The sequence below is a fragment of the Emticicia sp. CRIBPO genome (assembly GCF_009905725.1).
In the GTDB taxonomy this organism is placed as follows: Bacteria; Bacteroidota; Bacteroidia; order Cytophagales; family Spirosomataceae; genus Leadbetterella.
The window spans coordinates 115,343-173,013 of sequence record NZ_JAAAKV010000002.1; the positions used below are offsets into that span (position 1 = coordinate 115,343).

Below are 57,671 nucleotides of genomic sequence, written 5' to 3' on the forward strand. Positions count from 1 at the left end.
TATGTCGCTAACGTAGACGAGGCCTCTATGCACACCGGCAACAAATACTCTGAAACCCTGAAGGCTGCGGCTGATCAGGAAGGAGCGAAACTAATCGTATTGAACAATTCTATCGAGGCACAGATCGCTGAAATGGAAGATCCGAATGATAAGGCCTTGTTTTTTGAAGAATACAGCATGACCCAGCCGGGTCTGAATACGCTGATCAAAGCGGCTTATGAATTGCTTAACCTGGCGACGTATTTTACGGCGGGTGTGCAGGAAGTAAGGGCCTGGACAATCGAAAAAGGATGGAAAGCCCCTCAGGCAGCGAGCGTGATCCACACGGACTTCGAAAAAGGCTTTATCAAAGCTGAGGTGATTGCTTATAGTGACTATGTAAAATACGGTTCGGAAGCGGCGTGTAAAGAAGCCGGAAGATTGAGAATTGAAGGAAAAGAATATGTAGTGGCCGACGGCGACGTGATGCACTTCAGGTTTAATGTTTAACTGGAGAAAGAAGAAAGGATTTTCTAATCTTTACTGGCTCCGGAGGTTTCGTGAGATAGATATCATTTAAAAAAGCCTGCCTTGATGGGGATACCACGGGGCGGGCTTTTTGTTTGCGGTTCTGCCACTTTTTCTGACAGGATTTCAGGATTTACAGGATTTTTCCGGGGGTCGGGACAGGCAGCTACCATTAATGTATTTATTTAAACTTCTGTTTATCAATAAGATACCAGAAGGCTTGTCATCTACCTCGCAAATGAATTATTAAAGGGTTTTACTTTTTTTTGGCTGAAAAAAAAGTAACAAAAAAAGCAGCAAAAATTCTAACTCACAAATCCTAAAATTAAGTACCTAAATTTTGAACATTGGGAATTCTCAGCTTTACTCAAACAGAGAATTTTTAGTTTGGATGTTTCATTTATTTGTCAGTTCGCTCTCTATCTTTTGTCAGTTCGAGCGTAGTCGAGAACCGTTATCAAACGATCTCGATTTTGTAATGAACTTTTAACTGTAAACCCGCCTCTCGACTCTCCCGAGTTGTCGGGACAGGCAGATCAAGGTGACAATACTGCAAAAAAAACCTATCCTGACACAGTTCTCTTTACACTCCCGTTTACTCCCCGGTTTGATTTATAGTCTCTACTTGCAATGAGACAAATCATACTTGCAACGAGACAAATCATACTTGCAACGAGGCAAATCATACTTGCAACGAGACAAATCATACTTGCAACGAGGCAAATCATACTTGCAACGAGACAAATCATACTTGCAACGAGACAAATCATACTTGCAACGAGACAAATCATACTTGCAGCCAGACAAATCATACTTGCAACGAGGCAAATCATACTTGCAACGAGACAAATCATACTTGCAGCGAGGCAAATCATACTTGCAGTGAGACAAATCTGTCCTTCAGAAAGAGCTTGAAAAAAAGAAAGAGGAGATAGCAGAAAGCGGGAATGAGAAAATGTGCAGAAAGAAACGGATAAGATATGAAAGGGATTCAGGGCATGCCTCTGAATGCCCTGAATCGCCGGAAGGTTAACTCAATCGCTTAAACTGAAGTTTTTTAACGCGTAAGAACTCGTTGCTGCTGGCTCCGTAAACCGACTTCAGATAATCTTTAACACCCAGGGCAAGGTCTACGAGTCCGGTGTCGGGGGCATACAGGAGCTTATCTCTGAGCGTGCGGCTGGTGTTCCAGACGGAATACGGCACCCTGGGGGCGTCGTTGGCTACTTTAAGGCCTTCCAGGTAAGTCAGCAGCTCTTCGGGCTTAAGACCCGGCTCGTTGGGCTTGTATTCGGGCTGAGACCTGACGAGTTCTATAAGCCCGAAAAACTCGGCCATACGCTCGTCAAAACCTTGCTTTGAACTCGACACCGTGCGGCTTTCGGAGGCTTCCTCAGCCGGTGTCCGGGCGGGTGTGGCCCGCTTGCCCTGCAGTTTGTTGTTGATGGTCCGGGCGGCATCCACGATTTTGGCCGACACCCCGGAAGCCTTGAGAGCACTGACGACCTTGGTAGCCAGCGGCTTCATGTCTTTGAAGGCGATAATGCGGGCATCAATGGCGTTGTCGTAGAGGATCTCTTTTGTTTTACAGTCGCCGACTGCTGCTTCTGCGGCCTGAAGGACGGTCCTGAGGTGGTCCAGCTTAAATGCTTCTCTGGTGGGTTGGTAGTCTGCTCCGTTATCAGCACAAAAAGTAAGGAGGTCGCTGAAAGCTGTGATGTTTTTCACGTGACCCGAGTTGAGTTGGTTTGCCATTTGTTTATATTGAGTTGAGTTAAAAAATTAAGAATTCTAATCAAGTGTGCCGGCCAACCCCTACGCTGTTAAGTGCGGGATATGGGCCTTGTGGGTATAAACGGGGGGAGGGGGAGGGAAATTGTGGGGATTGTTTTTTTTAACAAAGTCTCCTTGAAATAGAGGATTAACTAGACATTAAATTAGGAACTATAAATTTGGCATTCTAAACATTTAACTAATTTACTATCAAGCTCATCAGTCAGATATAGCTTCTGACCGGCAAAATCGATCATGAGCTTGTCCGCAGCCTTATACTCAAACACATAGCTGACATTCCCACTCCTGGTATAGCGGCCAAAATGCTCATGAAACTGCGAGAGCTGCATCCCATGAGGGTATTGCTCTTTATATTCCTCTCAGAGCATTTGTTTGGCCACCCCTCGCTCCTTCAGCCTGCCCACCATAGCGGGGAATAGCCCGTAAAGTTCCATATGGCTTGGCTTTTGCTCACTGGCAGGGGCGATAATGGATAAAAGCTATTTGTGGCTTTGCGTCTGTTGCGAAAATTGGAACTGAGTTCGCTCGGCTAAAGTAAAAAGATTTTTTGGGAAAAATCGCCCGGCGACTTAAACAGCATCAATAGTGCAAAACCGCTGTTATGTGCCGTTTTACTAATTTACCCTAGATTTGTACTTTTCTAATTCCTCAAAAGTCAATTCGTCATGACTAACCAATCGGTAATGTTTTTCGGCAGATATAGCAATTTCATTGTCACCCATTTCAAATTCAAAAAGTGCTATGTCACCATTTGTCATGAATTGTGCAGCAATAGGTTTGCAAATCAAATTGGGAAATTTGTTAGTGCCAATAGCGAAATCCTGTTCAATCTGAACAACACCAAGTTTGTCCGATTTACCTTTCGCTTGGACTGGAATGACATAATGCACACCTCGTTTGTCTATACCGACATAAATTTCGTCAGTTTCTACTTGTCCCATTTCTGGCACTGTCGTTCTTAGATGATTTTGAAGGGAATAGCACGTTAAGCCAGTGAAGATGTCCAGCAGGCGATTATAACGGACTTTTGCCAGAAGTGCTTGTTCGTCAGTCATCGCATATTTTGCTATTATTCCCGGTGTTGCATCGGGAATTTTTGTAATTGCAAAATGTTCTGTAGGCTTGAAAAATGTTTGTTTTGTAAGTACGAGCTTGTATAGTGCTCTTCCAGCCGGACGAATAATCCACTCGAACTCCTTCCCAGCAGTTTCAAGAATCGAGACGGGAAGTTCTGTTCGATAACGAAAAGAATAAAGAATGTCACCAATGTTTTTTGGTAATTTTATCTGTAACTCGGTAGCAGTTATTTCAATTTCTTCGCGGCTAAAGACGATTTCTGTTACTCCTTTTCTATAAGACTTTAAAAAGATTGCTTCGATGATTTGTGAATATCTATTGATCTTTGCCATATTTAGTTTTTACCATTCCATTTCAAAATTACAACTTCTTCGTTTAAATCTGATTTAGTCGCAGTTGAAAATCTCGTTCTGAATAAATCAATTCGTACCAACTCATAACCCAATGATACCGCAATTTCACCTAATAGTTTTCCAGTTGGAATCATTACTCTTAAAAATGACGCTTGATCGCCAACAACGTAAGCCAGATGGGCTCCAGGCTTAAGGACACTTTTTAATTCTTCTAAATGTTTTGCCATGCCGCCGAAATAAAGCTTTGTAACTTTCGAGTATAGTTTTTCAAAACCTGAAGTCTTATTCAATTCGATTCTTCGATCTTCAATTTCTTTCGCTATCCGTTGAATTTCTGGGAAGTTAATAACAAATTCATCGTCATTATCACCTTTATAAACACCTTTAGTATTCGACCTTAATAGCGTTTTTTTTAGTTTTCTCAAATCTTCACGGCTATTAATAAAGCCAAGAAGAACCGATTCAAGCCTCGTTGTACGCGTATAATCCTTCTCGTTTGGATAAGGTGGAGAAGTTATAACCGCAGATACTTTTTTTTCTTTGAGTATACTTTTGACATTTCTGGAGTCTGAAAAAATCACCTCAGAATAAGGATACTTCTTGTCTTTTACCAATTCGAGATCGTCACATATTTTAGTGATTTCTTCATACCATGCTCCAATCGCATCTACATCAACTTTGATTTTTCCAACGCCAACTTCAGGGCCAAAACGCAAATTGCTTATTTTATAAACGACTGCATTCCCAAATGCAAGTGCTAAATATTTGTAATAATTGGTATTTTTATATTGATCTATTAATCCCAACAAAACTAATGACTTGTGTAAAGGTATTGGACTTATTGAGTCCTTTAGTATAAGTTTTGTATGTTCAGTGGAAAGTGTTTTTAATTCTGGTGAATTATCTACCAACGCCAATTTTTTAATGTTAAGTGAAATCCTTCGCAATTCAATTGCATTTACTTTCCAATTGACCTTTACAGAACTTGCAAAATGTGCAAAACTATTCGCTTCTATACCAATCGAAGGAATACCATTTAACTTAGATTGGAGAACGGTAGTACCAGCCCCGCAAAATGGATCCAAAAGAATATCATTCGAAGTCAACTGAAACTCTTCAATATACTTATTAACTAAATGAGGCGGATAGGAAAGCACAAATCTATACCAATCGTGAAATTCACGATCTGATTTGTTTAGTTTGTTAATGACGGAATTTTTGTAATCCGGCTCTGAAACGACTAATTTCATTATTATTAATTTTTAACAAAAGTACGGTTTGTGAATGTTAATTTCTAGGAATGTTATGAACAAAATGGCACGTAACGGTTTCGGGCTTGGCGAAGGTGGCGATTTTCAGCACAAATGTTAATGCGGAGAACCAATGTTTGATTAACCACAAAACTGTCTGCGGAACACTGAACCGCCACTTTTATAGTTACCCCTCATTTTAATACCACTAGTTAAGTTGAAAAAACTAACTTTGGTAATATGAAAAAGACGAAACGTAAATTTAGTGTGGATTTTAAATTGAAGGTGATTTTAGATGCCTTGACAGAAAAAGAAACGTTGTCAGCATTGAGTCAAAAGTACGATCTTCATTCCAATCAAATTTCTCATTGGAAGCAGGATTTTGAATAAGGCCAGGCAAACCTTAGAGAGCAAGAAGTAAAAACCGTCAAAGGATGAACAAGATACCGGTGCCCTTTTTGCTAAAATCGGGCAGCTACAGGTAGAGTTAGATTTTCTAAAAAAAATGCTGTCATGATTCCTCCAAAAGAGCGGTTTGTTATGATTGATAAAACCTTAAATCTAAGTCTTCGTCGGCAATTTGATTTACTATGTATACCCCGAGCGAACTTGTATTACAAACCAAAGCCGGAAAGCAAAATGTGAATTTATAAATTATGAGGCTGATGGATGAACAATATCTGAGAACTCCATTTTACGGTTTTCCCAGGATGCTTGAAGACGTCCGAAGAGCTTGTCCAATGTGTATGATAAACCCAAAGAGAGTGTATCGCCCGTACAAAAAAATAGGTTTAACATCTTTACTGCCAGGTTCTCACACTTCAAAGCCAGACCCTAAGGCCACCTACAAGTTTCCATACTTGCTGAAAGGTCTTAAGGTTGAAAAGAATAATCAGGTTTGGGCTTCTGATATTACATATATCGCTATGAGAGCCGGCTATATGTTTTTATATACCATCATAGACGTTTGTAGCAGATTTGTTACAGCCTGGGGGCTATCAAATACCATGACTACCGAATGGTGTACCTCCATTACCCTTGAGGCTTTTTATAAATGGGGTAAACCTGATATTTTCAACACTGACCAAGGGGGCCAATTTACCTCCGAAAGTTTCATAAAGCTACTTCAAGATTGTAAAATTCAGATTAGCATGGACGGTTTCTTCATCTTGATTTTCAGTTTCTTCTGGCATGATGATATTTGGGTTTTAGCTCGTTTTATTTTAAATAGAGAATCTAAAACTACTTAGTCTCAACTTTGATTCTATACTCTTCATTATGAAACTCAAGGTATTCCTGTTGAATATTTTGTTTATTGTTTTTAATCATATCCATGCTAAGCTCAATTAGTTTGTAATCACATTTCACATGGCAGTTAGGGCAGACAATCAGTATATTTTCTTTTATATCCGGCCCATTGTAAGGTTTCCCTAATGGTTTAATATGGTGACCTTCAATGTACCATTTACTCTCAGAGAGTGGCAACTTCAATTCGCACAATTGGCATTGATAATCTACTATTTTCTTAATTTCATTCACCAGGGCAGTATCCCTGGATACCCTGTAAAAGTTTGTAAGGATTCTCTGTGCAGGTGTTGCCTCTTTTGAAGGAGATAAAAACGTCTCAACTTTTATAACTTCTGGCTGGATAGGCAGCAAATAATTTCTAACTCCCCAGACTCCACTTCCCAAACCATTGACTGTAAAAAATATATCCTCATACTTAGGAGTAGTAGTGGTATCACTAGAGTGTTCCTGAATTGTCCTCCTTATACTAGACTTCTGATATCGAGGACATTTCTCATAAATTTGGTTAAGGGTAGCAACCCCGCCCAAACTTTCAATTGCCTCTTTAATATATAAAGCAGACTCCTTTGCCATAAAAATTGAAACTAAGAATATGTTTAAAAACTTAAACACTTCCGTATCTCAATAACCGTTCCAATTATTAATTTTGTCTTCATGAAAACAAAAAGGAAGCCCTCACCAGACTTCCTTTCCATATATCTTAAATATTCAAATCTTACTTCTCCCCCAACAACCTCTCCAACAACTCAATCTTCTCATCCTTCGCTTTCAAAAGTTCAGCAGTGAGGCGTTTATTTTCTTCGAGGGCTTCTATCCACTTTTCAATGGGGTTAATCGTTGGATGATAGCTGAATAAAGAATTGCCCGTTGCGTTGTCGCTGTTATTAACTGTATTTGAAATAATATTAATCACTTGTTCTTCGTCAAAGTTCTTAATGGCGTCTACCGGTATTTTGAGTACGTCGGAGACCTGTTTCATAATGCGGTCGTCGACGGTTTCGCGTTGTTCGAGGATAGAGACCTTCTTTTGGTTCCAGTCGTCACCCAATTCAAAGGCCAGGGCCTCCTGTTTTATCCCGAGCATCTCACGGAAACGTTTGATGTTTCGGCCTTCATGAATGCGGGAGGGTTTTGTTTTAGATTGCATGTTTTTATGTTGTTTTTTTTGAACAAGGTATGAAATTGAATGCAATTTAGCAATTGGGTTTAATAAAATTAGTTCATGTGCTTATAACATGGTTCTTTACCTTTTCTTCGCTCTTACTTTTTTTGAAAAAAGTAACAAAAAACACTAAAAATTCTAACTCGTAAATCTGAAAATCTTTCGATTTGGATAATAATATTACGTTGATTTTCAGCTTTACTCAGACAGAGAATTTTTGGTTTGGATGTTCATTTGTATTTTATTCTTTTCTATGTCTTTACTTTTTTTGGCGGAGAAAAAAGTAACCGGGCGGCGTTCCGCTGGATGTTCATTAGTCGAGTTTGTTTCTTTTGTCGTCGATTGGCTTAATGTGTTCTTAATGCTCTTAACTTCTTCATGTTGGTTTAATTTCTGGCTTTGCTCAGACAGGGAATTTTGGTTCGGGCGGCGATCCGTCGGGCGGCGTTCCGCTGGATGTTCATTGCTTAGGACGTTATTCTTTTATCGTCGAATAACTTAATGCTTTCTTCATGATCTTCATGGCTTAATGGTCATTTCTGAGCGAAAGAACCGTGACTTTGTGCCGTTGTGGCTAAAATTTGGCGAAGAATGGCCACGAGGACAAGAAGACACGGTTCTCTTACTTCGAAGATTATGATTGACCCCATATCTTTGTGAAGATGCCTTTTTGATCTATAATCTCTTTCCTTCTGGTCATCCAGCCTCATGATAAGACGCATGTTTGTCCAGCTCAAATTGGCTACCCGATGCGTAGCTAATTCAGAATTCTCTACGCGGTGCGTAAAGCATTGATCGAAATCAGGACAAGGTTTATGCTTGTCGACGATTGGCTTATTGCAGCCGCCTGGAATGTGGTTTGAAATTTTCAGTCAACTGCAATTTAAATTCAGTGAGGCAAATTAGGTTTGCTTCACATTGTCATATTTCAAGGCTATGAAAAGGTTCTATTTATTTTTATTCGCAGGAATGTTTTTGGTCATCACGGGTTCTTTTTTATTCGTCATGCAGAAAGGCGGGAACATCGGAAGGGTATTTCTGACAACAGGTGCGATAACCGAGATCCTCACTGTTTTGGTATTCGTGTTTAAGAGAAGTGTTTTTACTTCTAAATAAGTATAAAACCGCAAAAGGGAGTCTTCATCAGGCTCCTTTTTTTATATCAGAGAGTATCTGCTTGTTTTTTACCACCAACGGCCGGGTGAAGTGATTATCTAATCAATGGTTTTTTCTTCGCTCTTACTTTTTTTGAAAAAAATAACGGGGCGGCCCACGCAAAAAACATTAAAAATTCTAACTCGTAAATCTGAGAATTAATTGCTGAACATTTGACATGGGGAAATTCTCAGCTTTACTCAGACAGAGATTTTTCACCGGGGCGGCGATCCGCCGGATGGTTCATTTCTTAAGTTGATTTAATTCTTAGTTTTGCTCAGATAAAGAATTTGGTTCGGGCGGCGATCCGCTGGGCGGCATTTAGCAGTCGGTTACAATTAAGGGGAACTTCCCTTTGTAATCATTTTACTTGAAAAACATCCATTTTTAATAGTTTTATTAAAAAAGTCATTATTTTTAATTCATTTTACAGAAATTAAAAAATAATGGTAGCAAAAAATAGTCTGGTGGGTAGTATTTGGTTAAGACAATATTTCGGCTTGTCATCCTATCCATTGACACATCACTCTTACATCGGAAGCGGGCCTAAGACTGAAATTCTACCAAATGGCCACATCCAGCAGACGTTTGGCCCTGGATATGCCCCTTCTCTGAACACTCCTTTGTCTCATTGGGAATTTGCTCTTAAATATGACCATGTTGATCTTCCATTTTACAAAGCTGTTTTATCGAGAATAGACGAAGCGTATATAAAAACATACATCCACAATGCCCCGACGAGTAAGTACACCCGGAAGACAGGTTTTCTATACGAATTTCTTTTGGGTAAAGATTTAGGTATTACGACGTCAACGGGTAATTATGTTGATCTGATTGACAGCAATCGCTATGTTACTGGTAACATTCAAAAAAATAATAAATGGAGAGTTAACAACAATCTTTTAGGAAACGCTGCATTCTGCCCTATTATAAGACGTTCAGAAACTCTGGATAACTTGCTATCCTGGAATCTGCTTAGAGAAATCGAAAGTTTAAGAGAGAAATATTCCGCCGAAACTTTTATGAGAGCTGTAAACTATTTGTATAGAAAAGAGACCAAATCTTCTTATGAAATTGAACACGAGCGACCTTCTCCACAGCGTGTAGATCGATTCGTATCTCTTCTGCAACAAGCCGGTCAGGTCCCCTCTTCTATTTTTCTGGAAGAGCAATCGTTGACCAGCTGGCAAAATAGCATAGTAGATTCCAGATTTGCGGCCACAGGCTTCAGAGACTTTCAGAACTATGTCGGAGAAAGTATGCCAAATTTTATCGAAAAAATCCATTATATCTGCCCTCCGCCTCAATTAGTCGGGTCGTTAATGAAGGGATTAAGCGATCTGGCAGGCGAAACAACGGGCTTGTCGTCACTGGTAAGAGCTTCCATGATAGCTTTCGGCTTTGTGTTCATCCATCCGTTTGAAGATGGTAATGGCAGATTACATCGGTTTCTTATACACGATGTACTTTTAAGAGACCTGGTCGTTCCTGGCGACATCATATTACCTGTTTCAGCTCACATTCTTAATCATATGAGTGAATACGACGCGGCATTGGAAGCTTATTCTGTACCATTGGTAAAAATGGCAGATTACTTACTTGATTCCAAAGGAGAAATGACCATTAAAAATGCAGATGAGATTGAAGCTTATTATCGCTACCCTGATTTGACAAAACAGACCCTCTATTTAACCCAAACTATCCGTTCTACTGTTCTTGAAGAGTTACCAATGGAGCTCTACTTTATTCAACATTATGATGAACTCAAAAAAGAAATTCAGGATATTGTGGACATGCCGGACAAGGATATTAATTTAATGATTCTTTTTCTCTATCAAAACAAAGGTAACCTCTCAAAAGGAAAAAGAAAATCCTTTGAAAAATTGACAGATGATGAAATAGCAAAAATGGAAGATAGTTTTAAGGCAATTTTTTTGAATTTTTAGTTCTTAATCGTTTTATAGATGAGTTACTATTGATAATTATTTTAAAGGAAAAACAACTATTGGTAATCGTTTTATAGGACAAGATGCTATTGATAATGGTTTTAAAGAAAAAAACAACTACTGGTAATCGTTTTATAGAACAAGATGCTATTGATAATGATTTTAAAGGAAAAACAACCGCTGGTAATCGTTTTATAGGACAAGATGCTATCGATAATGATTTTAGAGGAAAAACAACTACTGGTAATCGTTTTATAGAACAAGATGCTATCGATAATGATTTTAGAGGAAAAAACTTATCTATAAAGAGCGGTCACCAAAGTAATGTAAAATACAGATATCATGTCGTACCAAAACGCTCAGGACGTATGCAAGTTTTCCCGAGGCTATCGCGTCTTCCTTGTTCCGTTCTCCGTGTTCCTTATTCCGTCTTCGCAAGCAAACGAAAAAAAGAAAGCCGCCTGTTATAAACAAGCGGCTTGTCTGCGAACCCTAAACTAAAAAATTAATTACTTTTCCCAGCCTCCGCCGAGGGCTTTGTACATGTTGACCATGGCGTTCATGCGGAGCATCTTGGTTTCGATGAGTTCAAACTTCGATTCCAGGGCTTCACGCTGCGTCAGGAGCACCTCCATGTAGTCGGCCCGGGCTGATTTGAAGAGGTTGTTGGAAACGGTGATCGACTTCGTCAACGCATCCACTTCCTGCTCTTTCAGCTCGTATTTGCTCTCCAGGTTTTTGATTTTAGAAAGCTGGTTGACTACCTCTATGTAGCCCGACAAAATGCTTCGTTCATATTCATAAACCGACTGTATCTGCCTGGCGTTGGCATTGAGATAGTCGGCCGTGATGGCGTTTTTATTGATGAGCGGGGCCACCATATCACCGGCCAGGTTAAAGAGGGCCGACTGGGGTTTTACCAGGTAAACAGGATTAAATGCCTGCAGACCTATGCCCGCTGAGAGTCCGAATGAGGGATAAAACCTGGCTTTGGCCACCTGCACATCCAGTTTGTTGGCGGCAAGCTCAAGCTCCGCCTTTTTGATATCAGGCCTGTTGGCGAGGATGTCGGCGGGTAAACCCAGGCGGGTGACCTCTGGGAAAAGCTTTTCAATGCCTTCAGAGCTCCGCTCCACATGCTGCGGGAACCGCCCGGTCAGAAAATTGATGACGTTTTCGGTTTCGACGATTTTCTGCTGTATGTCATACTGCATGGCCTGGGTTTTGAGCACCTGGGCCTGGAAACGCATCACGGCGAGTTCATTCGATCGTGTAGAGTTTTTGAGCAGCTTCACGGTGGTGAGGGCGTTGGTCTGTATCTCGATGTTCTGGTTGATGATCTCCAGCTCGTTGTCCAAAGCCAGCAACTCGTAATACGAATTGGCGATTTCAGCCACCAGGTTGGTGACCATGAAGTTTTTACCCTCTATGGTAGCCAGGTAACGCGTCGCAGCAGATTTACGGGCATTGCGGAGTTTATGCCAGACGTCGAGCTCCCAGGTGGCAAAGGCCCCCACGTTGTAGTCCCCGATGGGATCGGGCAGCTCTTTGCCGGGTTTGATCTCTACGCCATGTTCCACAGCTCCTTTGCTGGTATAGCGGGCTCCTTTATCAAGGCCCAGGCCTGCTTTCAGATTCACGAAAGGCATGTATTCCCCTTTGCGGGCACGGACCTCATTTTTGGCGATCTCGATTTCCTGCAGGGTGATTTTCAGTTCCTGGTTGTTGGCCAGGGCGGTGTCAATCAGGGCCCTCAGGTACGGGTCTTTAAAGTAGGTCCTCCAGTTTATTTTTCCTGAATTGACGGAATCTGCCGCCAAGGCAGTGTAAGAGCCCGGAACGCGGGCCGACTCGTTCTTTTGTACAAGAACGGGGGTTTTACACGCCAGTATGGTGAACAGTACGCAGACAATGCCTGCGTACCTGTAAATGATTCTCTTATGCATTTTCAAATGATTTCTGTTAATGGTTCTTCGTATTCATCCTGTATAATTTTACGGCCATCAGCAAGGCGGGCAAAGATGTAATAGAGCCCCGGAATGACGATGACGCCGAAAACAGTACCGAACAACATCCCTCCAAGGGCCGACGAACCGATGGTGCGGTTACCGATAGCCCCGGCCCCGGTGGCCACTATGAGGGGCACCATACCGGCAATAAAAGCAAAGGAAGTCATGAGGATAGGCCTGAAACGGGCCTTGGCCCCCTCGATCGCCGACTCCATGATGGTGGCCCCGGCCCTCCGCTTCTGGATGGCGATTTCGATGATCAGTACGGCGTTTTTACCCAGGAGCCCGACGAGCATGATCAATCCAACCTGTGCGTAGATATCGTTGGCAAGACCCATGGCTTTGAGCATAAAGAAAGAGCCGAAGATACCGACAGGCAGTGATAATACCACCGCCAGCGGGATGATGAAGCTCTCGTACTGGGCAGCCAATACCATATAAACAAAGATCAGCACGACGGCAAAGACGTAAATGGACTCATTGCCGCGGTTGGCCTCGTCATAAGACAGACCTTCCCAGGCGATCTTGTAGCCGTGGGGCAGGGTTTTGAGGGCGGTTTCGTTGATGGCTTTGATGGCATCAGCGGTGGTGTAACCCGCAGCCGGCAAACCCCTGATGGCCGACGAATTGTACATATTATAACGGGTGATCTCGTTGGGTCCCTGTGTTTTTTTGAGGGTCATGAAGGCCGAGTAAGGGACCATTTCGCCGTGGTCGTTCTTCACGAAAAGATTGAGCACGTCGGAAGGAAGCCTTCTGAACTCAGGCGAAGACTGAACATAAACCTTAAAGAACTGCCCGAAACGGATAAAGCCCTGCTCGTAGTTACTACCGATAAGGATGTTGAGGTTTTCCATGGCTTTACCGATGGAGATGCCCTTCTGCATGGCTACTTCGTTATCAATCACCAACTCGTACTGAGGGTAGTTGGTCGCAAAGAAAGTAAAGAGCCCGGTGAGTTCCTTACGCTTGCCGAGGTCTTCCATGAATTGCTTATTGACCTTATCAAACGCATTGTAATCTACTGTAGAACTCTGGTCCAGCAAACGCATCGAGAAACCACCTGATGAACCGAAACCCGGAATGGCAGGTGGTTCGAAAAACTCGATGGTGGCTCCAAGGCCCTTTGATTTGTGTTCAAGCTCTTCCATGATTTCGACGACGGTGTGCTTTCTTTCCGACCAGTCTTTGAGGTTGATCAGACAGGTACCGGCGTTGGACCCGCGGCCTTCGGTCATGATTTCATACCCGGCCAGGGAAGCGACAGACTCGACGCCGTCAATTTCCTCACAGATTTTCTGCAGCTCTCTGGAGACCTTGTTGGTCCGCTCAAGGGTAGAACCCGGAGGGGTCTGGATGATGGCGTAAATGGTACCCTGGTCTTCACTCGGGATAAAGCCCCCGGCGAGGTACTTGCTCTGCACGTAAATACCGGCACAGAAAACGATCAGTATACCCCAGGTGACGGCTTTTCGGTTGACGATCTTTTTGAGGAGACCGACGTACTTCCCGGTAATTTTATTGAAACCGTTGTTAAAGCCGTCCATGATCTTGTCGAAGAAGTTCTTCTTTTTATGATGCCCGTGGTGATTTTTTAGCAAAATGGCACACAAGACGGGCGTAAGCGTAAGGGCAATGAGGGCCGAGATAACGATAGAGCTGGCCATAGTAATAGAAAACTGGCGGTAGAAAGTACCAACCGGACCGCTCATGAAGGAGATCGGCATAAACACCGACACCATGACGAGGGTGATGGCGATGATGGCCCCGGAGATTTCTTTCATGACCTCCTGCACGGCCTTGTAAGGCGTGAGGTCACTGTCTTCCATTTTGGCATGGACGGCCTCGACGACGACGATGGCATCATCGACCACAATACCGATGGCCAGCACGAGGGCGAAGAGTGTCACCAGGTTAATGGATAAACCAAACATCTGGATCACAAAAAAGGCCCCGATGAGCGAAACCGGCACAGCCAGGATGGGGATCAGGGTAGACCGCCAGTCGCCGAGGAAAACAAACACCACGAGGGCCACCAGGATAAACGCGTCCCTGAGGGTGTGGATCACCTGCTCAATGGAGGCGTCCAGGAACTTGGACACGTCATAGCTGATTTTATAGTCGACACCCGGCGGGAAACTTTTCTTCATCACTTCAAGCTGGTCTTTCACGCTGGCAATCACGTCGTTGGCGTTACTGCCGTAGTTCTGTTTCAGCATGATAGAGGCAGAAGGGTGCCCGTCGAGGTTGGAATAAATATCGAAAAACTCACTTCCCAGTTCAACCTTCGCGATGTCTTTGAGGTGCACGTTCTGCCCTTCGGCATTGGCCCTGACGATCACGTTTTCATATTCTTCGGGCTTGTTGAGCTGGCCTTTGTAGGTAAGGACATACTCAAGCGACTGGGCCGCTATACCCGAACTCTGCCCCAGACGGCCGGGACGACCGATGATGCTCTGCTCTGAGAGAGCTTCCATCACTTCGTTGACAGAAATGTTGTAGGCACGCATACGGTCGGGATTTAGCCACACCCTCATGGCATAACGCCTGCTACCCAGGATCTGGGCTTTGGCAATACCCGGCACACGGGTGATTTCAGGGATCATGTTTACAGTAGCGTAATTGTACAGGAACTTCTCGTCCATGCTCTTATTGGTACTGTAAAGGTTGACATACATCAACATACTGGGCTGGATGGGCGTCACGATAACCCCCTCGTTACGGACAAGGTCCGGCAACATGGTCATGACCTGGTCAACCCTGTTTTTAACAATCACCATGGCGGCGTTGGGGTCTGTGCCGGGGTCAAAGACGACGTTGATGGTAGCCTCTCCGGCACTGGTGGCGTCGGTAGACATATAACGCATCCCCTGCACACCGTTGATGGCGTTTTCGAGGGTAATAAGGGACGATTTGACCAGTACGTCGGCACTGGCACCGGGGTATTCAATGGCCACACTCACCGTGGTGGGGGCAATCTGCGGAAACTGTGAAATGGGCAGCTGATTGATAGCCAGTGAACCCACAAACAGGATAAGGACGGAAATTACAATCGCAAAGACCGGCCGGTGTATGATTTTACTAAACATGTTTTATTCTTTGAGGATGAATTATTCGGCATAAAGATTCAGACCGGACAATACTTTGCCGGGTGCCAGTTCCTTGACCTTGATTTTATCGTTTTCTTTCACCATCCTGATGCCTTCAAGCAGGATCCTTTCGTCTTTCGCCAGACCGCTCTTGATGACGTAAATATGCGGCAGCTCGGCGTCTATGACTACCTCTCTTGATTTTACCTTGTTGTCTTTATCAATCACGAACACGTATCTTTTGTCCAATACCTCAAACGTGGCCTTCTGCGGAATGAGCAGGGCATTCTTTTTCCTGGTAGTGATGACGATGTTACCGGTTTGTCCGTAACGGAGCAGCCCTTTCGGATTTGAGAACGTGGCTCTGAACGGGATGTTACCGGTTTCATGGTCAAAGTCAGCCTCGATGGTTTCTACGACGCCATTCTGATCGAACATCTCGCCGTTGGCCATTTTCAGACCTACGTGTTTGAGGTTACCTTCGTTTTCCTTGTTCATATAAGCCAGGTATTCCGCCTCAGGTACGTTGAAATACACCCACATTTTGCTGTTGTCAGACAGCTCGGTGAGCAGTTCGCCTTCTTCAATGAGACTGCCCAGCCTCACATGGAAACTGTTGAGGATACCGTCGAAAGGGGCCTTGATGATGGTAAGGCCCAGGTGGGTATTCATCAGGTCAAGTTCGGCTTTGGCTTTGTTGTATTTGGCTTTGGCCATGGCGAGTTCGTTGGGCGAAACCACGTTGTTATCTGTCAGGGCCTTGGTGTTCTGATATTCGATATCCGCAAAATTGGCTTCGGCTTCCGCTTTTTTCACCTCGGCTTCATATAAATTAGGCATGATCTTGAAGAGTGTCTGGCCTTTTCTGACCTTCTGTCCTTCATCTACATAAATGTTTTGTAAGTAACCTTTTTCCTGAGCCCTCAATTCGATGTGGCTGATAGAGTGAATCTGGCAAACGTAATTCTTTGTGACCATGGTGTCAGTCACATAAGGGGTGGTGACCAGAAACTCTGTTTCTTTTTCTTTTTCTTCCTTTTCGGAGTGACAACTTGTAGCTATATACGCTACAGAAATCCCTGCCAGAAAGAGCACTTTCTTTAACATAAAATAAAAAAATTAAGATTAATAATGGTAGAAAGGGTGGATAAGAGCAGATGCAATCAGCAGATTACCTGAAGTACTCTTACAAACCAAAACGGGGAAAGACCTTAGGGTATCACAGCCTGAAGACCCTGAAAAAGATATAAAGTGTTTTTACAGGAAGGAGATAACTATCTGAAAATAGCTTTCTTGCAGAAAGAAAAAAGTCGGAAATCCTGAAACATTGCCTTGAATAACCCAAAACAACAGCAGCACTGCTGAATTTCAGGGTATTGTTGAGACTTTCTTCAACGATTTCAATACAAGCGAGGTTAAAAATGCCGGTATAAGTATGAGATACTGCGGCAGTGCCATGGGTGGTGGAAGTTGCCCGCTCAATCTCGCGGGTATCCCTGGAAACAGGGTGGTGAATTCTGACGGCAGAGTCTACGAATGTCTCCCTGCTCACCTGGCCGGCTGCCATGTGAGGCCCTCCACTTAATAAAAAAAGTAGTGGTAGAAAGAAGTATTTCTTAAAAAGCCCTTTCATTCAGGTGTAAAAGTATAGAGAAGATAATTTAACCACCAAGCAATTATAAAAATTTAATAAAAACGAAAGCTAAAAAACAGGAATTTTTATAAATTTTAGAGATTCTGTTCTATTTCCTTTCAGATTTTTTTTTATAAAACCGTAAAACCGGGCGATCATGTTGTATGCAGCTTGCCGGAATTTTATTTTTTCAACAGTAACCTCGCGAAGGCCAGCATTTCAGCGGTAGGCCTCAGCGAAAGGTATGGCATCCAGAAAGGCGAGCCCAGATCCCGCGATTCATTGAAATTGTTGGTTGACAAAAGCAGCTCGTTGGGATAAATACCCGACCTCAGCAATGGCCGGCTTTCAAACGCGGTGTACCGCATGACAATGTCTGAGGTAACGAGGAATTTCTTGTCCAGCTTGTCTTCAAAATCAACGACAAAACTCACCTGGGAATCCTGAAGCCGCCATTTGCCCTGGAATTTGCGGTATTGTACATAAGCTTCGACGGTCTTTCCTGTGATTTTGATCGGACCTGAGTTGACATTGACCAGGTCGCGGACGCCTTCGGGGGTCAGTTTGTACTCGATCCTGGCGATGGCCTTGGTTTCCGGGTCAATGTAAATCACCCCTTCCCTGGCGGCCTTTATCCTTTTATGTATGGGCTTAAACCTGATGACAAACAGGGGGATTTCATCAAAGGTGGTCATGAGTGAGTCGATCCTGAATTCATAATCATCGATGTTCTTTTTATGAAAGTAATCAGGAATGGATGATTCAAGCGACTTACAGACGATGTCAGTACCATTCTGAAAACCCCAGCCTTCCAGTTTGGAGGTCTGGCCTTTCCACTCGAGTCTTCTGCCTCTCAGCAGTTTTACCTTGTCCGGAATCTCTTTTTTGGGATCAGGGAACCGCTCCACTTTCACAATACCCTCGTTGATTTTGACAAAACCCAGCTTCTGGATTCTAAACAATTCCTGGAAAAAACCGGTCTGGTAACTGGCCTTGTCCGGGTAATTATTCTTGATGCTGTCCAGTGCCGATTTAACAAAGACCTTGGCATCGGAAATACCGAGCGAGGCATTGATCAGCGGCAGTGCCTCCATTTCTATGACGTTACTGTCAGGCTTCAGGGTGTTGGCAATGAAAGAAACCGACTTATAACCCATCAGGGAGACCACCACCTGTGAATCCAGGTTGATTTTAGGAAACTGGAAAACAAAGTCGCCGTCATGGTTGGTGCCGGTGCCGAAGCCCGTGGAAGGGATCACGATATAAGCCTCAGATAAGGCCTTTTGCGTTACTTTATCCTGGATTTTCCCGGTTACGATCGTGTATCCGCCCTGAGAAAAAGCCTGAAAAAAGACAAAATAAAAGATGACAATTCCTGACAAAATCCGCATACCTGGAGATGTTATATTTTCACTCAAAATTTCCCGACTGACATTAAGCCTTCCTGTTTCCGGCCCAATATCATGCAATTTAATAAAATAAAAGATTGATTTGATGTATGTTAATTTCCATGCACATGATTTATCAAAACAAGCTTCACCTGACTTACTTTCTTAATCAACTTTAAAAAATCTGAAATCGTATGAAATCCGTGTTCTTTTTGGAAGTTCCGGCCTTAAAATCCTCCCTGCAGCAGTATTGAAACGTAATACACGGAATTACCATTTATACCTGCAAAAATGCTGATTATACAAACAAACAGGTCATCTGTTAAATTGGCTCGGATTCGTGTGCCTTTCCATTTATATTTGTTTATAAAAATACCCCATTTATGGAAACAACCATGCTATTGGCATTCACCTGCTTTTCTTACCTGGTCTTATCAAAAAAATACCTGCGGAAAAACATCTGGATCACCGACGCCCTGCCACTTGACCGCAGCCGGAGCAACCGCCAAAACACAAACATAAAACCATGGATACCAAATAATTAATCAAATTAATCTGTAACTTAGTAGTGAGTTTAAATCTATGGATTTACTAACAAAACGAATTGCCAAATGAAAAAGTCAGCGTTATTCACCACAGTTCTTTTGATGGCCATGGCCATAAGCGTTTCGGGCATCGCCCAGATCATCAATCCCGCCTCCGTTTTCAGGAGAAAAGCCGAACAGAAAGTTAATCAGAAAATAGAAGAGGGCGTTGATAAAGCGGTAGACAAGGCCATGACGCCTCCGCCTAAAAAAGAAGGATCAACCGGCAACAGCGAAGATCCGGAAGCAGCGGTCAACATTTTTTTCAAAAACCTCGACATGGGCGGCACCCCGAAAGCCAGCTATGACTTCAGCTCTTCGATGGTCATGAAACTGACCGTTGTCAGCTCAAAGGAAAAGAAGAACAATACGATGAAATCCAAATACATGTTCAGCCAGGACGGCAGTGCCATGGCCACCAGGTTCATTTCAAATGATAACCCTGACATGGCCAAAGCCTCTGAAAGTATGGATGCCATGGTTTTCGATTTTACGCAGAAGAAAATGTTCACCTTCATGAACAATAAAGGGTCTAAAACGGTAATGGCCATCGGGTTCAAAGGAGACGCCATCGAAAAATATGCAGAAAAGGAAAATTCCAAAATGACCATTACGAAAACCTCACAAACCAAGACCATTGCCGGGTACGTGTGTGACGGATACCTGATGGACAATAACGGCGAGAAAATGACCATGTGGATCAGCCGCGACAGGGTTCCGGAAATAGCCAGGCTGGCACAAAAGATGAGCCAGGGAAGCAGCTCTCCCTACGGCGGACAGAAATCTAAAAGTTACGGAGCTTATTATGCCCATCCGGAGCTGGTCAAAATAGCCGAGGAAGGCCGTATGACCATGGGATATACCGCTGTGAATGCCAATGGTGACGAAACCAACATGGAACTGGAAGAAATAAAAGCCAATGATCCATCGACCTTTAAGACCTCGGATTACAAACCCATGATGGGTGGCGGTAAGCCCTGATCTTTTTTCAACAACGTATTATAGCCATGAAAATAACATATTTTATCAAAACCCTTTTAATTAACTATGGATAATAATCTTAAACCTTTAGAGGCAGAATTGCTTCCTGTTTTCACGGATAAAGCACCTTTTCAATTGCCGGTGGCATGGAAAGAGCTGATAGTCAAAATCAGTCCCTGGATCATGCTGATCTTTGTGCCTTTATCACTTCTGGCGATAGGGCTCGGAACCCTGGCCACACTCCTTACTTTATTTACGCTTGACCTCCTGGCGGCTGTTTCTATCACAGTCTCTATCCTTGCTCTTGTATGTAGTTTATTGTCTATCAAAGGCTTATTCGACAGAGCCAGGGGCGGATGGGTCTGGTCATACTACAGCTTTTTGCTGTCGGCATTATCAAGCCTGATCGGCCTTCACTTTATCAGTGCCATTATAGGGTTCCTGATCGGAGGCTTTTTCCTGTTTCAGATCAGGGAGTATTATAAGTAATAACTGACGGAAGGGAGAAGGGAAAACGGAGAAAGGAGAAGAGATTAAGAGCTGCCTGATATTCATCTGTTATGTATTCCAATCAACCTTATTCATCCGTTTAATTTCATACAGCCATTGTTTTCTGCCCGGCCTGCTATCACGCAGGCCGGGCAGATATTTAAAGGGCCCTGCAAATCCTGTTGGCCTAAACCAGGGAAAATGAGAAACGCTTATTCTACACTGACAAGAGGGCCACTTATTAAAAAAGCATCCTGTAAATCCTGAAATCCTGTCAATTAAACCAGGAGGAAGACCTGCCTGACAACTCCTCCATACTCTTTACTCCATTATCCTTTCTCCCCGATACCCCATATAATAAAAAACACACTATTTTACCCCGATTCTCAGAAAGTTTTGATATTTTGCAGCGTTTTTGGCAGGATTATTTGCACAATCAAATTTGATGAAGATATTAATGATCAGTTTAAATTTTGTATTCACGCTTTTTACAGTTTTAGGTTTAAATTCGGACCAGTCGCTCCCCCTATCCACCCATGGAGACCCGGATGTCTTTTTCAGGTTTAAAAATCTTCTCGTTTCTATCAGAGAACAGACTTTGGAGCCCGAAGCGGCCAGGGAAGAATTCAAATCCATTATGCGTGAGGTAAGACAAGCCTACCCGGCCCCTGCAGAACTGAAAGGGAGTGAAGGCATTGTATTTCCGCTGGCGGGCAGCAACTACACAGCCGTAGGCGGCGGCGGTACCGGCTATCGTGACGTGGGTTTCGACCTGTTTGATCATACCGTGAGCGGAAGCCACCCGGCCCATGATATTTTTATCCTTGACCGCAATTATGATTGTGTTGACGACCGTAAAAACAAATACATTGATATCGTTTCTGTAGGTAACGGCATAGTGCTGGCTACAGAAAAAAACTGGCAGGACACCTCCTCTTACAGGGGCGGCAATTATGTCTGGGTATATGATTTCGAACGCGGCGGCCTCTGGTACTATGCCCATCACCGGAAAGTGGTGGTAGAACCCGGCCAGATCGTTGCCCCCGGCGATAAACTGGGCGAAGTCGGAAGAACAGGTTTTAATGCCATCAACAAGCGTTCAGACACACACCTTCATCTGATGTTCCTGGCTTTGGAAGAAGACCTCCTTCCCTGCCCTGTCAACCATTTCGCCTGGCTAAAGCAGGCGAAAACCGTCGAATTATCCAGTTCTCCGCAATACGGCCCCAGGATAAAATGGACGGCGAACAGCCTCAAAAAGCCTTCAACGCGTCTTCTTAAGTCACGTTTTACGACGATGACGATCAATTATAAGAAAAAGAAACCTTCTTACAGAAAGGTATGAAGCCTGTTTAGCTGATGACCTTAAGATGGATCAGCAGGGACAGCAGGAAATATAAAATAATGATCAGCGGAATAGCCGGTATCATCAACAGTACGAGGATGATCAGGGAGAGGATCAGGAAAATGTATTTGATCCTGTTATCCTGCCAGGTAAAGTTTTTAAACTTCAGGGCAAACAGCGGAATTTCTGCAATCAGTAAGAAAGAAATGACAAAAGCGTAGGCAATCAGCACCCAGGGGTTAGCTAAAAAAGAAAGGTTGCTGTTGTCCAGTATAAAAGGAAACGCGGCCACGATCATACCGTTGGCAGGCGTAGGAAGCCCGATAAAAGATTCCGATTGTCTTGTGTCTATATTGAACTTCGCCAGCCTCAGAGCAGAAAAAACAGCAATGACAAAAGCCAGGTAAGGCAGGTATTCAGGAAATTCTCCGGTGGCGTTTCTCGCCAGTGAAAAAACAACAAAAGCGGGCAAAGCCCCGAAAGTCACCATGTCTGCCAGTGAATCCAGTTCTTTACCGATCGGCGAAGCACTGTTGAGCAGCCTCGCCAGGAAACCGTCGCCAAAATCAAGAAGCAAGGCGAGGCCGGTCAGGTAAGAAGCCATTTTAAGGTCTCCTTCAAAGACAAAGAAAATACCGAAACAACCACAAAGCAGGTTGCCCAGGGTCAGTAAATTAGGAATAGTAAATAATCTCATTGAAATCCGGCTTTGATATTAATTAAAAAATGGATTGTATTTTTTCTCGGCACCAATCGTGGTCGGGTCCATGTGCCCCGCGTAAACCCTGTAGTCGTCCGGAAGGGTAAAGAACTTGTTCCGGATACTGTTCATCAGGTCTTCGTGGCTGCATAGCGGGAAATCCGTCCGGCCTATACTTCCTTTAAACAAACAGTCGCCACCGATAATAAATTTATCTGCATGAGAGATAAAAGCGATGTGCCCGGGAGCATGGCCTGGTACATGTACGATGTCCAGTTTTGAGTTACCGAATTCAAACACATCCCCTTCTTCCAGGAATTCGTCTGCCTCTACCGGTTCATAACCTCCTATCCCCCAGGTTTTGCAACGGAGCTCTACGTCACTCAAAACGGGCAAATCAAGGCGGTGCATGTACATTTTTACCTTAAACTTCCGCTTTACGTAAGCAGAGCCAAAAACATGGTCGAGGTGCGTGTGTGTTTGCAGCAACGCCTTCACAGTAAGTTTTTTATCCTCAATAAAACGGGACAGCCTTTCTTTTTCTGCCTGAGAGAGGCAACCTGGGTCAATAATTACCGCCTCATCTGTTTCGTCAAAAAGTACGTATGTATTCTCTGAAAATGGAGAAAATGAGAAAAAAAATATATTAATCATAAAAATTTAGCAACTTTGTAAAAAAAATCATATTAATTTAACACGTGAATCAAAAGCGAAAGCGATTAATTCTTTTTTTTACAAATATAAGCCCTCAATGTAGATATCCCTCACATATTTATTTTTGCGGCTTTTTATTGATCATTAATATACTAAAGTAAAATTCTTTCGTTTTATTTATTCAAACTTTTCACGTAACTATTTAGTTTTTGTATTGAGTTCATCTAACCAGATTAAAATTTATAAGGAGAAAAATTATGGCATTAACAAGCGAAAATTGGGTCCAGCTAAAAATTGATGTCGAAGGCGTTGAAAAACCACCTAGATACGCAATTTCTAACTTCGGAAGAATCAAGAGTTTTCAAGGTTCAGAGTCTGGCACTATTATTAAAGGTTCAGTGATTCAGGGATACAAATCTTTGAACATCAGACTTCCCAAAGGTAAATCCTTTAATAAGTACATTCATAAGATAGTGGCGGAGGCATTTGTGAACAGACCTTCTGAGGATCACAAGTTTGTCATCCACCTGGATTATGAAAAAACGAACAATCATTTCGAGAACCTTCAGTGGGCTACCAAAACGATGATGGTAGAGCACAACAGGAAAAACCCGAATGTGATTAACAAAGTAATGCCGAAAAACTCTAAGCAATACAAGCTTACTGAAACTAAGGTGAGACTTATCAAAAAAATGCTTAAGTCTGATTCAACAAGGTTAAAGATGATCGCCAAACAATTTGGTATCACACACACTCAGCTGAACAGAATCAGATCAGGTGAAAACTGGGGTTATGTAACGATTGATGATTAATCAGCGATTGGTAAGTCAACAAAAAAAGTAGTTCCTTCATCTTCTTCGGTCTCGAACCAAATGTTACCGCCGGCATGTTCGATTCCTCTTTTGGCCATGGCCAGTCCAAGACCTGAGCCGCCGACTTTTGTACTGAAGTTGGGGATGAAGACTTTTTTTCTTATAGATTCCGGAATGCCGGCTCCGTTATCTTTGACTTCCATAATGGCGAAACTCTCTTCATCGTTGCGATAAAGGTTGATATTAATCTGAGGCCTGCGGGTCGGAGGCACGGATTGTATACCATTGAGTATCAGGTTAGCGACAACTCTTCCAAGCAATTGCCGGTCACCGTTTACAAAAGTATGCTCTTCGGCCGTTTTCACATCAATGATAATGTTATTATTCTGTGAATAAAGATCCGCAGTCTTTCTTATTACCGGGATGATATCAAATTTCTCATTTCTCGGGATCGGCATCTTCGCAAATTCTGAAAAGGAATTCGCAATTTCGCTGATGTTGTCAATCTGCTCGGTAAGTGAATTCAACGCCCTCTCTATCCTGTCTCTCGACTTAGGGTCATCCATAGGTAAAGTCCTCTGCAGCTGCTGAATAGACAATTTCATCGGCGTCAGCGGATTTTTGATTTCATGGGCCACCTGTTTGGCCATCTCTCTCCAGGCTGTCTGTTTTTCACTCTGCGACAAGGCGATCTTACTTTCTTCCAGCTGCTTCAGCATGTTGTTATAAGATTTTGTCAGCACGCCGATCTCATCATCCGATTTCCATTGTAAAGGCTCATTTAATCTGTCGAGGTTGGTTTTCTTTAAGCGTTGGGCGATAAACCTCAGCGGGTTAGTCAGCTGGTTTGAAGCAAAGTAAGACAATACAAGTAAGATCAGGAACATGATCAGAAAGACACTTAGTATCGTCGTCACAACCTCCGTCACCTGGCGGTCCAGGGCTTCCCGGGCGTCAAAAAACGGTATCCCCACGATGCCGAGGTTTTCATTGCTTTTTCCTTTTACATTAATGTATACCGTTTTATAGTTCAGCAGGCCCAGCGACTCATTAAAGAGGGCCTCATTTTCACGGTCTTCAATGATCTGTTTATAGGCATCGGGATTGATGTATCCTGACAATAATTTGTATTGATAAACAAGCGGTCTGGTGCTGTATAATAGTTTCCCTTCATTACTGTAATAGTTGATATCTACCTTGGTGTCTCTGGCCAGGTCGTTTATTTCCTGTTCAAAATAGGGCCTGCTCATCTTTTTCGCCAGGAGGTTTTCGAGCTGAAGCTGTACAGTGGAGGCAATATTTTTGGTGTTGTCAATGAATGATTTCTCCTGGATCGAAACAAAAGTAGCTTTCACGATGCTCAGCGTAATGACGATAACGATGATCAGCGGTAAAAGGAAAGAGGCATTAAGATACAACTGGATCTTGGTTGAGAAATTCATCGACAAATTCCTGGTGCCGTATCTGAAAGCATAAAAAAGCATCACGACTGAAATGCACAGCACCGAAAGCAGAAACAGGAAAGAGAAATTAGAAAAGACAGTTTTCAGGAAACGGTCTGGTGATGACACCACCATGATCCTGTTTTTTGAACCTCTCACACCCAGGTGTTTGTACCCGTTATTTACAATTCCTTTAACATACAGCTCTCCGGATTTCAGGTCGTTCACATTAAACTTCATCAGGTAGTTGAAGCTACCCGAACTGAACAACAAACGCCCCGTATTGTCAAACAAACCATAGCTGTAGTTCTTCGACTCCGGATTCTGGACAAACTTCTTATCCAGCAAAAGTTCCGGATAGACATTCTCAGCATTGGGGTCTTTCAGGACAAGACTCAGCAATATCGTTCCTTTCGGCACTTTATCTGATTCAATATCAGAAAAGGCGAGATATTGTTTGATGAAATTATAGCCCGACTCATTTTTAAAGAAAATATTCGGATTCGAGGTTTTAAAACCTTCTTTTTTAAAGTTCGTAACATAATAATCCAGGTTCTTGGAACTGTCTGAAGTATCCAGGTTTTCGCCACGGGTATCGAAAGCCAGTATTTCCACATCATATTTGTCAAAATACAGGTCCATGTGCTTTTCCTGGATCTGCTGCCGCACCGACTCTATGGCCAGGTTGGGCCTGGAAAGTGCCTGGGCAATCGCCGAATCGTTTTTAATCGACCTGGTGTATTTGTCCAGCAAAGCTTCGCCTAACAGGTCGTTTTCGGCCAGGTATCGTTTCCCGAAAGCCTGTTTATCCAGGAAGCTTTTACGAAGTTCCTGTTTGGTAATCACATCAATAGCGATCAGGGCAAATACAAAACTGCCGATAACATAATAAACCGAGGTCTGCAACCTGAGTGTATAAAAGAACCTCGACAGCCTGAAATAATAGACAATCCAGAAATAAAAACCCGTGATCAGATAAATCCAACGGAACTCATCCTTGAATAAGAGGATGATCAGGCCAAGGATAAACCCGTAAAGCCAGTGAAAGAAACCGGAGCGGTGATCCCTGTTCAGTCTCAGAAAGACATTGACACAGATATGAACACCGAAGAAGAAAATACCGAGGCATAAAACATAATAGGCCAGAGTGGCAATTTTGAGATTGGAAAAACTCAGGCTCAGCGAAAAACTCAGGGTATATCCTGATTTTTCATACACCGCTGAAAGCAACTTATGAGCAAGAAACGCAAAAAGAATACTGACGACCACTGACAACACTGAAACAATGCTTTTACTCACCACGTCATTCTTTACGAGGTCGAAGAAAATGGCTGAACGGTAGTAAAAAGAACTGACAAAGATCAGGAAAATGATAATAAACAGGGCATTGACCAGGATATCCCCGAAGGTAGGCCCCAGCAAACTTCCTGAGTAATAGCCCGGGTTAAGAAAATCAGGAGCAAATAAGACAAACGGAATACCCGTTCTGACCATCACGATCCTGATAAAAAAGCCGAATAAGAGTAATACCACGAAAGCTTTTTCAAACTGGTGCAGTTTAATCCATCTCACCAGTTGCATAAATATAAAAACCGTGAAACAAACTAAAGAAACCGTCAGCAATAACAGCGTATTCTGAGGAATAGAAGAGTTACTGGTCTTTGAAGTTTTGGGTGAAATAAAAGAAAAAAGGAAATTTCCATTCTGATCTCTGATCTCGTTAGCGGCTTCGGGATTCTGCCTGATAAAAATCTGCTGAGGACTGATGTTAAAAATGGCCTCATTAAAACCGGACTTCAGATAATCATTTTCATTCGGATATTTCACACAAACCGGAATCAGCGAAAACAACTCGAGGGTATCGTTTCTTGATCTGAAATTAAGATAAGACACTAATCCTACCAGCTCTTTGGTTTTGATGACCTGAACTTTCTTGTTCTTATCAAATGACTGGTATTCAGGAACAAACCTGAAATCAGACCAATAAATCAGCTGCTTGTTTTTGAATATATAATAAGGATAAGTGGTGGTACTTTTAAGATCTGAGAATAATTTACCTTTGCTGTTCTGATACCTGACGCCCGCTTCGGCGAGTTCAAGATTAGAAACTGCCAGCTCTTCAATGATCTTTTCCTGCAGATTCTGACCGTAAAATTTATCTGTGGCTTTCGGTTCGTTGCGTTCGAGCAAAAAATAATTCACCCCGGCGATCACAAGAATGAGAATCGACAGGATAAGAAATATGTACTTTTTTAAGGCAGATGATGGCATTCGTTATTTTTTTCAGCGGTAAACACTGACAAGGGTCATGAAAAAATCATGCCAACTTAAAGTTTAACGATCGTAAAGCCTTTACCGGTTTCTGCGTCCGAATAATCGACCTGAACACCAATAAGATACATGAGATGTCTTTTATCCACGAACACCCTGATACCGTTGATGTCGAGGGCTTCGTCGCCCGAACCGCCCTTGTCAAGCCCCAGCAGATAGGAGGCGGAACATGCTCCGCCCTTAAGCCCCAGCCTCAATCCGTAGCCTTCCGGAATCTCAGGTGAACTGAGGCTTTTCAAAATTTCTTCCTCCGCTTTTTTTGTAAACGATATCATTTTTATAGCTTTGATGCAAAGATAACAGTTTATCATAACAACATCCGGATACATGGATCTATTAAAAGACATACTTTTGGTTTTGATACCTTCGGGCTTACTTCTGTTCGGGATGTTCAGCCTTGCCCAGAGTTTCCTCCAGAAACAGTACGAGCAAAAAATACTTGACCTTAAAATGAAGAATACGGAGATCATCCTGCCTATCAGGCTTCAGGCCTATGAAAGGATCATACTCCTGCTGGAACGCATCAGTCCGAACAACCTGTTGCTCAGGCTCAGCAGCAACGGCACACACGTCGGCGATTTTCAGCAAATACTTTTATCTGAAATACGGTCGGAATTTAATCACAACCTGGCACAGCAGGTCTATATCTCTGCAGAAGCCTGGGAAACGGTAGTTGCTGCCCTGAATGATACGATATCGACGGTCAACCTGGCGGCTATCGGCCTGGACCCTGCCCTGCCTTCCATCGAACTTTCGAAGAAAATTTTTGAAATTGACATCAATAAAGACCCTAAAAAAATCAAAGAAGCCATTCATCAATTAAAGGATGAAATTCAACTGGTTTTTAATTAACTTTAATTTTCATTCATAACAAAACTTTAAATTATTACAATCATGGGCGTAACATCAAAACACCTGGCCACATTCATTCTGGGAGCAGCAGCGGGCGTAGCATTACATAAGTATATGAAAACAGAAGAAGGAGAGCAACTGATGGAAGACCTGAAAGCCAAGGGCAACGAGTTGAAATCAGAAGCTGAATCAGCTATGGAAAAAGCTCCGGAATATTTCGAAGACCTTAAAAACGGAGCCTCAGTAAAAATAAATGAAGCCATTGCTTCTCTGAAGGAGAGATTCCCGGATGCAGAGAAAATGCTTCAGGAGCTTTTCGGGACCCTGAATAAAGACACTGCTGCCACTAACACGGATACTCCGGAGAAACCTGTTTAAGGTCGCATCGTCATAAAATATCAATGCCGGACATCCCTCATGTCCGGCATTTTTCTTACTATTCTACTCCAATTTCTACATTTATCCCCATATCTGGATAATATTGTACCATATGTAGTTAATTTCTACTCTTTTTGATTTGATCCGACCGGCTATCTTTGTTAAAAAAAATACTGATATATTATGAAACCATCATGGATCGGAGTTTATCCTGCAGTTACAACCAATTTTCACGAAGATGAAAGCCTGGACCTGAAAACGTTTGCTTTCAATATTGAAGAACAAATCAAAGCCGGAGTACACGGTATTATTGTTTGTGGTTCATTAGGAGAAAACGGAACATTGTCTACCGACGAGAAACTTGAATTGTTAAGCACCGCAAAATCTGTTATCGCTGACAGGGTTCCTCTGATTATCTGTATTGCGGAATGCATCACCCGCGAAGCCGTGGCCTTTGCCAAAGCTTCAGAACAAACCGGGGCTGACGGCTTCATGCTTTTGCCTCCGATGCGTTACCCTGCAGACGAACGTGAAATCGTTCACTACCTGAACAGGGTCGCTGATGCCACCGACCTTCCGACCATGCTTTATAATAACCCGCTGGCTTACAAAAATTTCATCTCTATTGATATGTTTAAAGATCTGGCTCATAACCAGCACTTTGAATCTATGAAAGAGTCTACAGGTGATATCCGTTATATGACCGACATCATCAATGAACTGGGCGGCAGGTACAAAATCCTGAGTGGCGTGGATGACCTGGCATTTGAAAGCCTGGTGATGGGTGCTGACGGCTGGGTGGCAGGTCTGGTAGATGCCTTCCCGAGAGAAACCGTGGTCATTTATGAACTGGTTAAACAAGGCAGAATAGAAGAGGCGAGAGACATTTACCGTTGGTTCTTCCCGCTTCTGCACCTGGATGTTTCCACCAAGTTCGTTCAGAATATTAAACTGGCAGAAGTAGCTACCGGACTCGGAACCGAGTGGGTACGTGAACCAAGACTTCCGTTGACAGCCGAAGAAAGAGAAAGGGTTTTAAATGTTATTAATTCATCTTTAAAAAACAGGCCTGTTTTACCGGCCATCTGACCATGAGTCATGTTTTTGAATGTATAGATGCCCACACTTGCGGCAATCCTGTCAGGCTGGTGGCCAAAGGCGGCCCTCAGCTTGAAGGGAAAAATATGTCTGAAAAAAGACAACATTTCCTCCGGGAATTCGACTGGATCAGGAAAGGCCTTATGTTTGAGCCCCGTGGTCATGACATGATGTCGGGCAGTATTCTTTATCCTCCGCATGATCCTGAGAACGATGTGGCAGTACTCTTCATCGAAACAAGCGGCTGTCTTCCGATGTGTGGCCACGGAACGATAGGAACCATTACTATAGCCATAGAAAAAGGGCTCATAAAGCCCAAAACACCCGGAATAGTCCGGATGGAAGCCCCGGCAGGGTTGGTCAACATTGCGTACAAGACCACCGGAAACAAGGTAAGTTCTGTAAAATTAACGAACGTGCCTTCTTTTCTGGCTGCTGAAAAAATCGAGGTGGAATGTCCTGAATTAGGGCTTCTTTACCTTGATGTAGCTTACGGTGGCAACTATTATGGTATTGTAGACCCACAGGAAAATTTCCCGGGCCTGGAACATTTCAAAGCCGAACAGCTGATTGCCTGGGCCAGGGAACTGAGGATAAGAGTCAATGAAAAATATACTTTTGTTCACCCCGAGAACCCGACCATCAACGGCATGAGCCATATTGAATGGACCGGGGCGGTGATTGACAAAACCTCCACTGCCAGAAACGCCGTTTTTTATGGAGATAAGGCGATTGACCGTTCGCCATGCGGCACCGGCACTTCCGCCAGACTGGCTCAATGGGCGGCCAAAGGCCTGCTGAAAGAAGGAGAAGACTTTATTCATGAAAGCATTATAGGCAGTAAATTTACAGGAAGAATTGAAGGCAGAACCAAAGTCGGAGACTTTGACGCCATCATCCCGAGTGTGGAAGGCTGGGCCAAAATATACGGAGAAAACAAAATAACCATCGACCCCGACGACGATCCTTACGCGTTTGGGTTTCAGGTAATTTAATTTAGAATTTTGAATGAGAGAATGATTGAATGAGAAATTCTATCATTCTTTCATAGAACATGCATTAGTACTAATTCAGAATATTGAATAATTGCATACTGAGATAAGGAATTCTATTATTGAAAATTCTCTCTTTTTCATATTCTATCATTCTATCATTGAACATTCATCATTGTTTATGCATCAGGACAAACCCATCGTCATAGCCGGAGCAGGTATTATCGGATTATTTTCTGCTTATTTTCTGAATAAGTCGGGGCATGAAGTATTGATCATTGATAAGGACCCGGGTGAAGACGGATGTTCTTTCGGCAATGCCGGTATGGTGGTTCCAAGCCATTTTATTCCGCTGGCGGCACCGGGGATGATCGAAAAAGGTTTGAAATGGATGTTTGATTCTGAAAGCCCGTTTTATGTAAAACCCCGTTTTTCACTGGACCTGCTCAGATGGGGGGTGAATTTTTACCAGGCAGCCAACAAAGCAAAAGTAGACAAAGCTGTGCCGGCCCTCAGAGACCTTGGTCTGCTCAGCAAAAAACTATACCAGGACTTTTCCAAAGAAGCCGGGTTCAACTTCTTTTTTGAAGAGAAAGGCCTGTTGATGCTCTGCAAAACCGGGCATACGCTGGAAGAAGAATCTGAAGTCGCTCATCTTGCCAATAAAATAGGCATCAAAGCGGACATCCTTTCGAAAGAAGAAGTATCTAAGCTTGAACCGGAATTAAAACCAGACGTGGAAGGTGGCATCTTGTTTCCCGGAGACGCCCATCTGTATCCCAATGAACTGATCAAAAACCTGAAGAAACATTTGGCTGAGCAAGGGGTTAAGTTCATCTACAATGCTGAAATCACCGGATTCAAAAAGAACGGCCAATCGGTAGAAGCAGTGAAGATCAGCACACCTGAAGAAAAAACCATTGCCTGTTCAAAGCTTGTAATTGCTACCGGTTCATGGTCACAGAACCTGGGTAAACTCCTGAACATCAACCTGCCCATTCAGGCAGGAAAAGGCTATAGCATCACAAAAAAACAAGCGGAAGGTAAAAACCTGAAGACCCCTTCTATCCTGGTTGAAGCCCGCGTGGCCATTACCCCGATGGCGGATGACCTCATCCGTTTCGGAGGCACTATGGAAATCGGGGGGATTAACGACAACATCAACATGAACAGGGTAAACGGCATCATCAAAGCCGTTCCCGAATATTTCCCCTCCTACCCTATCCAGACACCGCCAAAAGAACAGATATGGTACGGATTAAGACCATGCTCCCCGGATGGATTGCCATACATCGGAAAAGCGGCAGAAAATTTATACATCGCCTCAGGCCACGCGATGATGGGTCTGAGCCTCGCTCCCGGCACCGGAAAACTGATGCAGGAAATCATCGAAGGGAAAAAGCCCTCGGTGGATATCAGTCTGTATGAGCCGGGGAGGTTTTGAGGCCGCCATTACCAATACCATTTGCTTCGATATTTTACCCGCGATACGCTTCTATGAAAATTTACTTGGGCTAAACAGTTCATTTTTATTGGCTTTTAAAACTTTTATTTGCAAATTTGCTGCCGCTTACGTTTAGGTATGTATATATAATAACGGATATATACTGCTTAAAAGCCATTAAATGTTTTATCTCTAATTATTATAACTTCTGTTAAATATTAAGTTAACTATTTTCCAAAGTAGAGCGGATATTATCGTTACGATATCTGTCTTCTCTACCACCATTTTATTGTCTTACTAACAACTAAACCCAAAGAGTAATTTATGAACAAGTTTATATGTTCACTGTTTATGCTTTTTCTTTTTTTCAGCAATCACGCCTTCGGTCAGAAAAGAATTGGTATCTGGAGTATACAAGGAACTTCCTCTGCCATGAATAAATATGTAACCCTCTCTGCAGAGCAAAAGAGAAATTTCATACCGATGGTCTCTGAAATCGTAGATTTTTATTCTAATAATAAAGACTTTATTACCATCGACAGACAAAATCTTTCATACATCAATAATGAAAGAGAACTTCAGAAATCAGAGGATTTTATGGATGGATATACCGTTGCTCAGGGAAAATCTGAAGGTCTTGATTTAATGTTAAGTAGTCTATATGATATTGATACCAGAAATTTAACCATTGGGATCATTAACGTAGAAGATAAGAAAGTTCTTGGCAGTGTCGAAAGGATACTTGACAAAAACTGGATAGGGATCAAAGATCTTAAACAGCAAATGGCTATCATGCTTAATGATCTTAATTCTAAATGCTTTGATGCTCCTATCAGTTTCGTAAGAATTACTGCCAGTAAAGGCCCAAAAGCCAGGGAAGCCCTTATTTCAGTTGGACGGGATCAAAAAATAAAATCCGGATATGTTTTCGAAATTTTTGAAATAACAGAGGAAGACGTAAATGGTAAAAAGGTTAAAAGGCAGGCTGTTTTAGGAGAAGGAGAAGTAAAGAAAGTTGAAGATGACAATTTTTCCACTATTGAAATCAACAAGGGCGGCGATGTAATTATGACCTCTGTTCAGGAAAAAAAGAAACTATTCTGTAGACTAATTAAAAATTGAGATGAAAAAAAACCTTTGGCTTGTACTCATTCTGTTATCGTTTATTTCCAAAGCACAGGAAAATAAGAACTCGGCTGTGCTTTTACTTAAGAAGCCCGATGACAACAAATACGTTAGAGTTTTAAAAGAGGCTTTCCAGGAAGTTGCTGATAACAGAAAAGAACCTGATTATTATTTTTATGAGTGGGATGAAAAGAAAACACTTCGTTTTTTACCAGGAAAACACTCAGAAGAAAATGTCGTTAGCCGTGTTCATTTCGTAGATTTCAGAACCAGAGCAGACGATGATCCGAAAATAGTAATAACAACCGATACTTCAGGAAAAACCAAGTCTGTCCATTTTCCTGTATTTGCTCTTTTAGAAGTTGCAACCAAAACCGTTGATCTTGCTACCTCTCAGGTAATCGACTATTCTCCTAAATCCAGCCCCTCGCTTTCGGAGAAAGAAAGAGAAAAAAAATATGATGTAGTGATTTATGATTTTGTAAAAGAGTTTGGAGGGGATCCTGCTTTAATGAAGAAAAAAGATGCAAAAGAATATCAGAAAATTGAGGATCGGATAAAAGCCAAATATAAGCCGCTCATTTCTGAAAGAATTTTGGAACTCTATAAAGACTGGGGATCATCAATGGCCTACAAATTATACGATTGGGAGAGGATTGGCATATATAAATTCTATTCTGTTGTCAAAGAAAATCTATCAGAAGATGAAAATAAAATCAGAACCATAAACTCCACGGCTACATCCAAAGACGGCTTCAGAGTTGGCCATGGCCTGACTTTATACGAAGTCATTCCCTATGGAAATTACACTTCCACGAAGCTCGTTCACCATTTTACCATCAAAAAAATTGATGAAAATGGAAGTGAATTAGATATGTCGATGATGGGAAACAGGAAGAAGCTGGCCGAGATAATGAAATCAGGCAATGAAATGGTCCTTACCAACAGTCCTTATTATTTTGAAAGGGATTATAATCGTAAACTCAACAAACTGGAAGACTTCAAAACTGTTGCTGTAAGAAAAAGCTGTTTTTTCTGTGAAAGCCGTTTGGAAACAAATCTTCTGAAAGTGCCCTCTATTAAGCTAATTGAAAGAGCGGAAGGTGAATTAAGGTATTTCAGAAATCTGGCTAAATCTGAAAAATTCATAGATCTTGATGAAGGAGAAAGCCAGTACAAGCAGCTGGGGGTAAATTATCTTTTCTACTCAGATAATTCCATTCTGAAAAGTACAGACATTGAGACAGGAAGAATTATAGGATCGGTAGAAAGTGAGGCTAAATTTCTTGGAGCTTCCCGTGATGATTCTAGATCTGCAAGTACTATAAGAGCATTGTTGTTAGAAACTTTTAATAAGCAGATCGAAGTTCTTTCTTTTTCAAAAGAATCAAAAGGAAAGATCAAAGAAATGATCATTGGCAGTCCTTATGGCATCAGTGATAAAGAGTCGTTTAAAATTTTCATCGAAGAAACAGAAGAAGTTAACGGCAAAAAAATAAACCGCTTAGTTCAGATAGGAGATGGTAATATCAGTGATGATATATCTGATCTGGTGGGCAAACTCAATGTAAAAGATGGAGAAAAGGAAGTATTCGAAGCTAAAACACAAGGAAAAAAAATAATAATCAAATACAATCTGAAATAGTAAAATGAGAATAAACTATATATATACCTTCTTTGCAGGATTTTTGCTTTTTATATCATGTGCAAAACCTGTCTCACAAAACACTTCTTATCAAAGAACCGGAATGGTTAATTATCTTACCTACACTAAAAGTGAATTAACCGTTACCAGCGAACATGCTGCCGAGAACGTGGGAAAGGCTATTTCATATGCAGAAATAAATGCACTGGAAAATATTCTTTTCAGAGGTATTCCAGGATCTCCTTCAGAAGCTCCCTTGATTTCAGATGAGATTGAAGCTGTAAAAAATCATAAGCAAATTCTTAACACCTTTATTTTTGAAACCGGGTGTAAAGAGTATGTAACCAAATCGGAGACTATCAGCAGAGAAAGGCAGGGAACACTGACTTTCGTGAAACAAAAAGTAACATTCGATTTAAATGGAATTAGAAAATTCCTTGAAAAAAATAATATTGTTAAACGATTCGGACTCTAAGAAAATGACAAAATATAACATGCAGATCAAACAATTCGCAAAGGGGTTTTTCCTGATTACCATATTATTATCTTCTTTCTCCGGCAGTGCTCAGGAAAAGAAACCAGCCGCTACCCAAAATGCCCAACCAACAATTATGGTTATTCCTTTTACTCCTGCAGGTCAGGACCTCAGGGCAAATTTCGAAAGTAATGAATTATTAAGAGTTGCCATTACAAAAGTAAAAGAGGCTTTTGATCAGAGAGGAGTCAATACCATAGATTTCAGAGCTAAACTAAAACAGTTAAGTAATGCAGAAGCTCTTCAAAGCGACCAAAAAACCTCTATAAAAGATGATGTCATTGCCATATCCGGGGCAGATGTCTATATTGAAGTAGAAGCTAATCCTAATTACTCTTCAACAGGAAACAGCGTAACTATTATCATGAGTGCCTATGACGCTTTCTCAGGAGAGTCCTATGCTAACAAAGTATCCAACTCCGCAAAATTCTATACTACCAATTACGAAAAATTAGTAGAAAAATCAGTGGCAACGGAAGTTCCTAACTTGTTAAGTACCATCCAGGAAAAATTCGATGACATCCAGGTTAATGGCCGGACTATAACCATCCGCGTTGGGATTGATGAAAAATCAAAGTTAAAAATGGACTCGGAAGTAGATAAGGAAGGGAACTATCTGGGTGATATTATTGAAGACTATGTGAGAGATAACAGTTTTAAAAACAAATACCATCTTCAAGGTGTTTCAGATACAAAAATAACGTTTGATCTGGTGAAGGTACCGTTAAAAGATGCCTCTGATAATCCTTTCAGGCTTTCAAGATTTGCTTCCGATTTCAGAAGATTCCTGAGAACCAAGGAAATTCAATGTTCACAGGTGTTAGTAGGTAACAGTTTAGTATTTACTCTAAATTAAAAATACATGAACCGGAATCTTACGTTTATATTTGTTAGTTTACTTTCTTGCCTTAAAGTTGCTTATGCCCAGCAAGTTATCATTGATGCAAACAGAAGTAGCAATCATCAGTACTATGCAGAAATAAAGCTGGATAACTATATCCAAAGCGAGCTTTCAAAGGAATTTAAGCTGAGTGCAAATTCTCTGATTGGTATATCCTGGAAAGTTGACTTATCTAAAGTAGTAATGCTGGAAGGAATCAATACCCAATTGTCGGGTGGATCGAGAATTGCATTCAGACTTGTAAATAAGCTGGACAATAGCGATTCAACTTTTTTTTACACTAAAAATATCAAAACTTCATCTAAAAATGAACTAGTTGAATTATTGGTTAATAACTACATCGACGACAAAACCAATCTTATCACCTTAAACAAGGCCATTTCATCTTTTTTTAACAGCAGGTTTGGTAAAAGCTGTGACACTGGGATTCAAAAGGTAACGAGTGAATTAGGAAAAGAAAACTTTTCTGGAGCCTTACAAATATTAAATTTCTACAGGGAATCTCCATGTCAGGCAAAATTATCAGAACTAAGAACCCATGTTTTAGCAAAATATGGAGAGAGAGTATGCGAAAACGACATGCAAAAAATAAAAATTCTTGCTAATTCAGGTATTGAGTACCAGATGGTAAAAGCCGTTGATATGCTTTATAAGATACCACCTAAATCGCCTTGTTCTGAAGAAGCTATTAAAGTTTCCAAAGAAATCGGAGAGTATATGTTAAAAAAATCCCCAGGAAATAGTGAAAAAATTAAAGTGCTTATCAAAATATACACTGATCAGGATCTCAATTCATGGAATGGCTTAAATATGTTTTAAGAATCAACTTATTAGCAAACAGAAGAATGATAATTCCATCAAAAAAGACTTTTCTTATTTCATTTGCCGTTCTTTTTATCTCACTTTCGAATGTATATTCACAGTCGGAAGTCTCGTCGACTGGAAAAAATTTCCTTGACCAATTTGTTTCAAAGAACATAAAACTAGGGTCTGAGAGAAAAGAAGTCATTGGAAAGTTAAAAACATACGGAGGCAAACCAAAAGGTTCTGAAGATCAAAAATCAATCATTTACGATAATGTTCTGTTTACAGATAATATGGAATCTCTGATTACCAATGTAAAGTTCAAGAAAGACGTATTTAATGAAATTACCTTTGGGATACCTACAGACTTATTTCCAGGACGTCCAAAAAATCCGGGCGAAAGATTACCCTACGATCAGCTGATTGCTCAACTAAAAGATCTTATTTCAAAACATTATGGAAAACCTCTAAAGGAAAATCTCTCTGGTAAAAAGATGGGAAATATAACTTTATGGGAAGTCGATAAGAAAATAGGTATCTTTATTAGCACTCTTAATTCCTTAAATGGCATGGCTGTTACTATTTCTTTCAAAAATGAGCCTTACGAGGTATCAGATTTATAATGGTCCGAAATGATTTTACTTCTTTGAAATCAATGTATTTCGGAGAAGTAATTTTCATGTAATCCAATCACTTACCCACAAATTCTTTCATCGCAAACTCCGCCTCCGAAATCAGCATTTCGGGAGTAAAGACACCGTCCAGTCTCAGCAGAACTTCCCCGTTGGGTTTCAGGAAAAGGAAGGTTGGATAAGCGTTCACTTTATATTTGGAAGCAAAGGCAACACCGTCGGCATCTTCGGCATTTACTTTAAAAGGAATAAGGTCTCTGTTGAATTTCTCAATCACAGAAGGGGCGGTAAAAACTTTCTCGTCCATGTATTTACACGGCCCGCACCAGACAGTGTAAACATCTACAAATATCAGCTTATTTTGCTTCTTCGCCTGCTCCAGTACTGTTTCAAACGGAATTTGCTGTATCCTCTGAAAATCCAGTACTTTCTTTTCAGGAGGTTTGCTGCATGACAAAATGACCAGGAAAACGAAAACAAAACTCAATGTCAATCCCATAAGCTTTTTGATATTTTGACAAAAATAAGTGCAAATCGTCCGATTATGTCAACAATTGGATTTATTGTTCTGTTTTTCATCAATATTACTCATTATCAAACGTTTATTTATCATATTCGTTACGCCATATTCGTGAACACTCCTTCTGGAAATTGTCATATTTTTTTCACATTTAAAACCTTTCTAAACTAAAAAGGGCGTAGATTTGTAGTTTAAAAACATTATCACTTTATCATGCTGAGACAGTATTTAGGGGAAATTGGACATTTGAGTGTTATTTTATCTTTCATTACCGCAATCATTTCCACCTACGCATACTGGAATGCATCCAGGGCCAATGCCGATGAAAATATGAACTGGAAAAAGATAGCCAGATATACTTTTATCGCCCATTCTGTGTTCATTCTGATCGTAGTTTCGGTTCTTTTCACGATTATTTTTAATCACTATTTTGAATATCACTATGCCTGGGATAACTCTTCCCTGAGTCTTCCGCTTGGCTATGCCATTTCGTGTTTCTGGCAGGATCAGGAAGGCAGTTTCCTGCTCTGGATGTTCTGGAATGTCTTTGTAGGGCTTTGCCTTCTGATCTGGTTTAAAAGACAGAATAAGTCGGTGGATTCTTACGAGCCGCCTATGATGACAGTTTTTTCAGCGGTTCAGGCTTTCCTTACTTCCATGATCCTTGGGGTTGTTTTGTTCGGAGAATTCAAATTGGGCAGTTCGCCGTTTCTTTTGCTCCGCGAATCCATGCCTAACATCCCGGTATGGAAAACCAACCCGGACTTTATTCCGAAAGATGGTAACGGCTTGAATCCTTTGCTTCAGAACTACTGGATGGTTATCCACCCTCCTACCCTGTTTTTTGGCTTTGCAGCCACACTTGTTCCGTTCTCATTTGCGGTGGCAGCCCTCTGGAAAAAAGATTATGTCAACTGGATAAAAATCGCTTTGCCTTGGACGCTGGTAGCCGTTGTAATTCTCGGAACCGGCATCATGATGGGTGGTATCTGGGCTTACGAAACCCTTAACTTCGGTGGATACTGGAACTGGGACCCTGTCGAAAACGCAGTGTATGTTCCATGGCTCATTTTGGTAGCCTGTTTGCATACGATGCTGATCGCCCGTAAAAACAGTTCTGCTCTGAAATCTACCTATATCCTGGTCATTGCCCAGTTTATCCTGATTTTATATTCTACTTTCCTGACCAGAAGCGGTATTCTGGGCAATGCCTCTGTCCACTCTTTTACAGACCTGGGCTTATCGGGACAATTACTGGTTTACCTGCTTTTCTTTACTATCCTGGCCATCATCCTGTTGGTTTTCAGATGGAAGCACCTTCCGAAAGACGAAAAAGAAACCTCGACTTACTCTGCCGAGTTCTGGATCTTTATCGGGGTCATCATCCTGTGTCTTTCAGGTTTCCAGGTGATACTGACGACTTCCATCCCTGTTTATAACAAAATCGCCGAGTTCTTCAATGTAAAACTCAACATGGCCCTGCCGACCGACCAGATCAAACACTACACCAGTTTCCAAATGTGGCTGTTTATCCCTGTAATGTTTTTAAGCGGTGTGGCCCAGTATTTCTGGTGGAAAAGGGTTGGCAAAAACGCCCTGAACAAACTAACCAATCCGCTGATCATCACTCTGCTTGTCACCTCGCTGGTGATCACCTTCTCCGGAGTTAAGCACTGGCAATACATCATTTTGCTGACAGCAGGTATATTCTCCATCATTGCCAACGGAAGTATCCTGCTCGACATCATCAAAGGCAATTTCAAAGTAGCCGGAGGGGCTGTAACCCATATTGGTGTTGCTTTTATGCTGATAGGGATCATGTACTCTTCAGCTTATGAAAAAGTGGTTTCACTGAATCTGACAAACGAGGCCATCTTCAAATCCGAAAAAGATAACAAAGAGAACGTTGTATTATACCTTAACAGGCCAAATGAGATCATGGACTTTTCGCTTAATTACCGCGGAGAGTTTGTGGATGTAAGGAAAGTGCCCGGATTCATCGAGAAAAAATACATACAGCCGGTTCCGGCCAGCGATTACAAAGGCATTGCCAAAGCCGATATTATGGATGGTGACAAGCTTTATTACAAACGCGGGGATACCGTGGAATATGAAGCTGAAAACACCTACTACCAGGTGAATTATGAGAAAAAAGGCGAAAAGTCGTATAACCTTTATCCGAGATACCAGATCAACCAGAAAATGGGTAATGTCTCCTCTCCCGACATTAAACACTACTGGAACAAAGATATTTATACCAACGTCAACTATGTAACCAACGACGAAGACCGTGAATGGTCGGCTCCGGAAAGTTACAGCGTAGCCCTGAAAGACACCTTCTTCCTGAATGACTATGTCGCTATCCTGGATGATGTGACAGGTGTCCGTGAAGTGGATGGCATCGAACTGAAAGAGGGTGACGCAGCTGCTCAGGCTACTTTAAGAATCCTGGAACGCGACGGCGAAAAAATCCTTAAGCCGGTGTTTGCCATCAAAGACCGCGAAGTATGGAGCAAGCCTGTAGTCAGCAATGAACTTGGCCTTCGTGCCCAGCTGACTCAGATTGACCCGGTAAATGGTAATTTTACCTTCTCTATCAGCAGGGGACAAAGAGATTATATCGTATTGAAAGCGGTAGAAAAACCACACATTAATTTACTGTGGTTAGGAATTGGCCTGCTGGTTATTGGGGTCACCCTTTCAGCGATCAGACGTTTTTCTATTGCATCAAAAGGCTGATATCAGTTTATTTATTTAAATTCGAACATTAATATTCAACCATTTACAAATCTATGAAAAATCACATCCTTGCTTTTATCCTGCTTTTCGGCCTGACAACAACACTTGTACAGGCCCAGAACACCGATTCTAAATACTATGAACTTCGCATCTACTACTGCAATGAAGGCAAGTTAGATGCTTTGATCCAGAGGTTTCAGAATCACACCCTGGCTTTGTTTGAAAAACATGGTTTTGAGAACATCGGCTATTGGCTGCCTGTCCAGAATGACAAGAATGCCCTTTATTATATCATAGCTTCTCCGAGTAAAGAAGCTCACGCCAAAACCTGGAAGGATTTCCTGGCAGACCCGGAATGGCAGGCCGCTGCAAAAAAATCTGAAGAAAACGGGAAAATATTAACAGGTATAGAATCTATTATTCTGGATATTGCAGACGATATCTCTCCGAAAGTACAGGCTTCTGTTTCCAATACAGACCGTATTTTCGAACTGAGAACTTACTATTGTTTCCCGGGTAAATTACCGAACCTGATCACTCGTTTTAAAGACCATACCCTTAAATTATTTGAGAAACACGGTATGACCAACTTCCCTTATTGGACTACCGTAGAAAAAGACGGTTCTCAGGGCAAACTGGTTTATCTGTTGGCTCATAAGTCTGTGGATGATGCCAAGGCATCTTTTAAAACTTTCGGTTCAGATCCTGAATGGGTGAAGGCCAGAGATGCTTCAGAAGCCGGAGGTAAAATAGTAGAAAAAGTAGAATCGGTATACCTTAAAGGACTACCATTCTCCAAAATAAGATAATTCTTCCTAATTGTTATATCAAGGCGGGCCTCAAAGCCCGCCTTTTTTATTTCCATTTTCACACCAATATCTTCAAAAAAATATTTACGCCAGACAACATAATACACGTAAACCGGATTCTTGTGTATAGAAATGGATAATCAGAAATTAATACAGGATTGCATAAAAAACAAAAGAGGGGCCCAGCAGGCTCTTTATAAAAGCTATGCAAACGTATTTTTCAGGCTGGCATTCAGGTATGTAAAACACAAAGAAGACGCAGAAGACGTGGTGCTGGAATCTTTTATGCAGATTTTTGACCATATGTCAGCTTTCATTTATCATTCTGAGGCACAAACAGAAGCCTGGATGAAAAGAATTGTCATTAACCAGGCCTTGAAAAAACTCAGAAAAGCCAATTCTTTTTTATTCACGGATTTTGACCAGGTCGAAATGGAAGACCACTCAGCTGTGGGCATCGAAGACTATATGACGGCTAACGAGATCCTTGACCTGATTTGTACCTTGCCCCCGGGATACAGGACCGTTTTCAACCTCTTCGTGGTTGAAGGCTACTCCCACAATGAAATAGCCGGGATGTTAAATATTACTGAAAACACCTCAAGATCACAGCTTTTCAAAGCCAAGGCATTTCTGAAAGAAAAAATCGAAAGAAGAAACCGAAACATCATCTGACATGACAGAAGAACAATTAATACGCCGGAAAATAGCAGACCTCAATGATCTCGATCTCAGTTTTAACACCGAAAAAGGCTGGAAAAAGCTGGATCAGCGTCGGAAAAAACCGGCGGGCAACTGGTTAACCCATATGCAGAGAGTAGCCGCTCTCCTGGTTTTGGTTGGGGCAATATGGCTCCTGGTTTCAAAACTGGCCTATTTCCGTAAAATAGAAATAAGTGAGCAGAAACCTTTGCCTGCAGTCAGAACAAAACAGACGGTTAAACAACCTGAAAAAGTTCTGGCCATAAAGAAACCGGCATCTAAAGCCAGGACTCATGTCCCTGTTAAAACCTTAAAAGCGGAACAAAAAATAAACTTCGACGTCAAAGCCATTCAAAGTGAAATACCAAAGCTAAACCTGAGCATAAAAACCATCAAACCGGAATTTAAACAGACCGATTCCATCCCGGAAGCGGGTAATCGTTCAGCAGTTAGGGTAGTTCATCTGAATGACATCCCACGGACCTTCCTCCACACCAATCCGGCAAAACCAAAAGTATTTTATGTCAGAATCGGGACGGAGAGCGTAGAAGTCAATCCTGAAAGTCAGTCTAAAACCATATCCTATATTATCAAATAAATCAAACCTGAATGAAAAAGCTATTATTCATAACCCTGGCATTGCTATGCCATAAAATCATCGCCCAGGAATTCCAGATGGGTAAATACAATCAGAAGCTGGAAATAGAACTGGAAAAACAGCAGAAACTGATCGTTACATCCAATGTTACACCGCTGATCATGCATGCAAGTCACATCAGTTTCGACTCTTTAAAAACACAGTTTGAAACAATGAAGAAACTTCTACCTGAAAAAATATCACCGCTGAATTCAGCCACCTATCTACTTAATTATGACCTGAAAAGTAAAAAGCCACTCATCTCGGTCATACAGCACAAATCAAAAGGCAATACTTATTTACTTGACCAGGAAGACGATCTGAGTGCCGTCAGAACCGGTCAGGATTCGGTCATATTCTCTTTCAGATACAATGAACTACCTAAAGAGATATTTTTCATTCAAAAATATAAAAGCAAATTGCCTGACGAATGGCTTACTCTCAGCTATTGTTTTGTTTTAAACACTACGGATAATCTTGCGGAAGTCGATTCTGATTTCCTGGTCAATCAGATCAAAAACAAAATCGACAAAATAAGCTCAAAAGTCAACGACGCCGGCCTTTACGGAAATCCTGAAATGAAAATAGAAAGCCGTGCAGATCAGCACCTCGAATGGGATTATAAAACACAGGATTTCCTGGCTCTGACAGGAAGGGCCAGCGGCGGCTGGATCAGGGAAAAGTTTGTGCCGGAAATCGGGCTGAATGCAGAACTCATACTAAAAGGTAAATTCGGTATCGGCGTCGGGGTGAATCAGTTCTTTCACTTTCAGAATCCCCAGTCCGAAAACTTTAAAGTGCGGTCAAGCACATTTATCAACCTCAGCTTTTCACCACGGAAGTTTGTTAAGGATGATAACAGCGGCATGACTTTCAGCAAAGTAACTTCTGAGTTTATGGGCAGCTTTTCTGTTGGATATATGATCAGGGACAACAGCGGGTTTTTCCCGAAAAATACCTGGAGAGTCAGCGGTACATTTCCCGTCATGAAGCATTTATATGTAGAACCTGAAATATTCTTTAATGATGCCTTCAAAAGGATTTACCCCGGCATCCGTATCAAAATCATGTAAAACAAAAGAGGCTGCCCTGAAAAGGCAGCCTCTTTTTATGGTTATACAACCTTACAAAGGTTTCACATTGATATTTCTCCAGCTCACTTTGATTCCACCACCGTCATGAATCTGTAATGCTATCTTACCGTCAACAGATCCGATCGCCGCATCATCCAGTTTAACCATCTCTGTGCCGTTAAGCCAGGTAGTCACCACATTGCCTTCTACCCTGATTTTCATTTTGTTCCACTCCCCCATCTTAAGGGCCGCATCTTTTTCTGCTGTCGGTTTAATGATCCAGCCTCTTTTATACGATTCGTAGATCCCACCTGTGCTGTGACCCGGAGGAGCCACCTCTACCTGCCATCCGGCTACCCTGGTACCTGTAATAGAAGAATGGAAGAACACACCGCTGTTTCCGTTGGCATCCTGCTTAAATTCAAGGTCCAGCTCGAAATTCTTAAATGATTGCTCAGTTCCCAGATAACCGTATCCTTTGTCAGGGCCACTCTCACAAACCAATAAACCATCTTTTACAAACCATTTTTCAGTTCCGTAGACCACCCAGCCTGTGAGGTCCTTTCCATTAAACAATGAGATACTACCTGATTTAGACGGTGGCATTTTACAGGCTGAAACAAACGCTACGGCAATGACGAAGAAAATTATTTTTTTCATAAAGAGTTTGAAATAAAAATGGTTGAATTGTTAAGAATATCAAACATAATAAAATTTTTTAATATTGCGAAATCCTGACCTGATCGCTTCCCGTAATTATTCCCCCTCCCGTTTGAGAAAATTTCTTTTCATTCCGGCTGTAAAAACCGGGTATACCTGTCTTTTACCCAAATCTCAGGATTTATTGACAAAAAAATGACTAAAAATGTGTCTTTATGCACATTTGACCGTCTAAAAAGTAACTATTAATTAATTGTCATGATCAAAGTATCCCGGATTATTTACTTTCTAACTTTCAGAGTGTTATTTACTATTACTTGTTTTATTTCATTTATCCCTTCTTCCAGTGCTCAATCTCAGGTTTTCGGTAATGAATGGATTGTTTCCGGTCAAAAATATTACAAAGCCGGGATCTCCTCCAACGGAATTTACAGAATTACTTACCAGGAGCTGAAAAATGCCGGGATGGATATAAGTACAGTCAATCCAAAGAAAATCCAAGTGTTTCATCACGGACGCGAAATGGCCGTGAGGATAGAAGGCGAGTCTGATAATGAATTCAATACCAATGATTACATAGAATTCTATGCAGAAAAAAACAACGGGGAACTTGACAGCCTGGTTTATAAATATGCAAAAAGACCGCATCCTTATCAGACACTTTATTCGGAACAGACATCTTATTTTATCACAGCAGGGCAAAATGATGGGAAAAGGACACAGGCCTACGCCTCCGGCAACGACCCTGTTACGGATACTTATCATATAGAAGAACAGATCGTTGCCACCAATGCCCAGTTCTCGTTCAACAACTTCACCAGCCTTGTGCCGCTGGTGCAGCAAAGCTATTATGAAGAAGGCGAAGGCTGGTCGGGAAAATACATGACCGTCGATTCCACTGCCCGTTTTCCTCTTAAAATGACCAGCCGGGTCAACATAAGCAATCAGAAACCAAAACTGGAGTTTCAGCTCAACGGCCGTTCCCGTAACAGCCACAAAGTCTGGTACGCTCTCAACGAAGAGAAATCCATTGACACCGTTATCATTGCCCCGTATTCTCCGTTCAAAATCTCTCTGGATTTAAATACCAGTCAGATCGTTGATGAAAAGATTGTCCTGAAAACAAGGCTGATGGGTTCGAGCATCTCAGACTGGTACTCTATGAATTACATCAAACTATCCTACCCACAGGCCTTTGCAATGAGCGGAGCAAAGAGCAAATACTTTAACCTAGCAGAAAACAAAGCGGGTAACTCAGTGATACAAATTCAGGACATCAGCCAGGATAACATCATTTACGATATTACCGACCGCTATAACCAACGCACAGCTACCCTGAACAACGGGAAATTCAGAGTGGAGAATACAACCGTCAAAAGGAAGCTTTTTGTAAGTAATGAAATCAAAAAAACACAGTCTGTAGAGGCCGTTAGTTTTCGTCGGCTGGACCAGGAAGCCAATTATCTGATCATTACGCATAAGTCTCTGCTTGAATCTGCGTATGAATATGCCTCTTACCGCTCCTCTGCACAGGGAGGTGGTTTCAAACCGCTGATTGTTGAAACCCGCGAAATCTATGATCAGTTTAACTATGGAGAAAGAAATCCGGCAGCCATTAAAAAATTCTCGGGATATATGCTGGCTAAAGGCCAGGATAAATACATGATGCTGCTCGGCAGAGCCATAAGTTTCCCGGATTCTCTTAAAAAATCTGAAGCTTCAGACTTGGTACCTACCGTTGGTTACCCCGGTTCCGATGTTCTACTGACTGAAGGCATTGCAGGATACCCGGAATTTGTCCAGGCCATTCCCACAGGCCGGCTGAACATTACGACCAATGAACAGGTCCGCAATTATCTCGGCAAAGTCAAAGAGTTTGAAGCCGCCCAGCCCGCGGGTTGGAACAAAAGAGTCCTTCACCTGAGCGGCGGTAAGACAAAATCTGAAATCAACAGCCTTAAAGGCTTTCTTGAGGAGATCAAATCTATCGCAGAAAACCAATACCTGGGAGGTCAGGTAACTTCTAAAAATAAACAAACAGAAGAGGATGTTGAACCTATAGACATTTCAGCACAGGTCAATGAAGGCGTTTCTATGATCACTTTTGCAGGGCATGGATCACCGACGGTCATTGACCTTAACTTCGGATATGTATCTGATCCTAAATACAATTTCAAAAACAAAGGCAAATACCCTCTCATGTTTTTCAACGGCTGCGGTGTAGGTAATATCTTTTACCGTTATCAGACCCTGAGCACCGACTGGCTTGTCACTCCTGACAAAGGCAGTATAGTCATCCTGGCCAATTCCTTCTGGAGTTACGTAAGTTCAACACAGACCTACCTGCAGACCCTGTACAAAAAATCATTTGAAGATCCCTCAGGATTAAACGCATCTATCGGGAAAATACAGCAGGAAATGCACAAAAGCCTGGCCAAACAGGCTCAAACCGACCAGCTGTTAAGAATGGACCTTCAGCAGGTGATACTCCAGGGTGACCCTGCCATCAAAATATTCAAGTTGTCAAAACCGGATTTCTCAGCGGGTAAAATATTCATTTCTTCCGCCAAACCAGGCTCGCCCATGAACTCCGGTGATTCGTTGAATGTAGGTATCATTGCTTCCAACTACGGAAAATATGAGAGCGGAAAACAAATACCTGTAGGCATAACCGTAAAAATGGCCAACGGACAAAGCCGCCCTTACAGTTTCCGGATGAACGTTATGGCTTTCACTGATACTGTTTCTTTCTCTGTCAAAAGAGAACCGGGAATAAAGAGCATTGAAGTATTTCTGGATCATCGTTCAGAAACAGAAGAATTGAATGAAAACAACAATTCAGCTGCACTTGACCTGAGCAACTGGGATGAAATCAGTAAAAACAACAGCTATCCGAACAATATCCTACCGGATAAACTCAGCCCGCTTTTAATGGTCACTATTGATGGCAAAGCCATTGCAAACAATGATTTTGTCAGTAAAAATCCTGCAATAGAAGTCACTCTTGCTGATGACAACGACATTCCCGTTGAAAACAAAGACAACCTTGAAACCTTCATCAGGAAATGTGAAAGCTGCAGTTTTGAAAAATTAAACCATGAAACCGGGGTTCAGAATTTACCCGGCAAACTGATCATCAGCTATCAGTTGGATGATCTTGTTCCGGGTACTTACGAATTACTGGCCAGGGGAAGCGATCTAGCCGGCAATGTGACCCGGAATCCCTACCTGATCAGTTTCAGGGTAGCCGAAGCCTCCGAGCCCTTCCAGTGGTCGGTATTCCCTAATCCGGGTCAATATTTTGTAAAGATCAACTTTAAAGTCATCGGCCAGGCAGCCCCTGAAAGTGCCACAGCCTATTTTTACAATAACCAGGGAGCGATAGTAGATACCTTGAGTATCCAGCCAACGGTGGGAGAAAACACTTTTTACTGGGAAAAAATATCAGAACTGCCTGCGGGGATTTATCACTTGCTCCTGAAAATCGCCGTAAATGGCAAACAGGAGATCATCAAAGGAAAGATATTAAAAAATTAAACCGGCTTATTCAAGGCCGGTTTCTTTTAAAGTCCAGAAGGTCTTTTTGCCAAAATCAATGATACCGGCACCGATACATTCTGATTTCTGACAATAGGTGAGTGATATTACTTCTTTGTAGATCAGACCTTTTTCCAGGGCATAAACATCCGTTTTACGATCCATTGTGAGAGCAGTGGAATCGTTAACCGTACTCACTTTAAGTGTCCTGGGATATAATGTTGTTTCATTCAGCTGATAACTGCCTCCTACTTTCACGTATTTCAGTTCCTGGGGCTCAGCAGTATTTAACGCATTGGTGTTCCATTCAGAGCCTTCTTCTGCAGGAAAAATCAGTTTGGTAAGCGACACATTATTTTCAATCCTGATAAGTTTATCCGGCAATGGTCTGATCAACCACACAGAATCTGCCTTCCAGTCTTCCGAAAGTGTATTCTTTTTGTACCTTACCAGCTGATAAAACCGGTTGTCGTGATCATCTTCTATCATATTACCGATGCTCTCCTTAATCCAGTAATGCCGGGTCTCTGGCTTGTTGGTCAGTGAAAATAATTCCTCCGACACTTCGTAAACCCAGAATCTTCCTTTTTCAACAGGATAATAAGCAGTATCTGCAACCCTGACGACATCGTCGGTTTGACAAGCAGAAAATAATACTCCTGACAGCATCACTGCCCACCTAATATTCACGAACACCTTAAGACTTTTCATTTTTATGGTTTTTTTTACAAGACAGGCCCGTCCTGTACTTTGTATCGATGATTATATTGCTCTACAAAATCAAGCCAGATAGCGAGATAAAGCACCCTGCTGGCCTGCCAGATATGTCTGTTTTTTTTGCTGGCCTTAAGTTTTCCATTATAGATCACTTCAAGACTGAAGTCAAAAGCTTCTCTGGAAATAATATCCCAAACCGGATGAGTCCATGCGTCAGGTCTCCTCTTAAAATCCTGCCATAAAGACTTAAAGGCCCTGTAACCATACTCGGAAAACTCACCCTTGGAGGTGCGTTCAGCAACCTTTTGCGGAAGATAATCCTGCATAGCATCTCTCAGAATCCCACGCCCCTTCCCTTCTCTGAATGAATCCGACAGCGTAACATTGATGGTCAGCTCCAGCAATTCCTTATCGAAAAACGGATAGTCCACCTGCAGGTTCTGTTTTGAAAACAGAGCAAACATTTCTTCATTATGTATTATTCCCGGATCAGAAAAGCAGTATTTAAGTTGTTGTTTCTGGTAATCAGAAAGGGTATAATGCCCCACCAACTCATCAGTATCAAATGTTTTCACGGATTCCGTGATGAGATCATCATTGAAAGCCGGCTTGACAAACATCATGGTTTCAGGCACTTTGTCCTTCCGTGTGGTTTTAGTCTTTAATAACCTGAAAATCTCATGAGCCCTGATCCCGAAGTACTTATTCAATACAAAAACACTGCTGAAGATATTTTTCAGACTCTTTTTCTTCTTCCATTTACTGACAAAAAAATACAGGGCAAACATCCTCACCTTTGCTCTTTTGGTAGATTGTCCCCATTTCGGAGAAAGGAATGCATATTGACTTTCATAATGCCTCAGATACTGACGCATGGCTACAGAAAGTTTCTTCCAGTTTTCAGATTCAAACAATTCCTCCATGTAGTCAAACCCATACCCAATCACCTGGTCTCCCCCGTTTCCGGAAAGAATAATGTCAGACCCTTTCAGGTGGGCGGTTTCAGCCAGGGGTTCGAAAATACTGATCGGAATCGCCATCATCTCAGGTTGGGCAATATCTGCGGTAAGTTCTGTAATGATCCGGCTGAATTCTTTTCCGGGCTTGACAGAGTAATGCCGGGAATCGGAACCTTCACGCTGCCATTTAGATAATACGGCATTCACAAATTCCTTTTCTTCTGCATCTTCTGAGTCAATATCAACATAAAAGGTCTGAAGCTCTGATTTTGATTGGATAACGGACGAAATAGCAGAAGAATCCAGCCCTCCGCTCAGGTTGGCTCCTATGGAATTGAAACCATTGGCTTTACGAAAAACCGAGTGCTCGAAAGTATGTTTGAATTGATCCGAAAGTTGCCGGTAGGTCAGGGCATTATTTTTCTTCAGGTCCAGAAAACCGGTCATTTTCCATTCTATGACACCGTTTTTTATAATCAGGGCCTGAGAAGGTAAGATCCGGTGAATATGCCTGAAAAAAGTCTGGTCATTGACCAGTCCCCCGCGGTTTTCACGGTCAAAATACCGGACAATTCTCTCTGGGTTGATCTCAGCTTTCTGATTCCAGCCATCCAGGATAGCCTTTATCGAAAAACTAAAAAAAAGAGGAACATCGTCAGCAGCAACATCTGCAGACGGACTTCCTTCAGGGGAAGGGTAAGCATAAAAGAGAGGAAACAGACCAAAGAAGTCACGGAATGCCGCAACATAGTTATTCTTGCGGTCATGAATGACAAAGGAATGATCTTCAAATGCGGTATTGAGAAAAGACTCTCCCAAACTGAGGTACCCGTCAATCAGTGTTTCTCCAAATGAAATGGAAGAACACCAGACGGTAACTTCTCCTTTTGTGACAAATCGATTCTCAAAACCGCAGAATCTGACTTTTAAAGACATCCTTTAAGAAGTTTTGCTTAGGCTGAAAACCCGCCTTCCAATGGAGCATCACTTGCGGATCCTGCTTTCATGGTAAGCCTGGTAATTTCGCCGTACTTCATCAGCATCGGTGTCTGATATTCCATTTTTTCAACGTGTCTGTTTTCATTTGCACTGGTATTGACAGTATCCGCTGCCATGTTTTTACTGTCTGGGTGTAAATTGGTCATATGTTATAAATTAATTTGATATTTATTACCATCAACATTTTAGACGGAGAAATATCAAAAAGTCACATTTCCCCTGAAATTTTTCCAAAGACTTTATAGAAAATAAAAAAATGGTATCAGAAAATACGGAAGAAGTCTGCAGGCAGAGAAATGAAATAAAAATACCAATCTCGTTATCAGCCAGATAACGATAAAAAAAGCCGGAGGAATTAAATCTCCGGCCTGATGTCCGCTTATAAACGGGATGACATATATTTTATGTATTCCGGAAAAACCACCTCCGGATTTTCAATTGTGGGATGCCAGCGTTTTTCCCACTCGAAACTGTAGTATCCTTTGTACTTATTATCCTTCAGTATTTTGACAGCCTCTGCTATAGGCCCGTTTCCGTCACCTGCTGCCAGGTATTTGAACTTTCCGTCCTGTTCTATGATCCCGTCTTTTAAATGGGTGTGCCTGATATACGGCTTCAGGGTATCATACATCAGTTGCGGAGATTCTCTTGTGACAATATACATATTAAAGAAGTCCCAGATCAAACCTGTGTTTTTGGAAGATACATTTTGCATAATCCACAACAGGTCTTTGGAATAAACCACTTCTCCATGGGTTTCCAGTAAGACCGTCACCCCGGTTTTCCCGGCAAAAGTACCCAGTTCATTCATCCCTGAGGCTATCTTTTCCAGTGTGGCTTCTTTACTGTATTCTTTTGGCAGGTTGTTAGGAAATACCCTCACAAAAGGGCAGCCCAGTTTCTCAGCCAGTTCAATATAGCCTTTGGCCTGGTCCAGTTCCGTTTTCCGGCGGGTTTCCTCATGAAAATGCAGATTGGCAGAAGAGCCCAGGTTAACAATAGAAAGGCCTGCATCCTTAAACTTCTTCACGGTTTCCGTTATTCCTTTTCCAGTAAATTCAGGGCATTTCAACAAGTCTATTTCCTTGCCGAGTCCCCTGAACTCAATTCCGGAATAGCCCCATTTAACGGCATTTGAAATAATTTCATCCAGATTCCAATCCGGGCATCCGAGGGTGGAAAAAGAAAGCTCGTGCTTTGATTTTAACCAGCTGAAATCAGCATTGATTGAAAAAACCAAAGGAACGGCACTTAGAAAAGTCCTTCTGTTGATCATAAACAATAAGAGGTTTTATAAAGGTTGAATACGAAAATGTAATCAAATCTAAAAAACTTAAATTCAAAAATGAGATTTTCTCCTCCTTATTTATCTGAATCCAAACGTTTTCTGATAAATAAACATAAAAGTCACATAAAGTTTTTACATAATTTAAATACTTTGCCTAGTTTCGTTGTTACAGTTATGTAAGGATCGCATTCCGTTTTATTACAACCATTTCTAAATTTTGACCCTCTGATGATTAGATTTTATGGTAGAATTCTGACTCTCGCTGTCTTGATTGTCGTGGCTATTTTTATCTGGGAAAAAATCAAAGGCATCAGCTTGTTTGGAAATACCCGGACTGAAACTACGCATAATATGGTTTTGAAAGAAATCACCGCGATGGGAAAACTCGAGCTGGCTAAATATTCTTACCGCGATGTGGTGGAGCAAAAAATCATCCGTGATTACCTTCCTGACCCAAAGGCCATGCTCATTATTCAGGGGGAAGCCATCGGTTGTATTGATCTTTCGAAAATCAAGGCTGACGACATCGTTTCTGAGGGCGATACCATTATTATCAATATGCCTGATCCGGAAATCTGCAATCATAAAATAGACCATTCAAAATCAAAGATATACCATACAGAATATGCTTTTATGAATGAAAAACTGCTGATGGAAGAGGCGTATAAAAAAGCGGAGCAGCAGATTTTTGAAACCGCCCTGGCTTCTGACATCCTGGAACAGACCAAAAAGAACGCTGAAATGGTTTTAAAGCCGCTTCTTGAAAATGCTTCAGGTAAAAAAGTGGTATTGAAATATAAGCTCCGGTCAACACTGGAGCGACTAAAATAAAATCATCAATCAATTAAAACCGGTTATTATTATGTTTAAAAAAGTTCTTCTGACACTTTCAGTTCTGACCGCAGGATTTTCTTCGTTTTCTCAATCCTGTTGTGAAATGGTTTTTGCATCCAACGACGGCAACATGTCTGCTTTTGTGGCTGATGCTAATTTCAGAAATATGCACCCGAGCCCGCTTCCTTATGTACATATCAGTGAGTTCGGCGGTGAAATGATCCAGATAAATACTTCGGGAGAAAAAGCCAATGCTTATCTTATAAAATCCAGGGTAAAATCAGATAAATGGCTGTTTGTCTACCAGGAATGGTGGGGTTTGAACGATCACATCAAAAAACAGGCAGAAGTGTTTTACAAGGACCTGGGACAATCTGTTAATGTACTGGCCCTGGACATGTATGATGGAAAAATCGCCACCAACCCCGGAGATGCGGGACAGTACATGCAGTCTGCGAAAGAGGACCGCCTGGAAGCCATCATGAAAGGCGGGATAGATTTTGCCGGGAAAAAGGCAAAAATTGCGAGTGTGGGCTGGTGTTTCGGAGGAAGCCTTTCGCTTAAATCAGCTATTCTTGAAGGAAAGCAGGCTGTCGGCTGCGTGATGTATTATGGCATGCCCGTAAAAGATATCGCTAAACTAAAAACATTGAATACCGATGTGCTGGGGTTGTTCGCCACCGAGCAATGGATTTCAAAAGAAGTCATCGAAGAATTTGCAGCCAATATGAAAGCCGCCGGTGAAAAACTGGACTACAAGATTTTTAACGCTGCCCATGCTTTTGCCAACCCGAGCAATGCCAAGTTTGATGCCGAAGCTGCCGGTGAAGCCTATGCCCTGGCTATCAATTATCTGAAAAAGAAATTAAAGTAACAGGAACGCCCGGCGGTTTTCATAAGTCACCGGCAAGCTGAATTGGAAACTACGGGGCTTTTTCTGATAGGAAAAGGCCATACTAAATGAGGTTAAGGGCATATTCAAGACTATTTGTCAGTATTCCAGGGCCAAAAGTCCATGTAATTCAAAATCAGAATAACCCACTAATAACCAACATTTTAAATACGATATTCCGTGTACCCGGCTTGACCCGGTTGTCTGCCAAATTGACCATTCTTACCTAAAAAAAGATTTGCTGCACTATTCTTGCAGACAAACCGTTTGAAATAAGTAAATTTGCATTTTCCCTGAAAGTAAAATATTTACTAAACAGAAATATAATACTATATATAAAGATATTACGATGTTTAATTTTTTAACTAAAAGCATTACCAAAGTATTTGGTACGAAATCAGACAGAGACGTTAAGGAGCTTAATCCTTATGTAGACGCTACCAATCTTGAGTTTGCAAAACTGCAGAACTTATCGAATGATGAGTTCAGAGCCAAAACCAAAGAGCTTCAGGATTACATCCAGGAAAGACTTTCGGTAATCGATAATGAAGTAAAATCGCTGAAGGAAGGATTGGATAACAATCCTGAACAAACGGTGGATCAGAAAGAGTTTGTCTTCAAGAAGATTGACGAACTTAAAATCAAACGCAATGAAGAGCTTGAAAAAGTCTTATTGGATATACTTCCGAGAGGCTTTGCGATTGTGAAAGAAACCGCCAGAAGATTCAAAGAAAATGAAACCATCACGGTAACAGCTACTCATCTTGACAGGGAGCTGGCCATGAAAAAGTCTCATATAGAAATCCAGGGAGATAAAGCCATCTGGAAAAACGAATGGCTGGCTGCAGGTACTCTTGTGAAATGGGACATGCTTCACTATGACGTTCAGATCATCGGTGGTGCGGCTCTTCATAAAGGCAATATCTCAGAAATGGCTACAGGTGAAGGTAAAACACTCGTGGCAACTTTCCCGGCATTCCTTAATGCCCTTGCAGGCAAAGGCGTTCACATTGTAACCGTCAATGATTACCTGGCACGACGTGACTCTGAGTGGATGGGGCCTATCTTTGAATTTAACGGTATTACCTGTGATTGTATAGATAAACACCCTGCCAACTCGCAAGCCAGAAGGTCTGCCTACAATGCAGGAATCGTTTACGGAACCAACAATGAATTCGGCTTTGACTACCTTCGTGACAACATGGTGAATGACCCTCAGGAAATGGTGCAAAGAGAACACCACTACGCGATGGTCGATGAGGTTGACTCCGTTTTGATTGATGATGCCCGTACTCCGCTGATTATCAGTGGCCCTATGACCAAGAAAAACGATGATGAGCTTTTCAATACACTTAAACCAAGGGTTTCTCAGATTGTTGAAATGCAGAAAAACCTGGTTAACAATTATCTGATTGAAGCTAAAAAGCAAATAGCTGCAGGAAATAAAAAAGAAGGAGGGCTGGCCTTGTTCAGAGCCTTCAGGGGTTTACCTAAAAACAAGCCTTTGATCAAATTCCTTTCTGAAGTAGGTAACAAAAAACTGCTTCTTGAAACTGAGGCCATCTACCTGGCAGAAAACCAGAAACTGATGCCGGAAGCAGATGCTCCCCTCTATTTCACTATTGAAGAAAAAAACAATTCAGTTGAATTGACCGATAAAGGTATTGACTACCTGACAGGACACGATAATGACCCAAATTTCTTCGTGATGCCGGATTTGAGTATCACAATGGCGGAAATCGAAAATTCTGACCTGGTTGAACAGGAAAAAATCCTTAAAAAGGACGAACTGATCAGAGACTACTCTACCAAAGCTGAGCGTATTCACGCAGTCAACCAGCTCCTTAAAGCCTACACCCTGTTTGAAAAAGACGTGGAGTATGTCCTGATGGATGGTAAAGTGAAGATTGTGGATGAGCAGACAGGTCGTATCATGGATGGCCGTCGCTGGTCAGACGGGCTCCACCAGGCTGTTGAAGCCAAGGAGAACGTAAAAGTGGAAGATTCTACCCAGACTTACGCTACGATTACCTTACAGAACTACTTCAGGATGTATCACAAACTGGCCGGTATGACCGGTACAGCTGAAACTGAGGCAGGTGAATTCTGGAAAATATACAAACTAGATGTAGTTACGATACCAACCAACCGTAACATCATCAGGAATGACCACCAGGATAAAGTTTATAAAACCGTAAGAGAGAAATACAACGCCGTAGCTGACGAAATCGTGGAAATGGTTTCTATTGGTCGCCCGGTACTGGTAGGTACTACTTCGGTTGAAAACTCTGAGCTGATCAGCCGTATGCTGACAATGAAGAAAATCCCGCACCAGGTATTGAACGCCAAGCAACACGCCCGTGAAGCAGACATCGTGGCCGAAGCCGGTAAGCCGGGAACTGTAACCATCGCCACCAATATGGCCGGTAGAGGTACCGATATCAAGCTGACCGTCGACAGCCGCAATTCAGGTGGTCTGGCCATTATCGGTACAGAAAGACACGAATCAAGAAGGGTCGACAGACAGCTGAGAGGTCGTGCGGGACGCCAGGGAGACCCGGGTTCTTCACAGTTCTTCGTCAGTCTTGAAGACGGCCTGATGCGTATGTTCGGGTCAGACAGGATTGCGAAAGTGATGGACAGAATGGGTATGGAAGAAGGTGAAGTGATTCAACACTCCATGATCACCAACTCGATCGAAAGAGCACAAAGAAAAGTAGAAGAAAATAACTTTGGTATCCGTAAGCGTCTGATCGAATATGATGATGTCATGAACATTCAGCGTGATACCATCTACAAAAGAAGGAAAAATGCCCTTTTCGGAGACCGGCTTTCACTCGATATCGCCAATATTATCTATGATACCTGTGCCGACATCGTTTCTATCGCC

50 protein-coding genes (2 of these 50 running past the window's edge) are annotated in these 57,671 nt (G+C 42.0%); 30 read left to right on the plus strand and 20 right to left on the minus strand.

What is annotated here, in order from left to right; translation table 11 throughout:
- Positions 1-489, plus strand: partial view of a redox-regulated ATPase YchF gene (gene ychF / locus GVN16_RS04395; RefSeq protein ID WP_166562638.1) — the end only. Its footprint begins 615 nt before the window's first position; the window shows 489 of its 1,104 coding nt (coding positions 616-1,104); its start codon lies off the left edge, out of view; it ends in the stop codon at positions 487-489.
- Positions 490-1,536: 1,047 nt separating this feature from the next.
- Here ychF and GVN16_RS04400 read toward each other — a convergent pair.
- The 3 genes from GVN16_RS04400 to GVN16_RS04410 form a co-directional block, all read right to left on the minus strand.
- On the minus strand, positions 1,537-2,262 hold the full coding sequence (locus GVN16_RS04400; RefSeq protein WP_166562639.1) for a hypothetical protein: 726 nt from the start codon (positions 2,260-2,262) through the stop codon (positions 1,537-1,539).
- Between the two features lie 653 nt (positions 2,263-2,915).
- Complete coding sequence (locus tag GVN16_RS04405; RefSeq protein WP_166562640.1) at positions 2,916-3,710, minus strand: endonuclease; 795 nt, start codon at positions 3,708-3,710, stop codon at positions 2,916-2,918.
- A gap of 2 nt (positions 3,711-3,712) precedes the next feature.
- The gene (locus tag GVN16_RS04410) at positions 3,713-4,981 is read right to left on the minus strand and encodes a DNA methyltransferase (RefSeq protein ID WP_166562641.1); all 1,269 of its coding nucleotides are present in this window, start codon (positions 4,979-4,981) and stop codon (positions 3,713-3,715) included.
- A gap of 240 nt (positions 4,982-5,221) precedes the next feature.
- Here GVN16_RS04410 and GVN16_RS04415 point away from each other — a divergent pair, with 240 nt between their 5' ends.
- Positions 5,222-5,371 carry a transposase gene (locus GVN16_RS04415; protein ID WP_166562642.1) on the plus strand — a complete coding sequence of 50 codons (150 nt, stop codon included), beginning with the start codon at positions 5,222-5,224 and terminating at the stop codon, positions 5,369-5,371.
- A gap of 275 nt (positions 5,372-5,646) precedes the next feature.
- On the plus strand, positions 5,647-6,231 hold the full coding sequence (locus tag GVN16_RS04420; protein WP_166562643.1) for a DDE-type integrase/transposase/recombinase: 585 nt from the start codon (positions 5,647-5,649) through the stop codon (positions 6,229-6,231).
- Here GVN16_RS04420 and GVN16_RS04425 read toward each other — a convergent pair.
- The gene (locus GVN16_RS04425) at positions 6,224-6,862 is read right to left on the minus strand and encodes an HNH endonuclease (RefSeq protein ID WP_166562644.1); all 639 of its coding nucleotides are present in this window, start codon (positions 6,860-6,862) and stop codon (positions 6,224-6,226) included. The two genes, GVN16_RS04420 and GVN16_RS04425, sit on opposite strands and share 8 nt — an antisense overlap.
- A 142-nt stretch (positions 6,863-7,004) precedes the next feature.
- Positions 7,005-7,373 carry an XRE family transcriptional regulator gene (locus GVN16_RS04430; RefSeq protein ID WP_229244053.1) on the minus strand — a complete coding sequence of 123 codons (369 nt, stop codon included), beginning with the start codon at positions 7,371-7,373 and terminating at the stop codon, positions 7,005-7,007.
- A 1,679-nt stretch (positions 7,374-9,052) separates the two neighbouring features.
- Here GVN16_RS04430 and GVN16_RS04435 point away from each other — a divergent pair.
- Together GVN16_RS04435 and GVN16_RS04440 are read left to right on the plus strand one after the other, a co-directional pair.
- Positions 9,053-10,552 (plus strand): Fic family protein, encoded by a 1,500-nt coding sequence (locus GVN16_RS04435; RefSeq protein ID WP_166562645.1) that lies wholly within the window; start codon positions 9,053-9,055, stop codon positions 10,550-10,552.
- 95 nt (positions 10,553-10,647) lie between these two features.
- Entirely contained in the window at positions 10,648-11,022 is a 375-nt protein-coding gene (locus GVN16_RS04440; RefSeq protein WP_166562646.1) for a hypothetical protein, read from the plus strand.
- A gap of 39 nt (positions 11,023-11,061) precedes the next feature.
- On the opposite strand, the gene GVN16_RS04445 is transcribed toward GVN16_RS04440, so the two are convergent.
- The 5 genes from GVN16_RS04445 to GVN16_RS04465 form a co-directional block, all read right to left on the minus strand.
- Positions 11,062-12,498 carry a TolC family protein gene (locus tag GVN16_RS04445; RefSeq protein ID WP_166562647.1) on the minus strand — a complete coding sequence of 479 codons (1,437 nt, stop codon included), beginning with the start codon at positions 12,496-12,498 and terminating at the stop codon, positions 11,062-11,064.
- A 2-nt stretch (positions 12,499-12,500) separates the two neighbouring features.
- Positions 12,501-15,650 (minus strand): efflux RND transporter permease subunit, encoded by a 3,150-nt coding sequence (locus GVN16_RS04450; RefSeq protein ID WP_166562648.1) that lies wholly within the window; start codon positions 15,648-15,650, stop codon positions 12,501-12,503.
- Positions 15,651-15,671: 21 nt separating this feature from the next.
- Entirely contained in the window at positions 15,672-16,757 is a 1,086-nt protein-coding gene (locus GVN16_RS04455; RefSeq protein WP_166562649.1) for an efflux RND transporter periplasmic adaptor subunit, read from the minus strand.
- Positions 16,758-16,869: 112 nt separating this feature from the next.
- Positions 16,870-17,217: a hypothetical protein gene (locus tag GVN16_RS04460; protein ID WP_166562650.1), complete on the minus strand. Its 348-nt coding sequence runs from the start codon at positions 17,215-17,217 to the stop codon at positions 16,870-16,872.
- Between the two features lie 248 nt (positions 17,218-17,465).
- Entirely contained in the window at positions 17,466-18,674 is a 1,209-nt protein-coding gene (locus tag GVN16_RS04465; protein ID WP_166562651.1) for a carboxypeptidase-like regulatory domain-containing protein, read from the minus strand.
- A gap of 380 nt (positions 18,675-19,054) precedes the next feature.
- Here GVN16_RS04465 and GVN16_RS04470 point away from each other — a divergent pair, with 380 nt between their 5' ends.
- From GVN16_RS04470 to GVN16_RS04485, 4 genes are all read left to right on the plus strand, one after another.
- Positions 19,055-19,216: a hypothetical protein gene (locus tag GVN16_RS04470; RefSeq protein ID WP_166562652.1), complete on the plus strand. Its 162-nt coding sequence runs from the start codon at positions 19,055-19,057 to the stop codon at positions 19,214-19,216.
- Between the two features lie 66 nt (positions 19,217-19,282).
- Positions 19,283-20,236, plus strand: coding sequence for a DUF4412 domain-containing protein (locus GVN16_RS04475; RefSeq protein WP_166562653.1), 954 nt, complete (start codon positions 19,283-19,285; stop codon positions 20,234-20,236).
- 66 nt (positions 20,237-20,302) lie between these two features.
- Positions 20,303-20,725 (plus strand): chromate transporter, encoded by a 423-nt coding sequence (locus GVN16_RS04480; protein WP_166562654.1) that lies wholly within the window; start codon positions 20,303-20,305, stop codon positions 20,723-20,725.
- 445 nt (positions 20,726-21,170) lie between these two features.
- Positions 21,171-22,070 (plus strand): M23 family metallopeptidase, encoded by a 900-nt coding sequence (locus GVN16_RS04485; protein ID WP_229244055.1) that lies wholly within the window; start codon positions 21,171-21,173, stop codon positions 22,068-22,070.
- Between the two features lie 7 nt (positions 22,071-22,077).
- Here the strand turns inward: GVN16_RS04485 and pssA are convergent, their stop codons facing one another.
- Both pssA and GVN16_RS04495 read right to left on the minus strand, forming a co-directional pair.
- The gene (gene pssA / locus GVN16_RS04490) at positions 22,078-22,767 is read right to left on the minus strand and encodes a CDP-diacylglycerol--serine O-phosphatidyltransferase (RefSeq protein ID WP_166562655.1); all 690 of its coding nucleotides are present in this window, start codon (positions 22,765-22,767) and stop codon (positions 22,078-22,080) included.
- An 18-nt stretch (positions 22,768-22,785) separates the two neighbouring features.
- Positions 22,786-23,424 carry an MBL fold metallo-hydrolase gene (locus tag GVN16_RS04495; protein WP_166562656.1) on the minus strand — a complete coding sequence of 213 codons (639 nt, stop codon included), beginning with the start codon at positions 23,422-23,424 and terminating at the stop codon, positions 22,786-22,788.
- A gap of 257 nt (positions 23,425-23,681) precedes the next feature.
- Here GVN16_RS04495 and GVN16_RS04500 point away from each other — a divergent pair, with 257 nt between their 5' ends.
- A complete protein-coding gene (locus GVN16_RS04500; protein WP_166562657.1) occupies positions 23,682-24,236 on the plus strand; it encodes an NUMOD4 domain-containing protein in 555 nt (184 codons plus the stop codon).
- Here GVN16_RS04500 and GVN16_RS04505 read toward each other — a convergent pair.
- Both GVN16_RS04505 and GVN16_RS04510 read right to left on the minus strand, forming a co-directional pair.
- On the minus strand, positions 24,233-27,949 hold the full coding sequence (locus GVN16_RS04505) for a HAMP domain-containing sensor histidine kinase (RefSeq protein ID WP_166562658.1): 3,717 nt from the start codon (positions 27,947-27,949) through the stop codon (positions 24,233-24,235). The two genes, GVN16_RS04500 and GVN16_RS04505, sit on opposite strands and share 4 nt — an antisense overlap.
- Positions 27,950-28,005: 56 nt before the next feature.
- Positions 28,006-28,284 carry an iron-sulfur cluster assembly accessory protein gene (locus tag GVN16_RS04510; RefSeq protein WP_166562659.1) on the minus strand — a complete coding sequence of 93 codons (279 nt, stop codon included), beginning with the start codon at positions 28,282-28,284 and terminating at the stop codon, positions 28,006-28,008.
- Between the two features lie 52 nt (positions 28,285-28,336).
- Between GVN16_RS04510 and GVN16_RS04515 the strand changes: the two genes are divergently transcribed.
- The 11 genes from GVN16_RS04515 to GVN16_RS04565 all read left to right on the plus strand — a co-directional run bounded on the left by GVN16_RS04515 (position 28,337) and on the right by GVN16_RS04565 (position 38,406).
- On the plus strand, positions 28,337-28,861 hold the full coding sequence (locus GVN16_RS04515; RefSeq protein WP_166562660.1) for a hypothetical protein: 525 nt from the start codon (positions 28,337-28,339) through the stop codon (positions 28,859-28,861).
- Between the two features lie 42 nt (positions 28,862-28,903).
- Positions 28,904-29,239, plus strand: a complete 336-nt coding sequence (locus GVN16_RS04520; protein WP_166562661.1) for a YtxH domain-containing protein — start codon at positions 28,904-28,906, stop codon at positions 29,237-29,239.
- Between the two features lie 183 nt (positions 29,240-29,422).
- Positions 29,423-30,328 (plus strand): dihydrodipicolinate synthase family protein, encoded by a 906-nt coding sequence (locus GVN16_RS04525; protein WP_166562662.1) that lies wholly within the window; start codon positions 29,423-29,425, stop codon positions 30,326-30,328.
- Positions 30,329-30,330: 2 nt separating this feature from the next.
- A complete protein-coding gene (locus GVN16_RS04530; protein WP_166562663.1) occupies positions 30,331-31,332 on the plus strand; it encodes a 4-hydroxyproline epimerase in 1,002 nt (333 codons plus the stop codon).
- 178 nt (positions 31,333-31,510) lie between these two features.
- On the plus strand, positions 31,511-32,773 hold the full coding sequence (locus GVN16_RS04535) for an FAD-binding oxidoreductase (protein ID WP_166562664.1): 1,263 nt from the start codon (positions 31,511-31,513) through the stop codon (positions 32,771-32,773).
- Between the two features lie 324 nt (positions 32,774-33,097).
- Positions 33,098-33,895, plus strand: a complete 798-nt coding sequence (locus GVN16_RS04540; protein ID WP_166562665.1) for a hypothetical protein — start codon at positions 33,098-33,100, stop codon at positions 33,893-33,895.
- Position 33,896: 1 nt separating this feature from the next.
- Positions 33,897-35,543: a hypothetical protein gene (locus GVN16_RS04545; protein WP_166562666.1), complete on the plus strand. Its 1,647-nt coding sequence runs from the start codon at positions 33,897-33,899 to the stop codon at positions 35,541-35,543.
- A gap of 4 nt (positions 35,544-35,547) precedes the next feature.
- A complete protein-coding gene (locus tag GVN16_RS04550) occupies positions 35,548-36,018 on the plus strand; it encodes a hypothetical protein (RefSeq protein ID WP_166562667.1) in 471 nt (156 codons plus the stop codon).
- Between the two features lie 4 nt (positions 36,019-36,022).
- Positions 36,023-36,934, plus strand: a complete 912-nt coding sequence (locus tag GVN16_RS04555) for a DUF6175 family protein (RefSeq protein WP_166562668.1) — start codon at positions 36,023-36,025, stop codon at positions 36,932-36,934.
- A gap of 6 nt (positions 36,935-36,940) precedes the next feature.
- Positions 36,941-37,798, plus strand: a complete 858-nt coding sequence (locus tag GVN16_RS04560; protein ID WP_166562669.1) for a hypothetical protein — start codon at positions 36,941-36,943, stop codon at positions 37,796-37,798.
- Positions 37,774-38,406 carry a hypothetical protein gene (locus GVN16_RS04565; protein WP_166562670.1) on the plus strand — a complete coding sequence of 211 codons (633 nt, stop codon included), beginning with the start codon at positions 37,774-37,776 and terminating at the stop codon, positions 38,404-38,406. Before GVN16_RS04560 ends, GVN16_RS04565 begins: the two co-directional genes overlap by 25 nt.
- Positions 38,407-38,473: 67 nt before the next feature.
- Here the strand turns inward: GVN16_RS04565 and GVN16_RS04570 are convergent, their stop codons facing one another.
- Positions 38,474-38,914: a thioredoxin fold domain-containing protein gene (locus tag GVN16_RS04570; protein WP_166562671.1), complete on the minus strand. Its 441-nt coding sequence runs from the start codon at positions 38,912-38,914 to the stop codon at positions 38,474-38,476.
- A gap of 234 nt (positions 38,915-39,148) precedes the next feature.
- Between GVN16_RS04570 and ccsA the strand changes: the two genes are divergently transcribed.
- The 5 genes from ccsA to GVN16_RS04595 all read left to right on the plus strand — a co-directional run bounded on the left by ccsA (position 39,149) and on the right by GVN16_RS04595 (position 44,895).
- Positions 39,149-41,674, plus strand: coding sequence for a cytochrome c biogenesis protein CcsA (ccsA, locus tag GVN16_RS04575; RefSeq protein ID WP_166562672.1), 2,526 nt, complete (start codon positions 39,149-39,151; stop codon positions 41,672-41,674).
- A gap of 53 nt (positions 41,675-41,727) precedes the next feature.
- On the plus strand, positions 41,728-42,483 hold the full coding sequence (locus GVN16_RS04580; RefSeq protein ID WP_166562673.1) for an NIPSNAP family protein: 756 nt from the start codon (positions 41,728-41,730) through the stop codon (positions 42,481-42,483).
- Between the two features lie 132 nt (positions 42,484-42,615).
- Entirely contained in the window at positions 42,616-43,158 is a 543-nt protein-coding gene (locus tag GVN16_RS04585) for an RNA polymerase sigma factor (RefSeq protein ID WP_166562674.1), read from the plus strand.
- Position 43,159: 1 nt separating this feature from the next.
- On the plus strand, positions 43,160-43,783 hold the full coding sequence (locus GVN16_RS04590; RefSeq protein WP_166562675.1) for a hypothetical protein: 624 nt from the start codon (positions 43,160-43,162) through the stop codon (positions 43,781-43,783).
- Positions 43,784-43,794: 11 nt separating this feature from the next.
- Positions 43,795-44,895, plus strand: coding sequence for a hypothetical protein (locus GVN16_RS04595; protein WP_166562676.1), 1,101 nt, complete (start codon positions 43,795-43,797; stop codon positions 44,893-44,895).
- Between the two features lie 51 nt (positions 44,896-44,946).
- On the opposite strand, the gene GVN16_RS04600 is transcribed toward GVN16_RS04595, so the two are convergent.
- The gene (locus tag GVN16_RS04600; protein WP_166562677.1) at positions 44,947-45,555 is read right to left on the minus strand and encodes a DUF1080 domain-containing protein; all 609 of its coding nucleotides are present in this window, start codon (positions 45,553-45,555) and stop codon (positions 44,947-44,949) included.
- Between the two features lie 300 nt (positions 45,556-45,855).
- On the opposite strand from GVN16_RS04600, the gene GVN16_RS04605 reads away from it, so the two are divergent.
- On the plus strand, positions 45,856-49,092 hold the full coding sequence (locus tag GVN16_RS04605; RefSeq protein ID WP_166562678.1) for a C25 family cysteine peptidase: 3,237 nt from the start codon (positions 45,856-45,858) through the stop codon (positions 49,090-49,092).
- A gap of 6 nt (positions 49,093-49,098) precedes the next feature.
- Here the strand turns inward: GVN16_RS04605 and GVN16_RS04610 are convergent, their stop codons facing one another.
- The 4 genes from GVN16_RS04610 to GVN16_RS04625 form a co-directional block, all read right to left on the minus strand.
- The gene (locus tag GVN16_RS04610) at positions 49,099-49,803 is read right to left on the minus strand and encodes a hypothetical protein (RefSeq protein ID WP_166562679.1); all 705 of its coding nucleotides are present in this window, start codon (positions 49,801-49,803) and stop codon (positions 49,099-49,101) included.
- Positions 49,804-49,817: 14 nt separating this feature from the next.
- Complete coding sequence (locus GVN16_RS04615) at positions 49,818-51,704, minus strand: asparagine synthase-related protein (RefSeq protein WP_166562680.1); 1,887 nt, start codon at positions 51,702-51,704, stop codon at positions 49,818-49,820.
- Between the two features lie 17 nt (positions 51,705-51,721).
- Positions 51,722-51,913 carry a hypothetical protein gene (locus GVN16_RS04620; RefSeq protein ID WP_166562681.1) on the minus strand — a complete coding sequence of 64 codons (192 nt, stop codon included), beginning with the start codon at positions 51,911-51,913 and terminating at the stop codon, positions 51,722-51,724.
- 233 nt (positions 51,914-52,146) lie between these two features.
- Positions 52,147-53,043, minus strand: a complete 897-nt coding sequence (locus tag GVN16_RS04625) for a sugar phosphate isomerase/epimerase (protein WP_166562682.1) — start codon at positions 53,041-53,043, stop codon at positions 52,147-52,149.
- A gap of 240 nt (positions 53,044-53,283) precedes the next feature.
- On the opposite strand from GVN16_RS04625, the gene GVN16_RS04630 reads away from it, so the two are divergent.
- The 3 genes from GVN16_RS04630 to secA all read left to right on the plus strand — a co-directional run.
- Positions 53,284-53,886 carry a DUF4230 domain-containing protein gene (locus tag GVN16_RS04630; protein ID WP_166562683.1) on the plus strand — a complete coding sequence of 201 codons (603 nt, stop codon included), beginning with the start codon at positions 53,284-53,286 and terminating at the stop codon, positions 53,884-53,886.
- Positions 53,887-53,917: 31 nt separating this feature from the next.
- Entirely contained in the window at positions 53,918-54,763 is an 846-nt protein-coding gene (locus GVN16_RS04635) for a dienelactone hydrolase family protein (protein ID WP_166562684.1), read from the plus strand.
- A 367-nt stretch (positions 54,764-55,130) separates the two neighbouring features.
- Positions 55,131-57,671: the 5' portion of a preprotein translocase subunit SecA gene (secA, locus tag GVN16_RS04640; RefSeq protein WP_166562685.1), read on the plus strand. The gene runs 774 nt beyond the window's last position; only the first 2,541 of its 3,315 coding nucleotides appear in the window; its start codon is at positions 55,131-55,133; the stop codon falls past the right edge of the window.

Coding starts and splice junctions, on each gene's coding strand:
- GVN16_RS04400 (WP_166562639.1), bottom strand. CDS start 2,262: ATGGCAAACCAACTCAACTCGGGTCACGTGAAAAACATCACAGCTTTC.
- GVN16_RS04405 (WP_166562640.1), bottom strand. CDS start 3,710: ATGGCAAAGATCAATAGATATTCACAAATCATCGAAGCAATCTTTTTA.
- GVN16_RS04410 (WP_166562641.1), bottom strand. CDS start 4,981: ATGAAATTAGTCGTTTCAGAGCCGGATTACAAAAATTCCGTCATTAAC.
- GVN16_RS04415 (WP_166562642.1), top strand. CDS start 5,222: ATGAAAAAGACGAAACGTAAATTTAGTGTGGATTTTAAATTGAAGGTG.
- GVN16_RS04420 (WP_166562643.1), top strand. CDS start 5,647: ATGGATGAACAATATCTGAGAACTCCATTTTACGGTTTTCCCAGGATG.
- GVN16_RS04425 (WP_166562644.1), bottom strand. CDS start 6,862: ATGGCAAAGGAGTCTGCTTTATATATTAAAGAGGCAATTGAAAGTTTG.
- GVN16_RS04430 (WP_229244053.1), bottom strand. CDS start 7,373: ATGCTCGGGATAAAACAGGAGGCCCTGGCCTTTGAATTGGGTGACGAC.
- GVN16_RS04435 (WP_166562645.1), top strand. CDS start 9,053: ATGGTAGCAAAAAATAGTCTGGTGGGTAGTATTTGGTTAAGACAATAT.
- GVN16_RS04440 (WP_166562646.1), top strand. CDS start 10,648: ATGGTTTTAAAGAAAAAAACAACTACTGGTAATCGTTTTATAGAACAA.
- GVN16_RS04445 (WP_166562647.1), bottom strand. CDS start 12,498: ATGCATAAGAGAATCATTTACAGGTACGCAGGCATTGTCTGCGTACTG.
- GVN16_RS04450 (WP_166562648.1), bottom strand. CDS start 15,650: ATGTTTAGTAAAATCATACACCGGCCGGTCTTTGCGATTGTAATTTCC.
- GVN16_RS04455 (WP_166562649.1), bottom strand. CDS start 16,757: ATGTTAAAGAAAGTGCTCTTTCTGGCAGGGATTTCTGTAGCGTATATA.
- GVN16_RS04460 (WP_166562650.1), bottom strand. CDS start 17,217: ATGGCAGCCGGCCAGGTGAGCAGGGAGACATTCGTAGACTCTGCCGTC.
- GVN16_RS04465 (WP_166562651.1), bottom strand. CDS start 18,674: ATGCGGATTTTGTCAGGAATTGTCATCTTTTATTTTGTCTTTTTTCAG.
- GVN16_RS04470 (WP_166562652.1), top strand. CDS start 19,055: ATGGAAACAACCATGCTATTGGCATTCACCTGCTTTTCTTACCTGGTC.
- GVN16_RS04475 (WP_166562653.1), top strand. CDS start 19,283: ATGAAAAAGTCAGCGTTATTCACCACAGTTCTTTTGATGGCCATGGCC.
- GVN16_RS04480 (WP_166562654.1), top strand. CDS start 20,303: ATGGATAATAATCTTAAACCTTTAGAGGCAGAATTGCTTCCTGTTTTC.
- GVN16_RS04485 (WP_229244055.1), top strand. CDS start 21,171: ATGAAGATATTAATGATCAGTTTAAATTTTGTATTCACGCTTTTTACA.
- pssA (WP_166562655.1), bottom strand. CDS start 22,767: ATGAGATTATTTACTATTCCTAATTTACTGACCCTGGGCAACCTGCTT.
- GVN16_RS04495 (WP_166562656.1), bottom strand. CDS start 23,424: ATGATTAATATATTTTTTTTCTCATTTTCTCCATTTTCAGAGAATACA.
- GVN16_RS04500 (WP_166562657.1), top strand. CDS start 23,682: ATGGCATTAACAAGCGAAAATTGGGTCCAGCTAAAAATTGATGTCGAA.
- GVN16_RS04505 (WP_166562658.1), bottom strand. CDS start 27,949: ATGCCATCATCTGCCTTAAAAAAGTACATATTTCTTATCCTGTCGATT.
- GVN16_RS04510 (WP_166562659.1), bottom strand. CDS start 28,284: ATGATATCGTTTACAAAAAAAGCGGAGGAAGAAATTTTGAAAAGCCTC.
- GVN16_RS04515 (WP_166562660.1), top strand. CDS start 28,337: ATGGATCTATTAAAAGACATACTTTTGGTTTTGATACCTTCGGGCTTA.
- GVN16_RS04520 (WP_166562661.1), top strand. CDS start 28,904: ATGGGCGTAACATCAAAACACCTGGCCACATTCATTCTGGGAGCAGCA.
- GVN16_RS04525 (WP_166562662.1), top strand. CDS start 29,423: ATGAAACCATCATGGATCGGAGTTTATCCTGCAGTTACAACCAATTTT.
- GVN16_RS04530 (WP_166562663.1), top strand. CDS start 30,331: ATGAGTCATGTTTTTGAATGTATAGATGCCCACACTTGCGGCAATCCT.
- GVN16_RS04535 (WP_166562664.1), top strand. CDS start 31,511: ATGCATCAGGACAAACCCATCGTCATAGCCGGAGCAGGTATTATCGGA.
- GVN16_RS04540 (WP_166562665.1), top strand. CDS start 33,098: ATGAACAAGTTTATATGTTCACTGTTTATGCTTTTTCTTTTTTTCAGC.
- GVN16_RS04545 (WP_166562666.1), top strand. CDS start 33,897: ATGAAAAAAAACCTTTGGCTTGTACTCATTCTGTTATCGTTTATTTCC.
- GVN16_RS04550 (WP_166562667.1), top strand. CDS start 35,548: ATGAGAATAAACTATATATATACCTTCTTTGCAGGATTTTTGCTTTTT.
- GVN16_RS04555 (WP_166562668.1), top strand. CDS start 36,023: ATGACAAAATATAACATGCAGATCAAACAATTCGCAAAGGGGTTTTTC.
- GVN16_RS04560 (WP_166562669.1), top strand. CDS start 36,941: ATGAACCGGAATCTTACGTTTATATTTGTTAGTTTACTTTCTTGCCTT.
- GVN16_RS04565 (WP_166562670.1), top strand. CDS start 37,774: ATGGAATGGCTTAAATATGTTTTAAGAATCAACTTATTAGCAAACAGA.
- GVN16_RS04570 (WP_166562671.1), bottom strand. CDS start 38,914: ATGGGATTGACATTGAGTTTTGTTTTCGTTTTCCTGGTCATTTTGTCA.
- ccsA (WP_166562672.1), top strand. CDS start 39,149: ATGCTGAGACAGTATTTAGGGGAAATTGGACATTTGAGTGTTATTTTA.
- GVN16_RS04580 (WP_166562673.1), top strand. CDS start 41,728: ATGAAAAATCACATCCTTGCTTTTATCCTGCTTTTCGGCCTGACAACA.
- GVN16_RS04585 (WP_166562674.1), top strand. CDS start 42,616: ATGGATAATCAGAAATTAATACAGGATTGCATAAAAAACAAAAGAGGG.
- GVN16_RS04590 (WP_166562675.1), top strand. CDS start 43,160: ATGACAGAAGAACAATTAATACGCCGGAAAATAGCAGACCTCAATGAT.
- GVN16_RS04595 (WP_166562676.1), top strand. CDS start 43,795: ATGAAAAAGCTATTATTCATAACCCTGGCATTGCTATGCCATAAAATC.
- GVN16_RS04600 (WP_166562677.1), bottom strand. CDS start 45,555: ATGAAAAAAATAATTTTCTTCGTCATTGCCGTAGCGTTTGTTTCAGCC.
- GVN16_RS04610 (WP_166562679.1), bottom strand. CDS start 49,803: ATGAAAAGTCTTAAGGTGTTCGTGAATATTAGGTGGGCAGTGATGCTG.
- GVN16_RS04615 (WP_166562680.1), bottom strand. CDS start 51,704: ATGTCTTTAAAAGTCAGATTCTGCGGTTTTGAGAATCGATTTGTCACA.
- GVN16_RS04620 (WP_166562681.1), bottom strand. CDS start 51,913: ATGACCAATTTACACCCAGACAGTAAAAACATGGCAGCGGATACTGTC.
- GVN16_RS04625 (WP_166562682.1), bottom strand. CDS start 53,043: ATGATCAACAGAAGGACTTTTCTAAGTGCCGTTCCTTTGGTTTTTTCA.
- GVN16_RS04630 (WP_166562683.1), top strand. CDS start 53,284: ATGATTAGATTTTATGGTAGAATTCTGACTCTCGCTGTCTTGATTGTC.
- GVN16_RS04635 (WP_166562684.1), top strand. CDS start 53,918: ATGTTTAAAAAAGTTCTTCTGACACTTTCAGTTCTGACCGCAGGATTT.